The organism is Acinetobacter sp. ANC_7588, from assembly GCF_056783995.1.
This window is the reverse complement of the sequence record NZ_JBWYIU010000014.1, coordinates 1-57,671: the sequence shown is the minus strand read 5'-3', so window position 1 is coordinate 57,671 and position 57,671 is coordinate 1. Positions and strand designations below refer to the sequence as shown.

Here is a 57,671-nt window from a genome sequence, read left to right as displayed (position 1 = left end):
CGCACCCATTCAATCTTTCTTTGATAAAAGCAGAATGTGCAACCACTACGTGAACGCCATTCATAATATTTAGGAAGACCTAATCCAGTCCCTTCTAGAATATTAATAATATCCTCTTTGACTAGACCATCTTCAGCAAATGGCATTTTTGTGGTTAAAAACTTTTGGGTTGGCACATAACCTTCACGCCAAGGTTCATCCGCACGAATTCCTACATAACTAATGATCTCATAGCCTTCATCAAGAAATGGTTTTACCCACTTCTCAAATGGCACTAATTTCATCTGTACGGTACACCAGCGTTGATGACCAGAGGGAAGGAAATGATTATATTCCTTCAACCAGTAATCGAAATCTTTATCTGAACCTAAGCGTAAGATTGGTTTACCTAGGTAAGATTCTAATTGGTTTAGATAATCCATGACTTCAGGTAATTCTTTACCAGTATCTGTAAAAAAATACTCAATATCTAATTCAGGATAATGGTCTCGCATATAGACAGCAAGAGCCGCACTATCCTTACCACCAGAAAGCCCTAGGACATGTTTTACTGACTTTTCAAGGGTCATGCTTTCTCCTCACCAATGGGATGTAAATAATCTTTAAGCAACTCATATAATACCATTGCTTTAGCATCATCACTTAGGTCAAAAGCATTCACCTTTTTAAGTAACTCTTTTTGCAGTTTTTTTAAATCTTTCTCAATAGTCGAATCAACAATAACGTCTCGGTTATACTCTTCAAGACCTTGATCCGTGTTAATGATTACTGCTAGTGATTGCTTATTAGATGAAATTTGTTCTGATTTCTCAGCATTTCTAGCAAAAAAGCTCAACTGTTTAAAACGCTGTACATAACCTGGAAGAGCTTCAAAAGCTTTTTTCAGACTGTCATCCGTCCAATCTTTTTCTGGTATCTGACCCAGCAATGTAATTAAATTTGATAACCATTGAGTTGACTCAGTCGAACTTCTAGATAGATGTTCGGCAAACTTTTTCATTTTCCAATCAGCTGCAAACTTGCTCACTGCATCTGCTTCTTGAATAATTTCAGGTGTAATATTACCAAGCTCTTTACGCAATCTACCTTCAAAATTTTTAAGGAGATTTGGCTTTGCCGCCATAAAGCTACCAAGTAAATTTGATAGATCTGCAAGAACCAAATCATCAGATCTTGTTGAAACCTCAAGCACATCATACAAATCTTCAAATAGCAATTTGTACGGATCATCTGCCTTAACAAGGAATGATCTTAATAACTGCACCTTCTCGTCAAAGTATTCTTTATCCTTAGAAAACTTAGCCCAACTAGACTGCTTCACAGTATATGAAACTAGAAAACGTGCTACAGCTAAAGGTGTAGCCTCTATATTTTTTTCAAAAATATCTTTGATGCTATTAGCTAGTAGATTTATAAACCTATTTTTTTCAGCAGGCTCTTTAATATATTTAACAGCAATCTCGTGAGGTCTCTTAACTAGCTTATTGATGTACTCATCATCAATTTCACTAATAAACTTAAATTCTTGAGTTACATCTTTATCATAAAAAGCAAGGCTCTTTTCTTTAGCCAATAATAGGGTTAAAGCAAATATTGGTAAAACACCATGAGGAATACCGAATGGTGTATCTGACCACACCTTATAAAGCTCTGTTAAAGGAACTAAAGACTTTGTATCTGTGAAAACTTTATATCCACGTTGAAATAATGTCGAAACACGCTCTAAATTTTCACTTTGCTCTCTATTAGATTCATCTAAGATAGGAAAATCAAATACCCACTCCATTTTATCCACATTAAACTGATGTAAGCCTAATTGTTTAATACAAGACAAATAAATTGCTTTTTCTGGTGGGAACTTTTCGATCCCTAAATTTTCTTGATTCGAATTCTCTAACATATTTTCTAATAGTTTTTTACGACCAGCTGCTGCAGAGCTAGAAACATCATGTCGAACAACTAATTCGTTTAGAATTTTCGGACATGATTGATATAGCTCATCAGCCAAATCAGAGACAATAATGGATAAAGACTTACCCTTTAACAGGCTCCCCTTACAGTACCATTCCACTGATTCAAAGGACTGGCTAAATAGATCATCGACCTGTTGATATGCATAGTTTAACCGTTGCTCATATTCTTTTTTCGCAACGGTATCCAGCATCAGCTTTGGCAACTCTCTAAAAATTTCATTTAGAGCATAAATTTCTTTAGACCAGCTTAATAACTCACTAATCTTATCTAACTTAGCAAAAACAAGACGAGAATGTTGCTTCGATAATTCAATGAGTCTATTTGAATTAAGAGCTTGATCTGTTATTAAAACAAAGTGCGCAAATGCTTTTGATTTAATAAATTCAGATTTATTTATAAGACGTTCTAATCCAGGAAGATCATTTACTAGATGCTGATCCATCCAACGCATTACACCCCTCTCATGATAGTGGCGTTTTGCAAGTACTGAGTTGCCCTTATAATTAATGTGCTCAAAATAATTTTGTTGGTTACTTAATGCTTCCAATTTCTCTTGTAACAATTGCTGAATATTAAGTTCAGATGTTTCAACAACTTCATAAGACTTTGTACGATTCCAATAAGTAATTATCCCCCAATCTTCTAGATTCTTTAAACATTTAGGGAGCATTTCTAGTTTTTTTGATGAAAGTGGTAATGCGTGAGCAATTAAATCTACTGACGGATAAATCCCTAAAGATTTACCAAACATATTAAGCATTGCAATTGCTTTAATCACGCTAGGATATAATTCTTCACTTTCAGAAGTTAACCCTTCTTTTTTACTTAGATTTTTACTAAGTAAAGTTAGAGTTTCTTCAACGATTGCCCATAAATGCCCTTCTTTAGAACTTAGGATTTGGTGTTGCAAGTTCTGACTTAAGTAATCCCATAAATCAACAATCGTGTAAGTGGAGTTTAGATTAACTTCTGACTCTAGAAACTTCCTAAAACTAAAAGGTTCGACTGACAAGAGGAAACTAAAAATACTACGTTCGTTTTGACTAAAGCTACTTTTAGAAATAATACCAAGAAGTACAGTAGTTAATGGATGTAGTGGCAAGGCCTCTTGCAGATATACATTCAGTTTTGGACTATTCTCTGTCAATCGAGATTTAATAGAACCTACAACTTTAGTTACTAAGGCATTATTTACAGCTGTAATAGCTTCTGGAATTTGAGTTTCTCTTGCTTTTATTGTTTTAGAAACAAGTGCAACCGATTCATCTAATGAAATTCGATATGAGATATCAACATAACGACCTTGAATTTTAGTCCATTCTAAAGCGATATGATGACTCATCCCTCTTGCATAGTCAGCAAACGCCTGATGCAAAATCCCTAAAAAGATAAAAGGACACTGCTTAGTAGAAAGTCTATTGATTCTCTCAGATAAATCCTGGAATAAATGTAGATCACCATTATTTCTAGCAATATGGTCTAAAAGCTTACCCATCTCATCTAAGATAAATAAACTACCTGAAATTCTTCCATCTAATGCTCTAAATACTTCATCAATCCATTCAATTAATTGATGATCACTATCTATCTGATCTGGTAGAAAGAATAAGTCACCTTCAAATACATCCATAAGATTTGCATCTTGAAGTGCTTTTAGGATGGATTTATAAAACAGCTCAACGGGTGAAGTTACCCCTCCGACTGCTTTAATGATCAACCAAGGTTTATCACTAGATAACTTGAAATTTTTATCAATTTGTTTAAGTAAATCAGAATCTTGTACTAAAGCTCTAGCGGCCTCTCTAATTTCATCATTTGGATGTAAAAGCCCTGATAAAATCGCTGCTAAAGTAGATTTACCTGTACCATATCCACCTGTCAAAGTAAAAGCAGATTGAGTATTTTCATAAAAAGAATCAACTATTGTTTTCAATGAGTTGTACGCTGTTCCATGAAAAATTACTCGCTCAAAAAACTCCTTCGATATGTCACTATCAAGTCGTGTCGAGAGTAGGTGATTTACGTGAATTTCATAGTAATGATTTAATTTATAGTTTTGATTCATTTCTGATACTCACGATAAATATTAGCCAATAGTTCGTTTAAATTTACATTTTTGATATCCAAGCACGATAAGCTACGCATTCCTAATGTATCAGTCCAGTTAAAACGATCGTCAATAACTGCACATTGATTTAAGAAATAATCGACCGATGCATTATTCAAACGAAATAAACGACCAGGGCTTCCAGGATAAGTCGAAATCATATCTACACTTAGTGAAGGAGCTTCCGAGAAATGTGTTTGCCAAAAATCTGTTAAGCAATATAAAAATATATCCACTGAAAGATTTTTTTGTTCAAGTAGATCAGCTTTAAACTTATGAGAATCCACCTGATAAATTAGATTCAGCTCATTTAATGGCGAAATAAATGCATCTTCATTAAGTTGTTTCTTACTTATTTTTTTTGAGTAACAAAGAATGAAACAATCTATATCTTTTTGCAAAGTCGCTTCCGAAGGTAGCTTTAAACCGTTTGTTTCAAGCCAAAATATAAGATCACTAAGTAATTCAGATTTCTCAAAGACTTGTTTATTACAATAATTAAAATACCAACGAGCAAATGTTAGATCAGTAAAGTTTTTTTGAATAAAATAGTGTAGTAACCAAGTAGATTCATTCAACTCTAAGTAAGTATCATATTTTGCAAAAATTTCACTTATTGGAGTTTTATAGTTTTGTTTACTATTCTCAGAATCTTTGAGTGGCACTAACCCTGAAACTTCAGCCCAGTATTTAATACTGTTAACCATATTTTTACCAACACCAAGCTCAACAACTTGTTTTTCAATATCTTTTTCATTTAAACTAAAATTATTATATGCTTTATTTAGCCAACCATAGCGTAGTGCAAAGGTTTCATGACCCGAGAAATGTAAATTAAAAATATCAGATTTCATTGCAACAAAGATTCACTGGAGAAATTTCTCCAGTGAGAGTACTACTATTAAACATTATATTCAATAAACAGATCCTTTGATTAAAATCAAAAAAGAAAAGCACTAGTGCTTTTCTCTTTCACAAAATTTTGCAACCTGAATGTAAAACCTCGTTGCAAAAACTATGCAACCTTTTGCATCTAAATCTTCAGGTATTTCAGTTGAGATTAACACCTTCTCTTGCTTAACATCTATCAATTCTAAAATACACCCATCTAATTGAAACAAAAGATTAAATTCATCTTTATTTTTAATAATCCTGTCATCGATTATTGAAAAATCATGATATTTAACCAACCATCCTTCAATAAAGATTTTAATGATTTCATTATTTAAACTCATATGGATTACTCCAATTAATCACGGCTCGCCAACTTGTTCTCAATCCATTGATGGATCTCGTAAGCTGACCAACCGATACGGTTTTGTGTGATTTTGACTTTCTTTGGAAAAGTCGGATCGTAGTAAGGTGAATTCTCATCCATCATCTCATAGATGGTTGAACGTCCAACGCCAACTAGCTCTACGACCTGCTTGATACTAATCAGTTGGTTCATTTGGAATGTTTGCCCTACAAATGTACTCATGGTGTTTACTCCGATCTCATGATGTCGAGCAACTCGCTCATGAGATACGGCAATCCAGTAAGGTTTTACCCTGTCCGATTCAATTCAACGCAGTCACGGAACCTTTTAACCCCTGTTGAATATTAAAAGACTCATTTTGAACAACGGACTGCTGTTGCTCCTCTGTCTGATAAAACTCCTCTACTACCTCCAATCCTTCCTCTAGATCCATTTCAAACTTCGCATTAGCAAAGCCCTGTCGTGCCATCTGATCGAGTGCCTCTTGATTAAATCCTGACTGCTTACTTTGCTGATCAATCTCATGTGCTGTGTGAATCGCAGACTGTAAGTCCACTCCTTCTCTTAATGTTAAATCCACGTAATACACAGGCTGACGATAACTCTGCGTAGTACTCTTACCTCGCAGTGTCAGTTGCAGTGGCAAGCATGAAAGCAAGCCATTTGAAGCCGCATGGTAGTAGCTCAAACGAGCTGCTAATGTGCGTATGCTGTTAAAACCTGTGGTTCTAAAGATGAATGTGCCAAATTCATCCGACTCATCTAAATTCACATGCAAACGACCATAGGGCTTGCAATGCCCTCCCTGAGCCAAAGCACATAAATCAGGTGAAGGACACGGATGCTGTTCAACGCCTTGGTTGGTTAAACGCTGACAGGTCTGACCATCACCAACACAAACAGGCCGTCCAGTCTGTCGATCAAACAAGGTGTACTCTGCTCGTAAGTTCAAATCAGGATCATTAAAGATCATGCGTACAGGAATTGAACGGAGCTTCTGATTGGGTGAATTCGCTCGAAGCTGTTCATCTAATGGGTGCTTGATCCATCCTTCTTTATTTTGGATTTGCGAGGTTATGGTGAATTGATCATCTTTTTCAGGTAGACGTTTGCCATTCTTTTCCACGACTCGACCAATACTGATACGTCCAAGTGTAGGCGGTGTGATCGCTAGACCTTTGATCATGGTGATACTCCTATATTTAATTCCTTACAGATTTGGGTGCTTCTATGTAGGTCAGAACACAGACCAAATAAGTTACCCAAATGTTAAAAAGCTGAGTTTTAGCTGCAAAGATCGCGACCGATTTGCTCTCTACACATGATGTAGAGAGCGGGGAGCGATTTTTGTGCATTTTTGATGAAATGAATGAGATGGGCTTAATCGATATAGATGTTGAAGCGACGACTGCCCTGTCTTTTTAGTGGATATTGTTCAATGAGATCAGGCTGATGCTTGAGTAGAGCTTTGGTATCTAAACTGACACTGTCATTGGCTTTCTTCCACACTACTGAACCACGACTAAACGTGGCACGCTCTGCATCCTTCATCATCATTTGTATTTGATGCTTGAGTTGATCGAAGCGTTCTTGCTTATGCTGAATCTCTTCTTTCAGTTTGATCAGCTTATCGAACATAAGATTGGCTGTTTCATTCTGGGATAAATCTTCAACTGTTAGTGGCACATGGACTGGATACAACTGCTGAATGGCTTTGGCGGCCGATTCACTTGCATCTACTGAAGGTGGTGTATCCTTTTCCACACATTCCCAAAAGTAACGTTCTGCATTAATGATGTGTTGAATCACAGATTCAGAACGAGTGACTTTAAAGATTTTAGTTTCATGCCCGCAGAGCAATACACACACATGGGCTGCCTGTTTTCCTGTCACAACCAATTGGTGCTGTACCTGACAAAGTACATAGAGTGGTACACCATCACGCCACAGCTTCGCCCCATGCTCCCCTGCTGTTTTACATTCAAGGATTTGAACTTCATCACTTCCGACAACGGAGTAATCTAAGTTTGCCAACATGAAATGCTTATCAGGATCAGGGTGCTGTAACACAGCATTGACTCGACGTACCTTATTGTTGGTGTGCATGCTGTAATACTCAGCCACCAATGGTTCAAGCTGCTTTCCCCAGTACAACGGTGCAACACCTGAGCTTTCATCTTCTATGGATTGAGCCTGCCGTCCAGTTTTGATCAGCCAGAGTTCCAGCATCGACATGTAGGGATTAAGACCACAGGCAGTCGCGGCATCACTGCTGCCAATGCCTTGCTTACGAACTTCGAGCCAATCCTGATATTCCATCCCTTTGGTGTTGACCAATCGCTTGGCTGCTGTTGAGCGTTTGGTGGTGATAGTTGGATTGACTACGATCTTTGATCCTACAGTCGTAGGCTGTTGGGAAATAGATACAATTTGATTCATGGAATTATCCTTATAAATTCTGATCTCTGTAAAAGAGATGCATAAAAAAGCCATACCCGACACGAGGTCGGGTATGGCGATTTGCTTGCTGTTTTAATTGAGAGGGGTTACATGAGTGCTATGACTAGCATTTGTTTGGGGTGACTTGATTTCGACATGAGTGAGTCAGTTAATTTCAGGCGATTAAAGCAAGTGCTTGCTCCAATCCTCGTTGTTTCACACTAGCACCTGCACCGAACCAAGCTGAATCAAGACGGTGATCTGTACTCATGGCTCGTCGTTCATGATCTACAAATTCAGTGATCGAACACAGTAAGCCATAAGCCGTATCTTTAGCTGATGACAGGTCAGCCCCTCGACCTTGACCATTAAACATGTCAAGTGATTTAGTCATCGCTCTTCCATTGGGTTCAGTTTTGTTTTGCTGTGATGGGTTGCTTGCCACCTGACGATAGAACTGAATAATGTTCTCTTCAGGATCAGAAATTGACATGGTGCTATTGTTAAACACCGCATCAAAGTAAGCCTTCGCTTCCTGTTGACTGACTTTACGCTGCGAGAGCTGTTTCATTTCATACATGTGTTCATCCCATGCACGCACAGAAATCCCCAATTGCTGTTTCACTTTCTCAGCATCGAACTTAGTACTATGCGGTACTTTCACCACACCTGCACTTGCAGTTGCACCTTTCAGTGCAATCGCAAGCGTGTTGTTACACACGACACGGATACAGGTAAATTGTGCTGTGGTTGCTAAAGTACCATCACATGCAGAAGCAAGCAGAATATAGCCATTGCTGACATCCTTACCCTTTAATGCTGTGCTTTGACCTGTACGTGCTAGAGCCCAGAATTTCTTACCACCTTTCAAAACGCCTGCTGTTTCAAGCTCAAAGCCTGATTGTTCTGTCAGATCACGATAGAACTCCAAAATCTCTTTGGGTTGTACTTCCTGATAACGCTGACTGACTACAGATAAAGGTGCATGGGTATCTGAACGATACAACACTCGCTGTTCCTCAAATGGCATGATGATGCTCTGACCACGTTCATTCTGTGCCATATAGCTGACATCGGAGGATTCAATCCGCCAGTCCATCCCAGCTTGCTGTGCCCAAACTTCGAGTGGTTGATTCGGACTCAGCTGATTACCCAGACCATGCCAAGGGGTTTCGCCAACATAGGCGATTTGTTCGATTTGATGTGCCATCGTTCTTATCTCCTATGCTGATTCAACGAAAGTTCTGCTGACATTGGTTGCAGTGGTAATAGGTCATGGTGACAGGCTTTTTCGGCTCATCAAACACACTGCTAAATAGACCACCAATCACTGCACCTGCTAATCCACCAAGTAATGGTGATACGGGTAAAGGTAAGCTCTTTGAAATGGATGCTCCAATGCTGGCAAACGATGCTGATGCTGTAAGATCTGTGGAATGAGAACCACTCACCTGCTGATTGACAACCTGAGTAATCTGATCGGACAAGCAATAAGGACAATTTAAACTCATAATATATACCTCTAGAAATGACAAAGGCTCACCGATTGGCAAGCCTTGCAAAGTTAAAAAACTCGTTTTCACCTAGATAATGTATATCTGAGATTATTTTCAGATCAGATTATATAGGATCTCTAATCTTTGCTTTCTATAGATATTAAAGGCAACATCAGGACAAGTCTTTACTTCCTCCTCAGCTTCCTCATAAGTCCAATCTCCTGAAATATAAAAAAGCTCGATCAATTGCTCTTTATCTAAAGAACGAGTGAAAGCCTCTTTGTCACTGAATGTGTCTTTACCAGGAACCCATAATTTTTTGATTTGCTCGATATGATCTATAGTTAAATATTTCAGCTTATGTGTTTTCATTTCACTTTTGAGGATAATTGGATTTTCCCTATTATCCTCAAAAGGATCATGATTACAATATCTTATATTTTATTTTAGAACTTAATCAACAGAATGACTATTCACTTTTCCATTTAAGTCGTTCTAATGTCTTATCTACCCCTCGTCTCGAAGGTTTATAGAATCTGCCATGACCAAAGGTCTGCATATTCTTTACTTTTATCCTGAGATATTGTTCAATTTTAGCTGGCTCAGTAAAATAACGTACTATTTTTAGAACATTAGCTCGTTTGCCCTCATCCTCTCTATTTACACGACCAAGAGCATCATTGCCCGTAGCCTTGTAACTATCACGATTTTTGGCAGTATTACAGTTATACCCTATTCCCGTCTCATCTGTGATCTTCTTCCAAGTATCAATAATACAGTCTGCAACGTAACGATCTGCTTGTACTCTATTACCATCATAGAACAACAAGAAGTGAGCGTGATATCCTTTTTCAGTACCTTGTTCTAGTGCATAGATATATCCTTGTAAATCATTGAAATGTCGATCACCATCCTGTAATCGATCCAATAGTCTTCGAATATCTTTTCTGAAATCTGAAATATCAATAAAGGTACGTTTATCCTGTCTATAAGAAAGATCAACACGAATAATAGCCAACTTAGAATAATGTTCCAGTAACATTTCCGTGTACTCTAGGGCCTTTATTCGATTTCTTAACTCATCCTGTTTAAATCGCTGTACCTCCCGTTGATGCCTTTTTTCAAACTTATCAAAAACAGACTGAACATCATAAAAACTCAGCTCCGCTAATGTTGAGGTATCTATAACATCTGACTCCATATTTTGTTCTAGTTCCAACATGAGTTCGATCATAGCCTCGTTATAGGCTGAATATCTTAAATCTGGATTATATTGGTCTTGAAGTTCTTTGAGTAAATCAACTAACCCGGACCAGTAACTATCCCATGGTTCTGTACGATTAATGGTATCTTCTACAAAGTTCTCAATTTCAGTAATAAGAGGAGAATGATTGATTCGAGTTTGTTCCATTGCTATGCACCTGTGGTTAATACATAGCAATAGGGCTAATCAATAAGAAATTACATTTAGGCTTAAATTAGATAAGAGCTCTATATAATGTGTGTATATAGAATCATATATTTAATAGATATTATTATATAGCTTTATATACCTCTTTAACCTTGGACTATTTTTGTAAGTTGTACTAACTCAAGCGTAGAACTGACACATTTAATTCCTGATAAAAAACAGTAAATATCCTATCTACGTCGAAGCGACAATTTTTTGTAATGCTGCAAAATATTGATAATCATTACTAATCATTTGTTGATGTCAAAGGCTTCAGGTTGACCAGTATATTTCGCACCCTTTCCTTCTTAATCTCATCAATTCTGTCCCAAACTTGTTTTTGATCATCAACAATTGCTTTTGAATTTTCATTATTTCTAATCGACTCCTTCTGAATGACTTCAGTATCAGATTGTTGTGATTGCTTATCTACTTCATTTTTCTCATTTGGCTTTCGAATTCTACCCCTCAAAAATTGCTCAGGTCTTTTTCCACCTTGTTCCTGTGTATTATTACATTTCCGAATATATTCGTATGCAGTATAAAAGCCCACTAGATCTTTTTTAAGTTGAGAAATAAATTTGTCACCTTTGTTGATCACCAATGGATCTAAATTACCTCCTCCAGCCCAAAGAGTCGGTATAAGGGAAAGCTTTAATTGACTAAGTTCAAATTGCTTGGCTTTAGCATACTTTCCTTTAAATTCCTGCCAATAATCGTCAAACTGTTGTGGAACATCCTGAGCAGACACATTATCTCTAAGATAGAATATTAACGTAAAATCAATAGAATATCCTTTTCCATCAAAAATATAATATCCAATATAGGCATCTATTTCCGCCCCTATACGTTTAGGGGCACGCCCACTAGACTTGATAAACTGTGTGAATAATTTTTTTAGCTCACTCAATTTAAGACTAGTTTCACGATTATCGATCTTGAAACGTAATAACACTAAATTCTGTTTAAAGCTGTGATTCAAATACTTAATTGCAAATCGGCTATTTTTTTCGACTAATTTCGTCGAGCTCGTTAAACTTTTGACTTTCTCCTTATTTAAAAGCTCTCGTTTAAGTCTGCGTAGCTCTCGAACGATCATTTTCAATGATTGTTCCGACATTAGTAATTCTTTTATATATTTTATAGAAGGTTGACGATGAAAGCCTCTATCTAAGGGATCAATCTCACAAATAGCTAGATTACTAATTTTGAGATAAGAGTCATTCCAATCACGAAGCAATATCAAGTAAATCTGAACAACATCAGCCCATTTTTTGGGTTTTGTCATTTTCAACGTATCCTGAAGGCTATCCAAATTTGTAGCCCCCAAATAGGCTATAAACAAGTTCAGCTTTTGAAGTTTCTCAATATCATTATTGTTCAATCCTTCACAATGCTTTAGACCTTCGTACAAGAAATGGATTGAGCTAAAATAAGCAGGAATCTGCTTTATAAGTTTTTTAGAATTCAATTCAAAACTAATTTCTGATTTACCTTCTTTTTTAGAATTTTCTCTAGGACACAGCTCAAATTTTGTATTTTCTAATTTTCTTTCTTTAATGTCTCTAATTACAGGATTATCAGCAAAATACGTCTCTGCTTCCAAGTTGCTGGGCTGAATAATAGTATTTAGTTGGTAGAATACACCGAGATACCACTTCAGCATCAAATCCAATTTTCGCTTATTCGGAAGTGTAATGTAGCGAATCACTCCGACACCAAGGTGGTCGAATATTTGGTCTAATTGCACCACTTCAAAAACAATTAATTGCTCAAACCAAGTTCCTTTCAATGCCAAAGTAATATGATTAATCAAAGCATTCTGAATTAGTTTGGTGGGTAATTCCTGCTCAGTAGCATCTAATATCATCCCGATTGTAATACGCACTTCCCTCCGAAGGTATATTTCTACCTTAGTCCATTTACATAACCAAGGTAATTTGACATCAATGTCCCTTAGACTAAGCCATTCAACAAATTCTTTTAGCTTCCGTGAAGAACTTAAATTGGGTTCTGCGGAATCAAGATTAATATCCGAAGTTAAATCAGCAATTTCATCTTCTGAAAAATCAGTCACACTAAACTTTATCAGGTATAGAGCCTGAGTAATTCTCTTAGATTTTTTTATCGTTACTTCAATTTCTTTAACCTGTTCTTTCCATTCAGGTATGTTCAAAGTTGGATGATAAATCTTTTTTCGCTTTTCAAAATACTTCTTAAACCGATCGACCGTCTTAAAAATTTGATCATGTGGAAAATCCTCAATCGTCCACAGGTTTGCTTGTACATCCGATCTAAACAGACATTCTGGTTCACTTATGACAAAATTAATAAATGCTCTTACTTTAGGAGCAAAGTCATAACTCTTTATACTGAGTTTCATCAAATTTATATCAATGACCAAGTTATTATAAAAAGTTACGATTTCTTTAATTTTAATTTTCTTTTGTACTTTATACGCATCATCCCAATCAATTCTTGCATAACCAAGAAAATCAGACACTACAACTAAACAAAGATGCAACCGCTCTAATGTTTCGATAGTTTCAAAGTAAATTCCCTCGGTTTTAGCTTTCAACCCATCATCAAAAGTTGGGTAGGTATCGTTATAGCAACGCTTTAAAAAACTAAAAACCTGATCATCACTAAGCTCATTAAAAAGATGATCGGTGTCGCCAACTTTTTCGGTAGTTAAATAGCTATCTTGCATATCATAAAAGTATTCATTTTTTTAATAATATCTCAATTAAACACCCTTATACACCCTTTTAATTAAGGATTTATCTTAAATATAAATTTTTATTTCTTACTATTATACCTAATTCAAGTAACTTTTATACTCAATTAAAAAACAATTAAACTCCAAATAATTAACATTTCCCCATTGGATAAAAACTAAAATTTTGCATAAAAAAACCACGCCAAATGGCGTGGTCTCTATAAAATTTTTCGGTTGTTTAATTCAACCACTCCTTAACTCTTTCTCCATACCACTCCATAATTTTTACCCTCTCATCCCAGTACTGTGCACGGTTATATGCAGCACGAATTCTATTCTGAGGTACATGGGCAAGCTGACGTTCGATGGCATCAGGATTGAATAGATTTGACTCATTCAAAACCGTACTGAAAAGTGATCGAAAGCCATGCGTTGTCATACGCCCTGCATAACCAGAACGCTTAATCACAGCGAGTATCGATTCACTACGCATGGGCTCTTTATTATTCAAACGATGTGGAAACAACAAATCTTGATTGTGTGTCAGACGTAGTGCATGAAGTTCATCAATCATCATGTCTGTTAAGGGTACACGATGAGGTAAACGGTTTTTCATTCGCTCTTCTGGGATATCCCATTTACGTCCCGCTAAATCAAACTCATCCCACTTCGCTTGTAATAGCTCACTTACTCGCACACCCGTCATCATGATGAGCATAATGGCATGATGTGTTTGCGCATCTGCTGGATAGTCTTTAATACGTCTTAAGAACTCAGGCATTTCTGATTCAGGTAATGAAGCTAAATTCTTAACACGTTTACTCTTCAACGCATAAACGAGATCACTCGCTGGATTATCATATCGATAGCCATGTGCAATGGCATACTTCATGACCATACCACAACGAGATAGCGTCCTTTTCGCAACCTCAGAAGACCCTCTTGCTTCTATTTTCTTGATGACTTGTAATATCTCAGGCGCTTGAATTTGATTGATTCTTTTATTCGCTAAACTCAGATAAAGCTCATCAAGTGATGCACGTACATTATTGATATGCTTAGGTGACCAGGTTTCTCGCTGATTCTCAAACCAATCTTCAGATACTTCCTTAAAGTAAGGTTTCAAATCTTCATACAGTACAGATTTAGAATGCTTGTATTTAAGTTCAAGTGCTAGCTCTCTTGCTTTCTTTAAACTCAAATCTGGATACGGACCTAAAGATTCAGATTGTCGCTGCCCATGAACGGTATAACGGACATTCCAATATTTTTGACCAGCCGTTGTCACAAGTAGAGATAAACCGTTTTCATCCGAGAGGCGATAACGCTTCTCTTTCGGTTGAGCTTTTCTACATTCTGTATCGGTGAGTTTCATCTGTATTTACCCTATTTAGAACTAAAAATAATTGGGTAAATTTTCCCAATAATTACCCACGGAAGGCAAAAATTGGGTCACACAGCTTAGGATTGGATCGGACAATACAGCCAATAAAAAAGCCCTTAAACATTGAGTTTAAAGGCTTTTTCACATTCAGTCGAACATCTCTGAATTAAATTTTGGTGGAGATGGCGGGAGTCGAACCCGCGTCCGCAAGCACTACACTCGAGATTACTACATGCTTAGATATCGTCTATTGTTTTAACCCTCAAAGACCCGACGAACAGGGTTAAGAGAGCGATCCTTTAAGTTTAGTACAACACCCCAAGGCTTGATGTTATACGGACTTGTGTGCGTGCGCTTCAGTCGGGATCTCTAACCACAAGTATTCAGAGATGCGGACAAGCTGCCCTTAGGCAGCTAGAGCGTAAGATTCGTCGTTTGCGACTATTTAAAATGCAAATTTTATTTACGAGAGAAAATGCGCTCTCGGCATGCATCTATGAGTTTCATCACCAGCGTCGAAGCCAGGAACATCCCCAAAGTACAACGCAATCATAGCATAAAAGTTTGAAAATACGACCTCTAATTTCACAACAATTACACATACTCATGCGCTTATTTCAATAATTGAGATAAAATCCCTTTTTTCAAGTTCAAAATTGCATATTTTATGAGTTATTTACTTGCACTGGATCAAGGGACGACGTCAAGTCGTGCGATCATTTTTGATGAACATGGAAACGTTCATGCAACAGCTCAAAGAGAAACTAAAATACGAACCCCAAAGTCAGGCTGGGTAGAGCAAAATGCACAAGAGATTTGGAGTTCACAAATCGCAGTAGTGCAGCAAGCAATTGCTGATGCGCGATTACTGCCTAAAGATATCAAAGCTTTAGGCCTAACCAATCAACGCGAAACGACAGTGATTTGGGATAAAAAAACTGGTGAACCTCTAGCCCCTGCAATTATTTGGCAAGATCGCAGAGCAAGTGATTGGTGTAATTCCCTCATTCACCAAGACTTACAAACCAAGATAAATTACACCACAGGACTCCGCATTGATCCTTATTTCAGTGCTGGAAAATTAGTGTGGTTACTTGAAAATATTGATGGTTTAAGAGCTCGTGCGGAACAAGGCGAAGTGGCTTTTGGCACCATTGATAGCTGGTTAGTTTGGAATCTCACTCAAGGTGCTGAACACGTAATTGAGGTCTCTAATGCTTCAAGAACCATGTTAATGAATTTGCATACCCAGCAATGGGACGACGAGTTGCTCGCACTATTTAACATCCCAAAAGCAATACTACCCAAAATCGTGGCTTCTGATTGCCATATTGCCAATACAGCAAAAGGTCTCTTAGGTGCAGAAATTCCAATTACAGGGATTCTAGGTGATCAACAATCAGCGTTATTTGGTCAATCATGTTTTGACGTAGGCTCAGCTAAAAACACCTATGGTACTGGCTGCTTTATGTTATTTAACACAGGTGATCAAATTCAACTGAGTCAAAATCAGCTTCTCTCCACTTTAGCTTGGCAATGCAAAGAACACACCTCGTATGCGCTTGAAGGTAGTGTTTTTATGGCTGGTGCGATTGTGCAATGGTTACGTGATGGACTAGGAATTATTCAAAGTAGCCAAGAAGTTGAACAATTGGCGTGTCAAGTTAACAATACCGATGGTGTTGTACTTGTTCCTGCTTTTACAGGCTTAGGAGCACCTCATTGGGATACGGATGCCCGCGCATTATTATGCGGTATGTCTAGAGGGACAAATAAAGCGCATATTGCGCGAGCAGCTCTCGAATCAATCGCGTTTCAAGTCGCTGACGTTTTAAATGCCATGCAATCTGATATTCAAAACCCTTTAAAAGAATTGCGTGTAGACGGTGGTGCGAGTCAAAATGATATGTTGATGCAGTTTCAAGCCGACTTACTGAATGTTCCTGTGTTAAGACCGCAACTTTTGGAGTCAACGGCTTGGGGAGCTGCGGCAATGGCAGGTTTAACTGCAGGTGTATTTAAAAATCCGTCTGATATTGCGGCATCATGGAAATTGGAAAAAGCCTTTGAGCCAACAATGTCTGAAGATCAACGTCAATTTCATTTACATCAATGGAATCGTGCGTTAAAACGTTCAAGATCAGATGTTTAGTATAAAAAACCGCCTACAAGGGCGGTTTTTTTATAAGAGATACATAGATTTTTCAATATGCGTATGAAGCAATACCTGTTGCAATTGCTTTACCTTCATCATTCACCATATTCATGCGCATCGTACAACCTTTGCGACCCATGCGTAGGACTTCAGCAGTGGCAATAAAATACTTTCCGCGCCCTGGTGATAAATAATCCACTCGCATATCCACTGTTGCTAAACGTGAAACTTTCTTTAAAGTTTCAGGCAACATATCAGGCTCTGCACGCTTGTAAAGCTCGCCCATTGCAACAATCCCGCCAATACTATCGAGTAATGTTGCCGCTACACCGCCATGCAAAATTTGGAAAGAAATATTACCAATGAGATTAGGTTTCATCTCAATATAACCTTGGATTTCACCTTCTACGACACGCATTTTCATTTCGTTGTAAGCGAAATAAGGAGAGGTATTAAATACTTGAGTGAGTTGATTTAATACCACTTCAAGATCTGGTTTAGCACCTAAATGGAGGTTACCCATCCATTTTTTTTGGGAATCGTTCATACAAAACTCAAATTAACATCATGAGAAAAAACCATCAGCATTTTCCCAAAAACCGCCTTAAGGGGGCTACAATTAGACCCAAGTAAAATACCAAACATCGAGATTGTGATGACTTATACGTTTAATCGCCCTGCTTTTCCTGCAACACGCATGCGCCGTATTCGAAAAAATGACAAACTCAGAGCGATGGTGAGAGAAACACATCTTTCTGCTGAACATCTCATTTATCCGGTATTTGTTCTACCAGGTCAAAATCAAACCCAAGAAATACCTAGTATGCCAAATATTCACCGTCTTTCAGCTGATTTGTTGTTAAACAAAGCTGAAAAACTTTTAGAATTAGGTGTATCTAAATTAGCTTTATTCCCAGTTACCCCACAAGAAGACAAAAGTTTAACTGCTGAAGCAGCATGGAGAGATGATGGTTTAGTTCAAAGCACTGTCCGTCTTCTAAAAAAAGAATTACCAGAAATGGTACTCATCACTGATGGCGCTTTAGACCCTTATACAACACACGGTCAGGATGGCATCATAGATGAAACAGGTTATGTCCTGAATGATGAAACTGTTGAGTGTCTGATTAAACAAGGTTTAAGCCATGCAGAAGCAGGAGCCGATGTTTTCGCACCGAGTGATATGATGGATGGTCGTATTGCTGCGATTCGTCAAGCATTTGAAGCAAATGGTCATATTTATACCAATATCATGGCTTATTCTGCCAAATATGCATCAAGCTTCTATGGTCCTTTCCGTGATGCCGTGGGTTCAGCATCTAATTTAAAAGGTGGTAATAAGTATAACTACCAAATGGATGTAGGAAACCGAGCTGAAGCTCTTCACGAAATTGCACTAGATATTCAAGAAGGTGCAGACATGGTGATCGTAAAACCAGGGATGCCATATCTAGATATTGTACGTGAAGTTAAAGACACATTTGGCATTCCAACATTTGTTTATCAAGTGAGTGGTGAATATGCCATGTTGGCAGCAGCAATCCAAAACGGCTGGCTTTCTGAAAGTGTGATTTTAGAATCATTGATGAGCTGTCGTCGTGCTGGTGCAGATGGAATTTGGACCTATTTTGCTGAAGATGCTGCAAAAATGCTTAAAGATATATAATACACTATTGAATCAAAAGCGCTTTTCCATAAAGCGCTTTTTTTCTACTAAAATCATCATCATTGTATTCGAGACCCAACTTTTAACTGACTCATTTAACATCTTACATCTCATCGATCTCTTTACATCATTGAGATTATTTGCACGATTAGAGCTTGAATATGGTCTAATACACCCCGTCATTTTGAAGGTGGATAAAAATGCACGTTGCCATCATTGGATGTGGAATTAGCGGCTTACTAACAGCGCTTGAATTACTCGAACAAGGTTGTGAAATTACCCTCATTGATCAAAAACAAGCAGCTAAAGCTGCATCTTGGGCAGGTGGTGGTATTTTGTCACCTATGTATCCTTGGCGTTATCCCCAAGCAGTCAATCAATTGGCACAACATGGTAAATCGTTATATCAATCTTGGAAACAAAAAATTCAACCATTGAGTGGCATTGATTTCGAAATTCACGATTCAGGCATGTTAATTTTTGATGAAGATGATTTTGAGATTGGACTCAGTTATAAGGCGCAATATAACGAGCCGATGCAGCATTGCGATTTACTCGACGAGACTCAATTAAGAAATCTGAATCCACGAGTTTCTAATACTTTCAAGCAGGCTTTGCATTTTCCACAATTGTCTAATGTTCGTAATCCTCGTCTTTTAAAGTCTATTCTGACTTATCTTAAATCACATTCAAAAGTAAAGATTATCGAGCATAAGTGGGTAGAAAAATTACTGATTCAAAATCAGCAAGTGCAATCCATTGTTCTGCATGATCAACATCAAATTAAAGCTGATCAGTATGTTATCGCTACTGGAGCTTGGTCGGCACATTGGGCATCACAACTCGATTTCAATATCCCTGTTCAACCTGTTCAGGGGCAGATGATCCTATTCAAAACCCCTGAAAACTGGCTACCCACGATGTGTATGTACAATGTCATGTATATGATTCCACGTCGAGATGGCCATATCGTCTGTGGTTCCAGTATGGCGGAATTAGGTTTTGAACATCGCCCAAATTTGAAAACACAACAATCCATTTACCAAGCATGCATTCAACTCATACCTGAACTTAAAAATTTCCCGATTGTGCAACAATGGGCAGGCTTGAGACCTAGCTCACCTGATGGAATTCCATATATCGGTTTAATGCCTGAAATGAAAAACTTATGGGCGAATTTTGGTCATTTTAGAAATGGTTTATGCATGGGGCCAGCTGCAGCGCAGTTACTACGACAACTCATGCTGAATCAGACCACCCTCGTTGATCCTAGACCCTATGACCCATCTTTGAAGTTTCAAGTTTAATGTGATGGAAGTAGTTGCTCCAACGCCATTTTGAGTTCTGGATACTGAAATGTATAACCTGCTTGAATAAGTGCTTCTGGTATAACGTATTGTCCATTTAAAACCAATTGAGACTGCTCACCTAACATGATTTTAAACAATGAATCAGGCAGACTTAAAAGCGGTTTCTTGTTTAAAATTTTTGCTGCGGTGCGAACAAAATACACCTGATTCGTTTGTTCAGGAGCAACGAAATTAAAAACTTCTTTTGGAGTCTCATTCAACATCAGAAATTCAATCGCCTGAATCACGTCCTGAATATGAATCCATGCTAAGGGCTGCAGACCTGAACCAATTTTACCTACCAGATTAAATCGAATCGGTAAGAGTAATTGTTGTAAAATTCCTCCGCCATGCCCAAACACCACGCCTAAACGAATGACCTTAATATCAAACTGATTTTTGTGTTGGAGAGCCGACCTCTCCCACTCTTGGCAAAGTTCGGACATAAAGATCGGTTGAGATAATCCCTGCTCATTGTTTTTTTCTGACCATTCTTGATCAGGATCAATACCATAATATCCTACAGCAGAACCAGAAATAATTCGCTTGGGATGTTGCTGATGGGTCAGCAGATAATGTAATAATGCATCGGTCGTATTCACTCGGCTGTCGATGAGTTTTTGTTTTCGCCTTTGCGTCCAGCGACCATCACCAATACTTTCACCCGCTAAGTTAATAACATAGTCAATTTGAGCGTGTTGGATATCATCGAAAGATTGAACCCATGTCAAACGTGGATGCTTCATTTTTGGATTGGACTGTCGGCTTAAACCAATCACTTGATAATCTTGATCTAGCAAATATGCAACCAAATAAGATCCAATAAAACCTGTTGCACCAGTAACCAAAACGCAAGGATGATACATAGAAATACTCTTATGATCTGATCTCTCTATCATGGTGAAAGATGCCTTTGAGCTCAATTCATGATTACTTATTTACCACCAATTTATTCGCCATGCGCTTCGCTTGTGGACCATAAAACCAAAAGGTAATTAAATATAATGGTATCGCTAGCATCAAAATCATAATTACACTGAGACTTAAGAAACTGGAATTTTGGACATAGAGTAAAAAGTTCTGCCAAATTTCAGGGTCTTTTCTCGAAAAAAATAAAATACTTAAAAAAACACCAAGAAAGTTATAGCCCCAAAAGATCAACGTAAAACCTAATGTGAATTTTTTACGTTCTTGATCCGAAGGTGCACGTTGTTGTTGATCAATAAATTTATATAAAACAACAATCATCGCTATTAAATATGGAAGTGCAGTGACTATTCCTGCAATTGCCGAAGGCAATAACGCTGCCAAAATACCTGCAACCAGCGTTAATCCTAAGCAAAGTAAAAAGAACCATAAAAAATATTTTCTTAAAGAAACCATAACTCTCAGACGCAATAAATTCCTGTCACAAAGCATAACCGAAAATAAATCAAATATTTTTAATTTTCTTGTCAACCGAATCACAACCTTATGCGTTATATAAGGTACAAGGTCAGTAGCAACCGCGTAGTCATTGCACCGGCATCCGCAATGATACACGGTGACCTTATACCCCAATGAGACCTATAAATCATGCTTCATGCTTCTTGCAGAAAATTTAGTTTAGCAGCCTAAATTTGAATGACTGAAGTATTTTGGCCGACGATTTCACATCACTCGAATCGTCGGCTTTATTTTTGAACTTAATAAATTTTCTAAATATACTTTTATCCATAAAGATGAGATAACAATCAGAATAAATCCTAGTCGCAATGTATAAAGAAAAAATTAAACATAAAATTAGTCTAAAAAAACGTCTAAATTTTAAATCAGACTTTTGGGATGTATTGAATTATCCATTCACTCGCTTTCTTATCAGTATCGTATTAGTTTGCTATTGCTTTGTTGTTATTAAAGCATTTATTAATCATCAATTTCACATACCGCTTACAATCATCAGTTTACTCTGTGGTGTTTTTTATCAAAGTTATCAAATCATTAGAAACAAAGAAAAAATCTTAATTTATTCAATTTTAAGCCTATTTTTGAGTGCACTTTCATTTATTTCTATACAGAGTAATAGCTCGAATCCATTAATAATTTGGGTCTATTTCTATCTTGGTGCTTACTTAATAGTTTTTTCTCTAGAGCATCATCAGAGTTCACCACACCTTTTAGTGAAGGGCTTAGTTTTTTATTCGCACTTGGAATTTGCTATTGGTTTTTCGAAAAACAGATGCTTGGTGTTGATACAGTATTATCGACATTCATCACAATAATCTTGTTAATATTTTTACTCTATTCGATTTTACATGCCTTTTTTGAAATTAAGCATCATCATTTAAGCCGTTTTCTACTGAGTTTCCTTACTTGTTGTTCAATTTTAATTTTGTCTATTGATCAAATTATAGAACTTTATTTACAGGGCGATATTACATCTGAGCATCGTTGGGTTGAGCGTTTAATTTTATTATTTCGATATTTTTTACTCGGTTTATCGTCTTTATATCTTTTTCAAAACTTAATGCTGCTTCTCAGCTATTTTCCCAATAAATACACGCATTCTTATTTTTCAGATGTCAAACAAAATACGCTGATCCATATCAAACGTTTTTCAGAAGATCAAATTTCTAAAACAGAAGCTTGGTTTGCACTCATTTTTACGGTTTCAGTCTATTCTTTAAATTATATCTATCAAATATTTCCCATCAATATGAGTATTTGGCTAAACATTCTATTGGTACCCTTAGTCATCCAATCTTTCTTTTCATCATAAAATAGATCAATCGTTAACAGCAGCTAAACTGCATGCATCCTCTTCTCATAAGCAAATCTCGATCAACTCGAGAATCAAAAATAGAAAAAAGAGAAAAAGACGAAAAAAGAGTAAATCGAATAAAAAATAGCGATTAAAAGCTGTCTCATAGAGATGTTAAAAATTTCGATGTTTTAAAGTCCGATATTGGATAAGATGACAATTGAGATGTTTTGGGGTTCGGTAATGGCAGTGCGTTTTTTTCATACTTCAGATTGGCATTTGGGGCAATTTTTTCACAATCATGATCGTGACTATGAACACACACAATTTTTAAACTGGCTACTTGCGCAAATTCAACAAAAACAACCGAATGCCCTGCTGATTGCCGGTGATATTTTTGATGTGGTCAATCCTGCATCATCTGCTCAAAAACAGTTATACCAGTTTCTCACCGATGCCCATGCCATTGCCCCGCATATGCAAACCTTAATGATCGCAGGTAATCATGATTCCGGTTACCGCATTGAACAGGTTGAACCTTTTCTAGCGAAATTCAATGCCAAAGCGGTCGGTATTATTGGCAAACAGGATGGTGAATTTGATCTCGATCGTTTGTTGGTACCTATTTATGATGCTGATAAAAATATCGTTGCTTGGTGCTTAACCCTGCCTTATTTACGCAGTGCCGAAATTACAGGCTTAAATGAAAATACCACCAACAGCCAAAATGCGATTGCCTATTTACACCAACAACTTATTGCGGAAGCTAAAGCGCGTAAACAACCCAATCAAGCCTTAATTTTGATGTCACATGCCCATATGCAAGGCGGTGAAACCTCAGATTCCGAACGTCCAATTGTGATTGGTAACGAAGAGGCTTTATCCACTGCATTATTTGATGATGTGATTGATTATGTGGCACTCGGTCATTTGCATAAACCGCAAAAAGTTGGACAGGAACATATTCGCTACAGTGGCTCACCTATTCCACTGTCTTTTAGTGAACGCAACTATAAACATCAAGTGGTTGAAGTCACCATTGACCCCGAAGCTGATGAACAAAATCATTTTCAATATCAAGCGCACGTTATTCCACGTACCGTGGATTTGATTCGAATTAGTGAACCCTTGTCTGAATTAATCACTACGGTACATGCCCTGCCAAAAGGCGAAATTGACAATCTCAATGCACGACATTTTCTAGAGATTGAATATACGACAGATGCCCCACCGCCTGTAGACTTACGTCAGCAGATTGAACTGGCACTGCCACCAAATCGTTATCGTTTACTGCGTATAGCTCGAATTTATCAAAAAGCAACGGAGCAAAACGATGAAAGTCACAAAGTCGATTTAGCGCCCCCCACCCCTGAAAAATTATTTTTAAGCTTGTGGGAAAAAATGGGCTATGAGCAGGATGAATCGGTGAAGCGTGATTTCTTAACTTTGCTTGAAGCGGCACAACACGATTTGGATCAAAAAGCGCACTAAGGACAGGTCATGAAAATTATTCGACTCAGTTTAAACAACTTGGCCTCTTTAGCCGGTGAACAACATATCCATTTTGAACAAGCGCCATTGGCTCAGGCAGGTCTGATTGCCATTACTGGTAAAACAGGTGCAGGAAAATCGACGCTGCTCGATGCCATGTGTTTAGCTTTGTACGATGAAATCCCACGTTTACGTGGCGCAGCTGGCAGCATGAAAGATGTAGGCGGTAAAGACATTTCAATTAAAGATTCGAAGAATATTCTGCGTCGTGGTACCACCGCTGGTTTTGCTGAACTTGAATTTCTTGCCCTTGATGGTAAACGCTATTTGGCGCGGTGGGACATTAGCCGTGCGCGTAAAAAAGTTGATGGCAATTTAAAAGTCGAGCGCTTTGTTCAATGTTTAGATGATGGCGCGACCTTAACGCAAAAAATCTCGGAAGTGACGCCACTGATTGAAAAGCTGATTGGTCTCAGTTTTGAGCAATTTACCCGTGCAGTCCTGTTAGCACAGTCTGAAGTGGGGGCATTTTTAAAAGCCAAAGACCATGAACGTGCAGATTTACTCGAATATTTAACCAATTCGCAAATTTTTAGTGAAGTCAGTAAAAAAGCCGCTGATAAATTTAGTGAAATTAAACAGCAACGTACTGATTTAGAAAAGCAACTCGGTCATATTGATATTCTGAGTGAAGAACAACTTGCAGCCTTAAATCAACAACATCAGCAGTTAAAACAACAACTCGTACATTTGGCACAATCAGAAAAGCTGCTTGAAAATGAACGTAAATGGTATCTTGAGCGTGATCAATTGTATGCTGAAGTCCATGGCAAAAAAGAGATTTATGAGGTTCAGCTTGATGCCATAAATAAATCCGCAGCACAACAACAATTGTTACAACAGCTTGATGCATTTCAAGCCATTCGTGAGCAATATGTACAGCGTGCACGTTTAGAACCTCAAAAACTTGAGGTCCAACAAAAACAACTCGCCTTTCAAGCTGAGTTTGTCTCTTTACAACAACAAGCTACTACTGAACAACAGCGCTTAAAAGCCTATGAACATGCCCAAGCGCAATTTGAGCAGCAGCGTTTGGATGTAAAGCCGCATCTTGAACAAGGCTTAAAGTTGGATCATGACATTCACAGTATTTCTGAACAGTATAAAAAACTCAGTGCAGATAAAGATCAACTTGTTCTCAATGAGTTAGAACCATCAAAACATGCTGTGGAACAACAAAAAACCAGCGTATTGGCTTGGCAAAACAAACAGCAACAAATCAACTTTGAGTTAACCCAAAGCCAATTTTTACAATGCTTTGACCAAGAACCACAAAGTACTTTGCAGGCGCTACAACACTATGTAGAGCAATATCAGTTGCTTCATCAACAAGAGCCAGAACTATTACAACAATCCTTCGCAACTTTAGAACAACAACAGCAAACCGTTGTACAACGTCTGCAAAGCTATGTGGCTCAACATGAAAGTCTTGACGCTTTGACACAATCGCTGAAAAACATCCAACAACAGCGTGAACAGCACCAAAGCACGGTATTACGACTGCAACATCAACAGCAGCAGCTTGAGCAAGTCATCAACCATGTCAGTGAAATACAAACTCTGACAGGCTCAATCGCTGAACAACAAAAGCAACTGCAGATCATTCAACAGACCCTTGAAAAACGCCTGAGCGAAAAAGCCACACAAGAAGCTGCTTATACTCAACTACAACGCATCTTGGAGGCACAGCGTCTATTACATAGCGAAAACGTGCAGCATTTACGTGAACAGCTAAAAGCCAATCAACCTTGTATGGTCTGTGGTAGCCATGAACATCCGTTTTTAGACCATCATCAACGCTTAGAACAAGGTTTATTGCAACTACACGAGCACCAATTGCAAGAGGCTCGTCAACAATTGGAACAGGTCAATCATGAGGTACAGCAAGCACAGATTGAGCAATCCAAAGTACAGACCTTACTTGAACAGCAACAACAGCGTATGGAACAGCTCACGCAATTCACTCAGCAACAGCTCGAGCACATTCAAGCAGCATTACAACAACTGGGTTCAAATCTCGACACGGCAGACCCGATTCAGTTGCAGCAGCGCATAATGCAGCAGATCGAAACACTGCAATCGCACATTGAACAACAACAGGTGCAAGAACAAGAACTTAGTCAATTGCTTGAGCAATGGCGTAAGGAGCAACAGCAACAACAGCAATTACAATTGAATATTCAACGTCGTGTGCAACTTGATCAAGGTATTCAACCCATTGTGCAGTTACTGCCTGCTCGCTATCAGCAAGACATGCCAATACATTGGGTTGCTGAATTACAACAGCAGCTACAGCAACGTGTTGCATTGCTCACCATGCAAAAACAGGTAGAGACATCACTGCTGCAAGCACAGCAGGAACTTGAAAAAATGACGCTGCGCTTTGAAGCAGCGCAAAAGCACGAACAACACCTGACTCACCAGATTGAACAACTGATTGAGCAAGGCAAAATGTTACGCTCGAAACTTGCGGAACTGACCCAAGACTATGCCGGTCAAAGCTACCGTTATGCTGCGGATTGGCAAAAACATTTAGAGGAAACTGCTGTCGCCCATGCCAATGAGGTTCATGCACAACGCAGTAAAACTGCACATGCTGAACAACAGCTGAATGCAGCCAATTTACAACAGCAGCAGTTGCTCAGTGATTTACATCATATTGAACAGGCATTACAGCAAGTACAACAGGCTATTCAGCAATGGCAACTGAGCCATCCGACCGTGACCACAGATCAAATCACAACATGGTTAAGCATTGATTTAGCCCAACATCAACAAATACGCCATGAGTTAAATACGCAGCGACAACTTTTAGAGAATGCCAAAACCGCTTGGCAAGTTTTAGAAGAACGTTATCAGGCACATTTAAAACATCAGCCTGAACATGATCTCAGCATGCTCGAGCAGCAACTTGAGAACTTGCAAACGGAAAAGCTCGCTCAACAAGAAGCGCTCACCGATACAGAAACTCAGTTACGCATGAATGCTGCTAATCAAACCAACTATGCTAAGTATCAAAGCCAAATTGAGCAAATTAAAGCAGAAGAATATCGTTGGGGACGTATCTACGATTTGATTGGGCATAAGGAAGGCACCAAGTTTAAAAAGATTGCTCAAGAGCATCATTTAGATATTTTGGTGGAATATGCCAATCAGCAATTACAACCGCTTGCGCCACGTTATCAGTTGCATCGTATTCATGACAGTTTAAGTTTGGCCATTATTGACTTAGATATGAACAGCGAAGTTCGACCTGTGTTGTCGTTATCAGGTGGTGAAACTTTCTTAGTGTCTTTAGCCCTTGCTTTAGCGATTGCTAACATGGCATCAGGTTCAATGAAACTTGAATCACTGTTTATTGATGAAGGCTTTGGTACGCTCGACCCGGCATCCTTACATATGGTCATGAATGCCCTCGATCATTTACAAAGCCAAGGTCGTAAGGTCGTGCTCATCTCTCATGTACAAGAAATGCATGAACGTATTCCTGTACAGATTCAAGTCAAACCTGTAGGTGCAGGTGCGAGTACCATTAATATTGTCGGTTAATGGTTAATGATAATAAGTTGAAGCCGTCAAATGATGGCTTTAATCTAAGCCAGTTTTCTTAAAGTTAAAATTTGCTCAGCTCGTCCAAAAGGTCCGTTCAGATCATGAAGAATAGATGAAGTTAACCCGATACCGTCATCACCATATTGTTGCACTGTTTCCAGACCTAGCCACTTACCTATTGGCATACGATAGAGATGTATCTGTAAATCTAAATTCGGGAAAGTATAGTTAAACGGCCAACCTTGTCGTGTGACAATTCCATTCGCTGTATCGACCATTCCCATCAACTTCACAAAGTCTGAATGTATTTGTCCTTCAACCATGTCATAAGGATTGGTTAGCCATACAATTCCCTTGCCTGCCCGTCGATCTAAACGACGTGCCTCAAGTGATTGAATATAGCCTCCAGGCCAGTTTCTAATTTCTTCCCATAAGATCCCCTCGTCAGGATCAGCAACTTTTTGATCTTCTAATCCTGCGACTGCCTGAGTATCACTCATCATCATTCGCCAAGTACGTGCCTGAATGCAGCTTTTACCATGTGCAGACATGGTCGACTCGATCAATTCAATGGTTTTTCCAGGTCGAATAATTCGAGTTTCAATTTGAAACTCCCCAGCGGGTATCAGGCCCAAAATATCTAAACTTATACGTCCAATCCGTAGGTCAGACCGAGCAGAAAAGTGATCCAACTCTGCACAAATAATCCCTGTTGCGGGCGCCATATGCTGTTCGTGCGCATTCCATGCGCCTTGAGCATGTATAGTCGACTTATACTTAGCCAGTACTGATCCATCATCACACACTTTTCGTTCTAAAAGCTGATAATACGAACTCATCCAATTCTTCCCTGTTTTATGATTATGTGAAATATATTGGTTTATTTTTATACATAAAAAGTTGTATTTACAATGACAGCGACTGAACCCGAAAGTTCAGTGCAGACTGAATCCAATCATTTTGAGTAATCTCGCGCCCCAAATAAGGCCGTCCCTATGCGAACCATAGTCGATCCAGCGCTAATCGCATCTTGTAAATCACCCGACATTCCCATACTCAAGGTATCCCAATCAGAAGGATGTGCATGATGCTCTTTCATCTGATCAAAAAGTGTCTTGGCATCATAGAGTGCATCTACATTGCCAGGCGCTGGAATGACCATTAATCCTCGTAATCGAAGTCGAGGTAATATGCTCATTTGAGCAACCAGATCTTCGACCTCTGAAACTGCACAACCATCTTTGCTTTCTTGAGCATCAATATTCACTTGAAGACAAATATTGATAGGCTCCTGTTCGATTGTGCGTTGATTAGAGAGTCGCTCTGCGATAATAAAGCGATCAACCCCATGCACCCATGCAAATTGTTCAGCCAACTGTTTGGTTTTATTGCGTTGTACATGACCAATAAAATGCCATTCGATGTCTAAATCATTCAGCGCTTTGATTTTATCTAATGCTTCTTGCAGGTAATTCTCACCAAATGCTCGTTGACCAGTCTGATACATTTCTCTCAAAATATCTGCTGGATGCGTTTTGGAAACAGCAAGGAGTTTAACCTCGTTAGATTGTCGTTGAGCAACTTCACAGGCTTGTTCAATTTGTCGAATAACACTATTTCTCGCTTGCTCTAGACTCATCATGTATAGCTATCTCAGTTAATTTATCTTTTTTTACTTTCTTGCACGCTAACTGTTGGTTAAGCTGTAGGAAAGCCTTATTATTCTATCAAAATAATTACGATTTTAATGCGTTCGGGGAATTTATGGATATTACAGAATTACTGGCATTTTCAGTGAAAAACGGGGCGTCTGACTTGCACCTTTCTGCAGGAATGCCACCGATGATTCGTGTTGATGGTGAAGTTCGTCGTATTAACTTACCAGCCTTAGAACACAAAGAAGTACACCGCTTAATCTACGACATCATGAATGATAAACAACGTCGCGATTATGAAGAAAAATTAGAAACCGATTTCTCATTTGAAGTACCCGGTGTAGCACGCTTCCGTGTCAACGCATTCAACCAAAATCGTGGCGCTGGCGCGGTATTCCGTACCATTCCTTCTCAAGTGATTTCTATGGAAGACTTGGGCATGGGGCAAATTTTCAAAGACATTTGCGCCTATCCACGAGGAATTGTTTTAGTCACAGGTCCAACGGGTTCAGGTAAATCGACTACGCTTGCGGCGATGATGGATTACATTAACGACAACCGTTACGACCATATTTTAACCGTCGAAGATCCAATTGAATTCGTGCACCAATCCAAAAAGTGTTTGATTAACCAGCGTGAAGTGCATCGTGACACACACGGTTTTAATGAGGCGCTACGCTCTGCACTGCGTGAAGATCCAGATATTATTCTCGTCGGTGAAATGCGTGACCTCGAAACCATTCGACTTGCACTTACTGCTGCGGAAACTGGTCACTTGGTGTTTGGAACACTGCATACCACATCTGCCGCAAAAACAATTGACCGTATTATCGACGTGTTTCCTGCCGATGAGAAAGACATGGTTCGTGCCATGCTTTCTGAATCGCTTCAAGCCGTCATCTCTCAAACACTTTTAAAGAAAACAGGTGGCGGTCGGGTAGCTGCTCACGAAATTATGATTGGAATTCCAGCGATTCGAAATCTCATCCGTGAGAACAAAGTTGCACAAATGTATTCTGCAATACAAACCGGTGCAAATTATGGCATGACCACTCTCGATCAAAGTCTCAAAAATCTTGTCGCGAAAGGCATTATTACCCCGCAAGTTGCACGTACTGCGGCTAAACAACCAGAATCATTTTTATAAAAATGGACGTCATTTGATTTAGGGGAATCAAAATGGATTTTAATGACCTGCTCGACATGATGATTGCGCGCAAGGCTTCAGATTTATTTATCAGTGCAGATATTGAACCATCAATGAAAATTAATGGTGAAATTGTGCCTGTAGTTAAAACAAAACTCACTGGTGAAATCATAGGTCAATTGATTCACTCGATTATGAGTGAAAGACAACGAATTGAATTTGCTGCAACACACGAATGTAATTTTGCTATTGCCAATCGTGATAAAACTGCACGTTTTCGTGTAAGTGCTTTTCAGCAACGTGATCAACCTGGCATGGTTTTACGTCGGATTGAAACTGTCATTCCAAGTATTGATGAGCTGAAACTACCGCCCGTCCTTAAAGATCTAGCAATGACTAAGCGCGGGATCATCTTATTTGTAGGTGCTACTGGTACAGGTAAATCGACTTCGCTTGCAGCAATGATCGGTCATCGTAATCAAAATTCTAAAGGTCATATCATTACCATTGAAGACCCAATCGAATTTATTCATCAACATCAAGGCTGTATCATAACTCAACGTGAAGTTGGAATTGATACAGACTCATTTGAAATTGCACTGAAAAACACACTCCGCCAAGCACCTGATGTCATTCTTATTGGTGAAATTCGCTCACGTGAAACCATGAACTATGCGATTAGTTTTGCTGAAACAGGACATTTAGTATTTGCGACCTTACATGCCAATAATGCCAACCAAGCCTTAGATCGTATTATTCATTTCTTTGAGACAGATCGTCACAGCCAACTGTTTATGGACCTCTCACTGAACTTGAAGGCGATCATTGCACAACAGTTAATTGCGACTCCTGATAAAAAATCACGTCATCCTGCAATTGAAATCTTAATCAATTCTCCATTGATTTCAGACTTAGTGCGTAAAGGCGAAGTTCATGAAATTAAGGAAGTCATGAAGCGTTCCCGTGAAATTGGAATGCAGACGTTTGATCAAGCGCTATTTGACTTATATAAAGCTGAGAAAATCACTTATGACGAAGCATTACGTCATGCTGACTCTGCCAACGATTTACGCTTACAAATCAAACTCTCTGAAGAAGATCCAAACTATCTGTTGAATTCTGGCCCCCGCCTCACTTTTGATGGTCAAGATGATTAATCAATAGTGAATAAAAAAGGAGCAATCATTGCTCCTTTTTTAATGCAATCAAGATTTATTTTTTACGGTATGCTTCTTGGCATTCAGGCGCATCGCAATAACCATATAAATTCAAAGAGTGACCTGTTAAAACAAAACCAAGTTGTTCAGCAACATTATGTTGTTCTTGTTCAATCAAATCATTGTGGAATTCAACAACTTTGTTGCAGTTCTGGCAGACCATATGATCGTGGTGATCATCTTGCATGATTTCGAATACAGAGTGATTATTCTCGAAATGATGACGTTGGATAATACCAGCAGCTTCAAACTGAGTTAACACACGATATACAGTTGCTAGACCGACATCTTCGCCCTGCTCAAGTAAGGTCTTATAGATATCTTCCGCGCTCAAATGATGCTGTCTTGAATTTTCTAATAATTCCAAAATCTTGATTCGTGGAAGGGTAACTTTAAGTCCAGCTTTGCGTAAATCTTGATTTGAAATAGGCATATAAAAAGGTCTCTCAACAAATTTTAAGTTGGAATATGCAACAGAGTTGAGATGCAGTATGATCTATCCTTGGATCAATTGCATCATAATTAATTTGGGATAGTGTAGCAAAATGCAAAAAATCATGCTGACGTTATTCGTCGCTTCTTTACTGGGTGGTTGTTCTGTCTTTGGTGTATACAAAGTTGATATTCCTCAAGGAACACCATTAACCCAAGCGCAAGCTTCAAAAATTCAAGTCGGGATGACTTACCAACAAGTTCGTTTTTTACTTGGTAGCCCAACCATTTCAGATCCTTTGAATCCTTTACGTTGGGATTACATCTACAATTATACCCCAGGTACATATGCTAAAAAAGCAAATATTCCTGCAACTCAAGGTCAGCATCTAAAAGTATATTTCGATGGTTCTGGCGTCGTGAATAAAATCGAAGGTTTAGAAACTATCCCAGAAACTCAACCTGGTTTACCAGGTTCGAAAGATGCGATTTTGAACGCGCCACCACTATAAAGAATTAGACATAAAAGAAAACCCCTCAAAGAGGGGTTTTTCATATCATTTCAATTGTTTAAAGCGATTGCCACGACAATAGCGCCCAACTGGATTCGCTGCCGCTCGCTTACGGCGAATATCTTTTGGATTAATCGTTAATGCCCGATAGATTTCCACCCGATCACCTGCTTGCAGAACATGCGATTGATCTTGTACTTTCGTCCCAAAAATTCCAACAGCATACTCGTCTGGCAACTGCGTACACGACGCGATACCACTTTGTGTAATAGCATCCGCAACAGACATGCCTTCCACAAATTCAAGTTCAATGTGAAACTGCTGGTCTACAGCAGCATAAGCAACCCAAACTTTTGCATTTTGGATCATGGTAACAATTGACCTAAGTAAGAAATCATTGCAGCCACAATTGCTAAAGGTGTCACAATACGTACAGCCACACGCCAGATATTATAAAAAGCTTCATTACTAAAATTCAGCGCTTTACGTAAATGACTAATTTTCATGATCCAACCCACGAAAATTGCATAGATTAAACAAATGCTTAATCCCCAAAGCATTAAAATCGGAGTTAAAAATAGATCGGCTTCAGGGAATACCCAAATTAAAAGTGGTGCAAGCAATAAAAAATATTGCACCGCTTGTGCTAATCCACGATGTCCGAGTTGTTCCTTCCCAAGTTGCAGGAGTAAAGCTACTGCAAATATTGTCGCGATTAAAACGATATATGCTGGAATTGCAGCACTAATTGCAAAATATCCAAATCCAGCCACAGCCACCAGTTGCGCTAGCCAAATCGGTAAAGTTTTTGGCGTTGCAGCATCTTGTTTCTCTTGATTGAGATTTGTCTGCCAATATAATCCAAGCCCGAGACCTGAAGCTACTAAAGCGAGAATAGTTGCATTACCCCACTCTTTAAACTCAACAGGAGTCAGCTGCCAATCATTGACTTGGACACCAAAAACCTGAGCCGCGATTAAACTTGCAATCGTTGCAATCGCAGTAAGTACAACCAATACAGAACGTTGAAGAAATGATAAACCAAATGCAATGAATGCTGCGATACCCATCAAAATATTTGAACCAATACCAAAATCATTTTGTTGTGCTACAGCATTAGAAGTATTAAGTAATATACCGCCTGCTAAGAATGGAATAAAAATAACAGCAAGCCAGCCCACTACTCTCCAACGTTGGTTTGCATCGGCTTCACGGGTCAATTTTGATAATGCGTTCAGCGCTGAAGTTTGAGCTCGTTTCGCCAATCCAATTTCTAAATAAATAATTGGCAACGCTAAAAACAACATCGTTGCAAACCAAAGTAACCAAAAATCGAGTTGTCGATCAATTTGCAAGCCTAAGCTTGGTGCTAGACCCACAATAATGATAAATGACAAACAAAATGCCATCAGCGGCGATAACCATCGTGACATAGCGGTGTCCTGCATGAGGTATTCCATTAAAAAGTTTTACGCTATTTTGCCTAGCTCAATCATTAAAATCAAAGTCTAGCGTAAAAAAATAAGTGTAGATCTTAGCCACTTCAAATTAAATTTTTAATATTGATCCGCGCGAGTAACACGCTTCAAGCTTGGGTCACGGGCTTCTCTGACCAATCGCTCAACGTGAGTTATGGTACGTAATGTTGGCTTACCATCCTGAAATAAAATCATTTCGCCGGGCGTATATGCAAACCAAGCTTCATTATCTGTTAATGGTTCTGTCGTAATCACAGCCACACGATCTTCAGGTGTCGTGACCTGACTAAAATCGACCTCAACATCAATATCAATTAATCGTGCAGGTTGAAATGGATATTCGCGAACAATCCAGTGTAATTTTGTGGTCGCATAACTATACAAAGCCTGCCCATTTGATAAACAAAAATTGAATGTCCCATGCTCTGCTATTGTTGGTGAAATTTCTTCTAATGCATGAAAGACATCGTGGACACTTGGCTCTACATAACCAAACTTTTGTACGAGATGTTCTAATAAATAGCAAAATGCAAGCTCACTATCTGTATTACCTACTGGTGTGAACTGTCCCGACAACCTTGGATGAAAATTATGCAGATCGCCATTATGCGCGAAAATCCATTGTCTCCCCCACAATTCACGAATAAATGGATGAGAATTTTCTAAAGTAATTTTTCCCTGTGTTGCTTTACGAATATGGGCAATGACATTACGGGATTTAATCGGGTAATTACGAACGAATTCTGCAATTGGAGACTCGACTGCAGATTGGTTATCAACAAATAAGCGGCATGCCTTATCCTCAAAGAAAGCGATGCCAAAACCATCTGAATGATCTGACGTTATTCCAGCGCGCTGAGAAAAACCACGAAAAGAAAACGTAATATCCGTAGGGGTGGCACAATTCATTCCAAGTAGTTGGCACATAATCTTTCATTTTGCTTTAGTTATCAGTTTTATTGTGCATCAGCCTTATAGATGTTGCAAATATGAATATAGTAATTGAATATGTTTTATACGGGATATATGGGACATAAAACGATTATTCTTATCAAACAAAAAAAGCCACCGAAGTGACTTTTTATTATGTGATTATGAATTAGTGCGCCGACTTAGAACGATTGGTAATCAATGTTCCAACACCGTGATCCGTAAAAATTTCCAACAAAGTCGCATGTGGAACACGACCATCCACAATATGCGCGCTCACTACACCACCTTTCACCGCATCAAGCGCACATCCCACTTTCGGAATCATACCGCCGTAGATCACACCTGTATCGATCAAGCGATCGACTTCTTGTGTTGTTAGTCCAGTGAGTAGGTTTTTATTCTCATCCAATACACCACTGATATTCGTAAGAAGAATTAACTTTTCTGCACCCAAAGCTTCAGCAACTTTACCAGCAACTAAATCTGCATTGATATTGTAAGTATTACCTTCCTCATCAACACCGAGTGGCGCAATCACTGGAATAAAATCACTTTGAGTGAACATTTCCAGAACGTCAGTTTTTACACCGACCACTTCACCCACTAACCCAAGATCAATTTGTTGAACAGATCCATCCTCTTGGGTTTTTTCCATCAACAACTTTTGAGCACGAATTAAGTTACCGTCTTTACCCGTTAATCCAATTGCACGACCACCATGTTGATTGATCAAATTCACAATAGACTTATTTACACTTCCGCCCAACACCATTTCTACAACTTCCATAGTTGCAGGATCAGTTACACGCATTCCATCAATACGGTCTGATTCACGCCCAAGTTGTTTCAAAAATGAATCGACTTGAGGACCACCACCATGAACCACAACCGGATTAAGACCAACTGTTTTCAGAAGCACGATATCACGGGCAAACGAACTTTCTAATGCAGGATCAGTCATTGCATTGCCGCCATATTTCACTACAAGTGTTTTACCTGTAAATCTTTGGATGTATGGCAAAGCTTCTGTCAAAATTTGAGCTTTGTCGATGCCAGTTTGTTGGTGTGGCATTCGCCTCTCCTTCATTCCTACATTAGTGTGCATTCAAAATACTTTGAGCAAGCACAGGATATTTATCATTTAAAATTTTTACAAAATGCTGGCGAATTTCATAAAGTTTCGATGGGCTATCTGCATCAAACCGCACCGTGAAGTATTCACCAGTATTTGATGCTCGAATAATGCCAAATCCGTAGTCAAAATCAAGGCGAATACCATCGATTTTACTCATTTTAGCCCCAGTACTTTTACAATTCTGCTCTATCAAGGCTAAGACGTCTTGCGGATTTGCATCTTGAGTTTCAATGTAGGTATCTTCAGTACCAAAGCGATCTGGAAATTGGGCGAGATATTCAGATAGCGTGATATTGAGTTGACTCAATGCCTCCATGACCCGTAATGCTGCATAGATACCATCATCGTAACCAAAACCACGACCATCATTGAAAACATAATGACCCGCATATTCTCCCCCAAAAACAGCTCGACCTTTGGACTGGGAAATATAACGGCGCATGAAACTGCTGCCAGTACGAATCATTTTTGCGATGCCTTGTAATTGTTCAATGGTTTTTGACACCATCGTTGAACATTTTACGTCATAAACAATTTCATGATGTGGATGCTGAGTTAAACACAATGATGCGAATAATGCCAACAAGCGATCAGCAGACACAATGTGAGCATTCTCATCCAGAATGACGGCACGATCACCATCACCATCGAGAGCAATCCCTAAATCCGCCTGATGCAACAAAATTTTTTCTTTTAACTGCGTCAAATGCTTCGCTTGTGAAGGGTCAGGAGGATGATCTGGAAACTCTCCATTTTCACAACAACGTATTGAAATGACTTCGCATCCCATTTTTTGTAGTACTAAATCAGCACAACGCCCAGCGGCACCATGCATACCATCTAATACAACCTTGAGTGGACGCTTTAATTGAATATCCTTGAGCAAAGCATGCTGATAAGCCAAGCAATATTCTGATTTAATCTGATGTGTCAGTTGAGGTGGCGTTGGAAAGTGATCATGTTGAAAATAGAAACCTTCTGCATACTCCCCAACATTTTGAATCATGTCTGGACAAGGTGGTTCGTATTCAATAATCCATTTAATCCCATTATCATGTTTAGGGTTATGACTCGCGGTCACCATGATGCCATTGCCATTTTTATGTCGAGCAGCAAAATACATTTGTGGGGTTGAACAACATCCAATGTTCTCGACATTCATCCCTTGGTTTTTGAAGACTGATTCAATAATCCAAGCAAAAGTAGGCCCAGTCAATCGAGCATCGTAACCTAGCACAATACTTTTCTGGCCACGTGATTGATACTGAGCAGCGAGCCCATGCGCAATCGCATAAATTGTTCTTGTATCCAATTGACTGACTTTTCCGCGAATATCATAAGCGCGGAAAATTTGTCTTGGAAAAATAAGTGGTTGGGTATTCATTCTTAATTAACACCGTTGACTGCTGAGTCAGAACAGCGTGATGAGAGTTGATCCAAATAAATTTTGAATATATTGAGTAATAGAAAATATCGTTATTCTTTATATAACGTGTACCAATTTCAATTTATATAATCTTTGTTAATATTTTGCAACATATAAATAAAAGCCTGATTTTACAGGCTTTTATCCAAAATACTATTGTTTTCCAGTGTGTCCGAATCCACCAGCTCCTCGCTCACTTGCCTTGAATTCGTCAACTAAATCAAATTCAGCTTGTAAAACAGGAACCAATACGTATTGAGCCAATCGCTCACCCGGCTCTAATGTAAATGCATTTTGACTGCGGTTCCAAACTGAAACCATTAATTCACCTTGATAATCTGAATCAATTAGACCGACGAGATTTCCTAATACAATCCCGTGTTTATGACCTAAGCCAGAACGAGGCAAAATCAAACCCGCATAACTTGGGTCTTCGATATAAATTGCCATACCTGTTTTAACTAAAACAGTCTGACCAGGCTCAATAGTGATCGCTTCATCTACACATGCACGTAAATCTAAACCTGCCGATCCTGTTGTTGCATAAGTAGGTAATGGCCATTCTTGACCAAGTCGTTGGTCGAGTACTTTCACTTGAACTTTCATATTCAATCCTGTTTTAAAATGTAATTAACGTTTGAGTAAAGCTTTCAGATTTTGCAGATAATGCTGTGCCTGTAATTTTGGATCGATATTTTCAGCCAATTTCTTTTTTCGACCTAGCCAATCGACTTCATCTTGTGGCAATTCATCCAAGAAGCGACTTGGTGTCATTTGTTTCATCTGACCGCCATTTTTACGCTGTTCTGCAAGCGTCAAAGTCAGACCTTGTTTGGCACGGGTAATACCAACGTACATCAGTCGACGTTCTTCTTCGATGGTATCAGCCACAATTGAATTCTTGTGCGGAAGCAACTCTTCCTCAAGCCCCATAATATAAACGAATGGGAATTCCAGGCCTTTAGAAGCATGCAAAGTCAGTAAGTTTACTTTATCGATATCTTCATCTTCTTGCTGTTGCTCCAACATATCCAGCAACACCATCTTACGAATGACACTTTCGATATTTTTTTCATCGACATCTTCAGCACGATTGATCAAACTTTGAATACTGCTATAAAGCACTTCAATATTGTCAATTTTAGTTTTTTCTTGTGCTGGCGTCGCTGCCGTTTCTTTGATGTAGTCGATATATCCTACCTCAACCATCATTTGGCGGACTTTAGGCACAGGTTCATCATCATCTAACAGTTCACGCGTAAAACCTTCGATAAAATCAGCAAACTCAGCCAATTGAGATGTCGCCTTCTTCGGTAATACCATACTTAGGCGCTGATCATTCGCGGCACCTAGTAGAGAAAGATTATTCTCTTGCGCAAATAAACCTAGTTTTTCTAAAGTCACAGGTCCTATGGCGCGTTTAGGTGTGTTGATAATCCGTAAGAAAGCACTGTCATCTTCAGGATTAATAATGAGACGTAGATAGCTCATAATATCCTTGATTTCAGCACGACCAAAGAACGACTGACCACCAGAAAGTTTGTAAGGAATCTGCATCTGACGAAGTTGTGTTTCTAAAACACGTGCTTGGAAGTTTCCACGGTATAACACGGCGTAATCTTTCCAATTTTTGCCATTCATCAATTTATGAGTCAGCAAATCTTTAACAACACGTTCCGCTTCATCATCATCATTACGACAAGTAATAATACGGATCACCTCACCATGTCCTTTATCACTCCACAATTTTTTATCAAAAATATGTGGGTTATTCTCAATCACATGGTTTGCAGCTTTTAAAATACGACTGGTTGAACGATAGTTTTGCTCAAGCTTAATGACTTTTAAATTGGGGAAATCTTCCTTCAATAAGGCCATATTTTCTGGCTTTGCCCCCCGCCAAGCATAAATTGATTGGTCATCATCCCCTACAGCCGTAAATTGTCCCATGACACCAACAAGCAGTTTGACCAAGATATATTGGGCGGTATTGGTATCTTGATATTCATCAACCAATAAATAACGTACACGGTTTTGCCATTTATCACGGACTTCAGCATTTTCTTGAAGAAGGCGTGTCGGCATTACGATTAAATCGTCAAAATCGACCGCATTATAGGCACGTAAATTACGCTCATAAAGTTGATAGAGATGCGCAAATTGAACATCTTCAGCCGTTTCACAAGTCGTATGTGCTTGCTCAGGCAAAATTAGATCGTTTTTCCAATCTGAGATCATCTTCATCGCTTTTGCGATCAGCTCTTTACTTTCTGCACCAGACAAATTATCTCGGTGCATTAAATCCATTAAAATACGCTTACAGTCATCAGCATCTAAAATGGAAAAGTTTGCTTTAAGTGGCGTATGTTTTAATTCTAGTCTTAATAAATTCAAACCAAAGGTGTGAAAGGTAGAAACAGATAAACCCTTTCCATCCTCTTTACCAAGCAATTTACCGACACGCTCTTTCATCTCTCGTGCAGCTTTGTTGGTAAAAGTCATCGCAGTAATACGATGTGCTGGTATACCGCATTTTTTGACTAAATATGCAATTTTCTGTGTGATTACAGAGGTCTTACCTGAGCCTGCCCCAGCAAGTACTAACAAGGGTCCTTGAGTGTATTTCATGGCTTCAAGTTGCTTGTCGTTCAAATGACTGGCTGATGACATATTCTTTCCTCTTTTCCTTCAGCGCTCGATTATAGTCATCTGCTTCGAATATGACTAACGTTAAATTTAATGAAGGTATATTTGAATAAATTTCAGACATAAAAAAACCACCCGAAGGTGGCTTTTTTCAGATCATGTATTATTGAACTGCGTAAACAGCAATCTCTACACGACGGTTTTGTTCTTTACCTGCTGCAGTTGTGTTATCAGCAATTGGGTTTGAAGAACCTAAACCTTGAGCATTAATACGTGCTGTAGAAACACCCTTAGATGCTAAATAGCTAGCGACAGATTGAGCACGTGCTTGTGACAATGGGATGTTAATCGCATCATTACCTGAACTATCAGTATAACCAGTTACAAGGATACCGCTCTTGTTGTCTTCAGTTAAAACTTGTGCAACACGGTTTAAAGTGTCATAGAAGTTTGGCTTGATATTTGATTTATTTGTATCAAACGTGATAGCACCTGGCATTACTAAGTTAATAGAGCCATCTGGATTACGGTTTACATCAATACCTGTACCAGCAGTTGCTTGGCGTAATTTTTTCTCTTTATTGTCGAGATATACGCCTGCAGCACCACCTAATACAGCACCAATCGCTGCTGCACGGTTATTTTGACGGCTAGTGTTCGCATTACCTTTAGAAACACCGTAACCAGCTGCTGCACCAATTAAAGCACCCAATGCAGTTTTGTCATACTCGACGCCACCAATATTGTTACCAGTTGTTTGACAACCAGAAAGTACCATTGCCCCAACCACTGCAGCTGAAATAGCTAATGCACGCATGGGATGACTCCTTTTATATGTTTTTGTATGTGATGAATAATGATTTGTTAGAAACAATTTAACCATTACTATTTTGTTAATAATAAACAGTTTATTAACAATATGTAATCTTTTGTAGCATCTTTCGTTAATGCTTCATCATATTTTATACATAGTTAAGAAAACGGGCTTTGTGATTTGAGCGACTCGATTTATAGTGTTTTAAAAATTTCAATCACATGCAATCACTTTTTAGGACTGTGCAATGGCAGCAGAGAAGCAGAAACAACCTATTTTAAAAAAAATTTCTAAGGGTTTAACCGTAGGTTCTGTGATCACAGGAAGTACATTTTTTCGTGGCCCACCTATTCTTGCATTAGGTTTGACTAAACTCGTAAAAAAATCATCAAAAATCGATGAAACCAATATCAATATCGCCAATGGTTGGATTGGTACGAATAACTGGCTCATTGAAAAAGTTCTCCCTGAGCTTAAATGGCACATCACGATTGATGAAGATCTAGATCTCAATCTACAAGGTCGTTACATCATGACCTGTAATCACCAAAGCTGGGTGGATACAACTGTTACTCAATATTTTGGTCTTAAACGTATGCCGCTCACACGTTTTTTTACGAAATGGGAACTCATTTTTATTCCTTTTGTTGGGCAAGCATTCAAGATCCTTGGTTTTCCTATGATGAAACGTCATACCAAAGCGCAAATCGAAAAAAATCCTGCGCTGAAATATCGTGATATGGAAGAAGCGCGTAAATCGTGTGAACAACTGCTCAGCCAACCTTTTACATTATTAAATTATTTAGAAGGTACACGCTATACCCCTGAAAAACACGCCCAACAAAAATCTCCGTATAAAAATTTACTTAGGCCCAAAGCAGGTGGTTTAGCACTTGCCCTAAATATTCTAGGAAGTGAAATTGATGCGCTAGTCGATATGACCATTGTCTATCCAGATGGTGTGCCAGGTTATGGAGATTTTTGGTTAGGAGAAGTTTCTCAAATCGCCGTGAATTTAAGAAAAATTGAAATTCCTGCTTGGGTGCATGGCGGCAATTATGAGGATGATGCCGACTATCGCGCTCGTTTCCAAAAATGGGTTGATGAGCTTTGGACAGAAAAAGATCAGTTAATTACACAGTTAAAACAACAGCTTCAAACTGAATCTGTAAATTAAGCTGTCCTCAGAATGTATTGCATATGACAGAACGCATGACTAATTCTCGAAAAACTTTCCGTCCACAGCGTCACGATACGTTATTTTGGAAGATGTTCCTGATTTATGACATCTTTATGATGCTCATTATTTTAGTCAATTTGTTTTGTCTATGTGCCAATGCATTTTTAATGAGTAATTTTGGCTCATGGGTATTTGACACGGTTCAATTACCTCAAATTCTGGAGTTTTATAAATCCGAGCTTCACCCATGGGTCATCATTACTGAAAGTTGGTTTATCACATTTTTAATTGTTGAACTCGCTGTAAGATGGCTGATTGCAATCGTCAATAAACATCATCAGCGTTGGTTTTTCTTTCCCTTCATTCATTGGTATGAAATATTAGCTATTATCCCTTACCTTCGCTTTTTACGTTTAATTCGCGTCGGAGTGATTGCCTATAGACTGCATGAGCTAGGCTATAAAGTCATACCTAATAAATGGTTCAGACGTCTTAATTTTTACTATAACGTGATCATGGAAGAGCTCTCTGATCGTGTGGTGATTACTGTCATTGATAGTGTAAAAAAAGAGTTAGACACTAGCTCAACCCATAAAAAAATCATTCATGATCTGGTGAATCACCATCGAGACATGTTTGCCACGACATTAGCGCAAGTCTTACAAGAATCTTTAGCAACCGAATTAAAACTTCAAAAAGATAATATCTCGCAAGGCGTTGGTCACATTGTCATTAAAGCAATTGAAGACACACCAGAGCTAACACAGCTCTTAAAGCTGATTCCATTGGTGGGTGGTCGTATAGAACAGCAAATCCACAACATTGGTCAACGATTAGGTGAAAATATTACCGACGGTTTAGTTGAACCTTTTATTTCTGGAACCATTGATAAACCGAATGCGCATTATCAACTCATTGCTGAAAAAATTAGCCAGCTCAATATTGATAATCATGCATTAGAACAACTCGTTGAATCTGTCGTTTATGAAAGTCTTGAGTCTTTAAGAAAACAGGTGGCAGTAAAACAATGGCAAATAGAGTTATCAAAAAACAATCAAGTCAAGGAATGATCATTTCTCTATTAATTTAATATATCCGCTAGAGAATTCTTGAGAATTGAACTAGCATTTGCACAATTAACAATTTTTACTTCGATTATAAAGCGCGAAGCAAGCAAGGAATGAATATGGCAGATATTCGGATTACCGGTAGAATGGTGAATTTTACCCGAATTACCTTTGACACCAATGATCATAATGTTATCCGCCAACAATTAAGTGCCATGATGAGTGAAACCTCTTATGAAGGTGCGCTTGTCATTCTAGACACAACCGTTGAACAAGAACTCATTGGACTCATTCAATTGGTCATCAGTTTAGGGTTACAGCCAATGGCTGTCGTTGATGGTTTAATGGGTGATGAAGCACGTGCGATCCAATTCCCAGTTCTTGCGGCTGATCGTCCTTTGCAGCGCATCAAAGCAACAAAAGAACAAGTGGTAGAAGCTCCAGCAAATACCCCTGAAGCTGAGAAGGCTCCAACACACATAGCTCCTGCAACCACACATAAAACTTCGTATCACAATGAAGTGCTTAGAACAGGACAATGTCTGGTACAAGATCACGGCGATATTATTTTAACTGCTGGAATTAATAGTGGCTCTGAAATCATCGCTTCAGGAAATATACATATTTATGGCTCTGCTCGTGGTAGAGTCATCGCCGGCGCCGGTGGCAATACAGCAGCACGAATTTTCTGTCATGTTTTAGAAGCTGAATTAGTATCTATCGCAGGAACATATTGTGTTGCAGATGATATTCCACCACATATGCTAAAAAAGTCAGTACATATCTATTTAAATGATGCTCAAGAGCTTGTCTTTGAAGCACTCGAATTTTAATGTATAACTAAACATGAGAACCCCTATAGTATTGGGGATAAACATAACAGGAGTGGATTCGGTGGCGAAAATTGTTGTCGTAACATCAGGTAAAGGTGGCGTAGGTAAAACAACTACCAGTGCATCTTTTGCAACAGGTTTAGCCCTTCGTGGCCACAAAACTGTTGTAATCGATTTTGACGTAGGTTTACGTAACCTCGACCTTATCATGGGTTGTGAGCGTCGTGTTGTTTATGATTTTGTGAATGTATTAAATAACGAAGCGAGATTACAACAAGCACTTATTCGCGATAAAGAAATCGAAAATCTATATATTTTACCTGCATCACAAACCCGTGATAAAGATGCGTTAACCGATGAAGGTGTTGCACGTGTTATGGACGAACTTTCTCAAGAGTTCGACTACATCATTTGTGACTCTCCTGCAGGTATTGAACGTGGTGCGATTTTAGCAATGTACCATGCTGATGAAGCAATCATTGTAACGAACCCTGAAATTTCATCTGTCCGAGATTCCGACCGTATTATTGGTATGTTGGACAGTAAAACGAAGAAAGTAGAAAATAACGAAGGTCGTATTCGTAAGCATCTTTGTATCACACGCTTCAACCCTGAACGTGCTGATAAGCAAGAAATGTTAACAGTCGATGATATTTCTAAAGATATCCTTCGCGTGCCAACGCTCGGTGTAATTCCTGAATGTAAAAGCGTGTTACAAGCTTCGAATGAAGGTAAGCCTGTTATTCTTTATACTGAAGAAGCAGCTGGACAAGCTTATGACGATCTTGTTGCACGCTTCCTTGGTGAAGAACGTCCATATCGTCACATCTCTGTGAAGCCGAAAGGCTGGTTAGCACGTTTATTTGGAGCATAAAGATGGCAGGATTCTGGAGTAAACTTTTTAGTAGTGATGACAAACCATCAAGTGCACAAACAGCTAAAGATCGCTTAAAAGTTATCGTGGCATCTGAAAATGGTCTAGGTAAGCGTTTAAGCCAAGATAAAATTGATTTAATGAAAAAAGAAATCATGCAAGTTGTGAATCGTTATGTGCGTGGTGTAGATGAACAGCATATACAAATGTCGGTTCGCTCAGAAGCAAATATCGAAATGCTAGAAATGAATATCAATTTGCCTGAAGAACGTTAATCTGATTTTTGATTAGTCAAGCAAATTGAATCAGGGCAAAATATGAGAGTGGCAGAAATAGGCTATTAGCTATATTCCGCCCACTTGAAGCAGAGCTTCAAGTCTTGCGACTAGACAAAGCAGTGCTTCGCTCATCTAGTCTCATATTTTGCCCTTTTTTATTGATTAAAAATACCAAGGAGATTGTGATGGCATTATCACAGCCAGCCACGTTCAATGAAGAATGGTCAGACGAGCGTGTTTTTGCCTATTTAAATCAGTTACCTCCTGAAGGTGTAAACTCTGATTTTCATGTTCTCTATCATGCTTTTAAACATATGCGTGCTAATGACTATGAGCGTTTACTCACTAAATTTATAGCAGATGGTCGAGATCTTAACGCTCAAAATTCTGAAGGCAAACGTATTCATGATGTGATCGCAGAATTCCCACGCCAAAGTGCAGAATTCCTTGCTGTTTTAGCAAAATTTGCCTAAAAACAGATAAAAAAGCCTGCTTGAGCAGGCTTTTTTGATTTAAATCTATCTTATACCTGTTAAAAAATAGTTTCGTATTAAGGTTACTTATACGTTTGGGTGAAACTTAGATTATTTCCATTGCCAACCCAATGCAATAGCACCACCAACATCACCTTGTGAACTTGCGGTTCCAGATGCTTTATAGACAAAGCGATTCGTTTCAGAAACCCCACTAAATCCAATGGCAATACCTTGCTCACCATCCCATGTACCAGCAGCTGCACTGAACATACTTGCACCAGCATAAGTTGGCTGGGGTAATGAAGCGACAGCCAAAGACGCTGCAATAGCTGCTCGAGTGTCACGTCGTTCATCGGCAAAACTCTGTTCTAAAGCATTTACACGTCGACTAGTATACTCATTGGCCTGATTCAATATTTCATTGGTTCGTATATTCGTATATTCCTGTGCATCGCTCAAAACTTGCTGATCTGCTTGACGCATTTGTTTTACATTGACTGCGTCGGTATCCGCTGTACCTGCTGCCACATTAACAATTTGGCGCTGTTGCGTAGAGGAACCCACTGAAACCGTATTGTCCCGATCGGTAGACGAAGCATTTCCTAAAAGAACAGCATTATTTGCGTCAGACGTTATATTATTCCCAAGAGCTACAGTACTATTTCCTGAAATATTGTTGAAATTACCAACTGAATGCGTATTTTCACCCGTAACCGTATTGTGATTTCCTAAAGCTGTTGCATGTTCACCAGCGACTTGTGATTCAGCCCCAATTACAATACTCTCACGACCCGATGCTACTGATGAACTTCCGATTGCAAGAGCATCTTCACCTGTTGCATTTGGTAATATTGCATTTTCACTAGGATTTGTTCCAACAGATATTGCGACAGTTCCACCACTAGCCAAAGACGTTAGCCACTGTTGTTCGGTGCCATTAAAGCCATTTTGTACAGCAATCTCAAAAGCACTAAAACCTTGATCACCTTTGTCACCTTTTAAGCCTTGAAGTCCTTGATCACCTTTGTCACCTTTGTCACCTTTTAAGCCTTGAAGTCCTTGATCACCTTTATCGCCCTTGTCGCCTTTTAAGCCTTGAAGTCCTTGATCACCTTGATCTCCCTTATCACCTTTCAATCCTTGAGGACCTTGGTTACCTTTATCTCCTTTGAGTGACGTCAGCCAATCTTGCTCTGTTCCTACAAATCCATTATTCACCGCCACTTGGTAAGCACTATCACCTTGTGGTCCTACACCGCCACCAGGTCCACCGCTTGCACCTGGTATACCTTGATCCCCTTTGTCACCTTTCAACCCTTGTGGACCTTGATCACCTTTATCTCCCTTATCGCCTTTTTCACCTTTTAATGATGTAAGCCAATCTGTTTCAGAGCCCTCAAATCCATTACTCACAGCAACCTCGTACGCACTTGGTCCAGCTGGTCCAGTGGTACCTGTACCTGTTTCACCACCAACACCATTATTTTCGAGTGCAGACACTCGGTCTTTTAACGCTGTAAATTCAATATCAATCCCTCTAATTGTTTGATTTACGTTTTGGTATGTAGAGCCTTGCATTTCAAATGAAAGGGGCATCACACTCCCCTGAAACATAGTCACCCCAGTACCCAGAATTCTTTGTAAACTGGCTGTCAATTGATCAACATTAATAGCATCATGAGTATCTAATCCCCATGCTAAGTTCATGATTCGGCGTTTTAATTGATCACTACCGACTGAAATAACATTCTCTCGATCTGCAACCGATGCACTACCTAAAGCAACAGAGTTGCTCGCATAAACCTGACTCAGCTCACCAATCGCGACTGACTCTCTTACGGATGTATAATTTGGTCCTGGTCGAATAATAATAGAACCACCGACAGCCACATTAGTGTGACCTTGCACATTACTGTTGGAGGCAAATATATGAGAACTCGTCGCACCAACCTCATTAAATCCACCAAAAATCATCGAGCCATTAGTGTTGACGTCGTGAATATTATTCATACCAACAACAACAGATTTTACAGACGAGTTTAAATTTGAAATACCTATAGAGATACCCCCTTCAGCAGTATTTGAACTACCGATCGCAATACTCCCTTCCCCCTTAACCACTTGATTATTACCAATGGCAATATTACTTGTATGATGCGTTGTGTTTTGATTTCCAATGACCACATTATTTTGCGTTGTCGTTACAGCGTTTGGTGTCACCGTATTATTCAAACCAAAAACAGTATGATTCATCCCAATATTGACGTTATTGCTTTGTCCCATAACCACACTGTTCGGTGCAACCACTGAGTTATTTTCACCACAGATGAAAGATGTAGTGTCTGAATTCGTCGCTGTGCCTGTTGAACCCTCACATTCATCAGCTTGCACCTGACTCGTCATTGCGGTTAATGCCCCAATTAAAATCAGATAACCTGTCGTCATTCCAATATTTTTTAAAGATTGTGTAAAACGTGTACGTCCAAGTTCCCCTGTTACGACTAATTTTCCATTACGATTACGGATAACTCGGTATATATGGTTCATGTAATTCCCCTTAGTTTTTGACATGGTCATGTCACTTGCAGGTTTTCCATAGTTTGCAAGAAAGACCTTTTATAATGAGGAAAATCAAACCATAAAGCTGATAATCTAGAAGCCCCCCTTTAAGGGGGGATGAAAAAAATATTTTTGTGAAAAAATGATTAATATTTACTTTTTTATCTCAATTTTTTTAAAAAAATCTATAATTTGAATTTGTTATAATCAAAACAGTTCAATCGAAGATGAATTCAATAAGTTTTCGTAAAAGTGATCGAACAAGGCTCGGCACCCTCCATCGCCTGAGAAATCTTTGCTGTACTCAACTTCCGCTCCTTACCATTGCGCCCAGTATTTTTGACTATTTGAATTTTTTGATTCCACATGATGCCTACGGTATGGCACTGACCTATCCAAATGGTGAACCTTATATACTGTATTACAAAAATCTTAACCCTCAGTCGATGAGGTATGTCCAAGAAAATACTGAATTATTCTTAAACTTAAAAACCGAAAGCCATATCCGCTGGCTCAACTGCCCTATGTTACCCAAAGTCGGAAATCTTTTACGCCCAGATGATCCGTATTTTCATAGCTTAACCTACCAGATGATTGTGCGCCAAAGCGGTCTTCACCATACACTAGATCTAAGATTAGAACGCAATCATATTCCTGCAGGAGGTATTACCCTCTATAGGCGTATGTCACACCCCTTCCAATTACAAGATCATCATTTATTAGAACAAGCTGGTGTCTATATCGAATATGCGCTTAACAATCAAATGGAGGATGGCGACGATGTAATTGAATCAGATCAAGCGTTGTTAATCGTGAATTCTCAAAATGATTTAGTCATGATGACTGATGCTGCAAAGGATTTACTGAATCTATTCCCGATACATTATGAATTTTGGGAACCATATAAAGCGTTGCCAAAATCATGCTATCAAGTCATCAATGAGCTTAAATATGGGCAACAAATCCCCAAGCTTAGTTTGACCATTCCTAATGGAATATTAACCCTTCGTGCTGAATGGTTAAGTAGTCAAAATACAACCGATACAAATATCGCCTTATACTTAAAGCGCTCATTACCACGCTCCCTCATTATTTTAAAAAAACTAGAAGCACTTGATTTATCCCCCCGAGAATGCCAAGTGGCTTTTTCGTTAATTACAGGCATGAATAAAAGTGAAATTTTACAAAAATTATCCATTAGCCCTGCGGTATTTAAAGATTGTGTCAAGTCAGTTTATCAAAGCTTGAATGTTCACTCTGTGAGTGAACTGATCACATTTGCCAGCCAATGGACTACCCCCAAAAACAACACTTTTTTGAGTTAAATAAAAAAAAGCAACCTATGGTTGCTTTTTCTGAGTCAGTCTTCGTTATACTAAAATTTCACGTTTACCATTTGCGCCCATTGCACTCACGATACCGTTTTCTTCCATTTGGTCAATAATACGTGCGGCACGATTATAACCAAGACTAAACTTACGCTGTAAAGATGATGTGGATGCTTTACGGGTTTCCAAAACAAAAGCAACACATTGATCATAAAGTGCGTCACGGTCTGAAGCACCATCCCCATCTTCAAAGCCACGTGATGCTGGTTCTTCATCAAATGGGGTGAGAATTTCATCCACGTAGTTTGGTGCACCACGCTCACGCCATGCATCACAAATACGGTTCACCTCGTCATCGGCAATAAATGCACCATGCACACGCTCAGGCTCAATTTTACCTGGTCCTAAGAACAGCATATCACCATGTCCAAGCAAATCTTCTGCACCACCCGCATCCAAAATCGTACGCGAGTCAATTTTAGAGTTTACACGAAGTGCAACACGCGTCGGTATATTCGCCTTAATTAAGCCAGTAATTACATCGACGGATGGACGCTGTGTCGCAAGTAATAAATGAATGCCTGCAGCACGTGATTTTTGAGCTAGACGAGTGATCATCTCTTCCGCTTTCTTACCCACCTGCATGATCATATCTGCGAATTCATCTGCAACAATCACAATCGAAGGCAATGGTGTAAGTCTAGGTGCACGTTCTCCAGCAACTGACTCACTGGCTTTCCAAGTTGGATCAAATAGATCTTCACCATTGGCAATTGCTTCTTCAACTTTACGGTTATAGTCACTCAATTTACGTATTTTTAAGAACGACATCAGCTTATAACGACGCTCCATCTCATTCACACACCAATTTAAAGCACTGACTGCATCTTTCATGTCAGTCACAACAGGCGTGAGTAAATGCGGAATATCGTTATAGTTCGCCAATTCAAGTTGTTTAGGATCAATCAAAATAAGGCGCAATTGATCTGGCGTATATTTTAAAAGCATCGATAGAATCATCGAGTTTACAGCAACAGATTTACCTGAACCTGTGGTACCCGCAACCAACATATGTGGTGCCTTGCCCAACTCAGTAATGACTGGGTTGCCAGAAATATCTTTACCCATGGCCATGGATAAGATTCCATCTGGATCCTTAAATTTTGGAATTTGTACCAATTCAATCAGGCGCACCATCTCACGTGTACTATTCGGAACTTCAATGCCAATGTAAGGTTTTCCAGGGATCACCTCAACAACACGTACTGATGCCATCGACATTGATCGTGCTAAGTCACGAGAAATATTAGTTACTTTCGAGGCTTTCACACCAGGCGCAAGATCCAGTTCAAATCTGGTCACGACAGGACCCGGTTGAGCTTCAATCACTTTCGCTTTGACATTAAACTCTTGTAATTTAATTTCTAACAGTTCTGATAATCTTGATAATTGCTCTGCAGTGAAGTTTACTTTTTTGTTTGGGTCTACTTCATCAAGTAAATCCAAACCAGGAAGTGGTGATAAATCTTTACGGCGCTCTGCAACTTGCATTGCACGAGACATTGGACGACCAGCAGCATCTGTTAATGGCGCATCGAAATCAAACTCATCCTCTTCAACTTCGGGCTTACCTACCGTTTCTTGCCAAGCTTCTCTAAAAGCATCCTTATCTGAAGATATACGTTGTTTTTCCTCATCACTCACTTTAGCAACAGGAATTAATGATCCCTCTTGCTCAACCATATTTTGTGGTGATGGAGCAATAATACCTTGCTCTGATTCATATTCTGCGACTGTATCTGACTTAGGTGAAGTCATAAATTTAATATTTGGCGTCACCAAATTTGGACGCTTGACCTCTGGATTAGACAAAGCTTCTGCTTCATCCGCAAGTGATGCAAGACCATCAAGCTCAGAAGCTAACAGATCTGCTTTAGTGATCGCTTCCGCCGCTGCGCTCGATTGACTTGCGTATACAGCACTTGCACCAATAGCTGAGGTATTTTGGATTAGGGATGCTGTATTTTGATCATCAGCAGATTGACCTGAAGGATTTGTTTGATGATGAAAAGGAGTATGAATATCTTTGGCGTGCTGTCCTTGTGGAACAACTTCAAGCAATTCATCAAAGATTTGATCATCATTCCAGTCCAAAGCAGTATCTTGAACAGTTGAGCGCTGCTCTACTCGAACGTTTTTACTTAATTCATTAATTTCTGAAGTACGTTGATCAAGCTGATCCTCCTCTGCTGCGCGCAAAAGCTCATCAATTTCTCTTTTATGATCTTCATCGCTATGCAAGGCTTTCCAAACTTCACCCGTTGGAACAATACGTTGACTCTCACGCTCTAACTCATGCGCTTTCGCGATGGTACGCTCGAGCTCTGCCTCATCATCTTCATCAAAACGATGATTTTGTTGAGACTCTTGGAAACGCATATCTTCAAATAGTTTTTCAGCAGTACGTTCATGACGCGCTTGTAATTGATCTATTTCTTCTAAATGACTGACATCATTGAGCTCAGCTTGATGAGGGACTGGAGCTGAATCTTTTACAGGAGGTTCAATTTCTTTTTTCGCTTTTGGCTGAGTCGTCAAATCATAAGCTGATTCAGTCTCAGGTACATTTTTATAGAATAAATCTTGCAAATAAGCGGGTGTCGCCTTCAAAGTAGACCATGTCTTGTTCCACTGAATACCAAAAGCCAGTGTGATTAGAACGATGCTAAGTACGATCAGAAAAAAAACGGCGCCATAAATCGTCAAAAGCTGTTTTAAACTCTCACCCAATTCGTAACCAATGATTCCACCTGAAGCGTTAGCAAGCGTATCTGCAGGCACTGACCAAAGTAAATAAAACAAACTCGCGACGGTAAGTAGAATGAAAAATTGAGCAGCAAAACGAAATGGGCGACTCAAAAAACTTCTTGGCCACCACACTTGAATCGCTTCAATGAATAAATAAATTGGAATCAGTAAACTTGCCCAGCCCAGAAATCCAAATAAGAGATCTGCAATCCAAGCACCTGCGACACCACTTGCATTTGAAACTTGTTGAGTATCACTCGAAATATGCATCCAACCCGGATCAAATGGCGTATAAGTCACTGTTGCTAAAAACAGATAAATACCAAATGATATTAAGAAGAATGTTAAAACTAAGCGCTGTGCATATACACTCGACACCGCAGTCATATACTGTCCTGTAAACGATTATTCATTAATGTTCTAATGTTGAAATGGAACAATTTCTTCATTATAGAAAACTTACTATTATGCACCTGTTCATAAAAAAAAGGTGCAGCTTTCTAAGGTTTCCTTGTTAACACTTTTATCTATATAGCTCAATTCGATTTAGTTGATCAATATAATCCACATTCATTCCACACAACTGTGGTGAAGTTTCACGTATAATTTTCAGCAAGTCGATATATCAAATTAAAAGGATGCTTATACATGAGCGCTCGTCACTCAAGATTGATTATTTTAGGTTCTGGTCCTGCGGGTTATAGCGCAGCTGTATATGCTGCACGAGCAAATTTAAAACCAACTTTAATCGCAGGTATGCAATTGGGTGGTCAGCTCACCACAACTACAGAAGTTGATAACTGGCCAGGTGATCCTGAAGGCTTAACAGGTCCTGCTTTAATGGAGCGTATGCAAGCTCACGCAGAACGTTTTGGTACTGAATTGGTTTACGATCACATTAACGAAGTTGACTTAAATGTACGTCCATTCGTTTTAAAAGGTGATATGGAAGAATACACGTGTGATGCTTTGATCATTGCAACAGGTGCTACGGCTCAATACTTGGGATTAGAATCCGAAGCTGCTTATATGGGTCAAGGTGTGAGTGCGTGTGCAACTTGTGATGGTTTCTTCTATAAAAATCAAAAAGTCATGGTTGTCGGTGGTGGTAACACTGCGGTTGAAGAAGCGCTTTATTTATCAAACATTGCTTCACATGTAACACTTGTACATCGTCGCGATAAATTACGTTCTGAAAAAATCCTTCAAGATCATCTTTTTGCAAAAGAGAAAGAAGGGAAAATTAGCATCATCTGGAACCATGAAGTTGAAGAAATACTTGGTAACCCTCAAGATGGCGTTACTAGTGTTCGTTTGAAATCTACAACTGATACTACAACACAAAACGTTGAAGTGACTGGATTGTTCGTCGCTATAGGTCACAAACCTAATACTGCAATGTTTGAAGGTCAGCTTGAACTACGTGATGGTTATATCCAAGTTCAAAGTGGTACACGTGGTAATGCAACTGCGACTTCTGTTGAAGGCGTATTTGCTGCAGGTGATGTTGCAGACAATATCTACCGCCAAGCAATTACATCAGCAGGTTCAGGTTGTATGGCTGCTTTAGACGCTGAGAAATATTTAGACAACTAATATTTATTTAAAAACCCAAAAAACCACCTTCGGGTGGTTTTTTTATTCTTTCAACTTGGCATAATCATTTTAAACATTTTTATCTTCGGTTTTTCATTATTATTTTTAGAACTTAATCCCTATGCTCCCTCCTTCTGAGTTTATTTTCCCTAATCCAATTGAATCCGATCCCGAAGGTCAAGGACTAATCTGTATAGGTGCTGACCTCTCCCCTTCTACATTATTTGAAGCTTATACACATGGTTTATTTCCTTGGTTTTCCGAAGGTGAGCCGATCTGCTGGTGGAGTCCAGAACCTCGCTGCATTATCTACCCTTCGTCATACCATCCAAGTAAATCACTCATTCGTAACATGAAAAAACATGATTATACGATTACCATTAACCGTGATTTTGAACATGTGATACGTTCTTGCTCATTACCACGAAGTTATGCCAATGAAACATGGATTACTGAAGATATCATTCAAGGTTACTGTGCATTATTTGAGTCAGGCTATGCATATAGTGTCGAAGTACGCAGAGAAAATTCGATTGTCGGCGGGCTCTATGGTGTCTCTATAGGTCAGGGTATTTTTGGTGAATCCATGTTTAGTCGAGAGACTGATGTTTCAAAAATGGCTTTTTATACCCTCATGTTGATTAGCCTTGAAAACCAGGCACCCTGGGTTGACTGTCAATTGGTGAATGATCATCTCATGAGCTTAGGTGCTTGCACAATTTCTCGCCAAGACTACCTTAATTCGTTACAAGATGTGATAAAACAGCCTCAGATTGATTGGCAAAAGTATAAAGACGGTGTATTTTCAAGTAAAACAATAGCATTTGATCAACGACTCATGGATTGAGAAATAGGAGGGACAACATGAATTCTTATCAACCCCAGTCCCTATTAAATGAACTGCAGTATTACATTACACCACCCCATGACTGCAGTTATCTTCCCGAGAAATCAGCACGGATGGTCTTTTTAGATCCTGCTCATAAAATCGACGTTGTAACTTTATCAGAATTGTCTCGTGTAGGATTTCGAAGAAGCGGAGATTTTGTCTATCGACCTGAATGTCATTTGTGTCGACAATGCCTTTCATGTCGTGTACCTGTTGATGCTTTTAAAATGAACAGTCAACAAAAGAAAGCTTGGAAACGTAATCAAGACTTAGAAGTTAGAATAACCCAAACTCAAGATGCTACTGATTTACACTATCAACTCTATGAACGTTACATCAATGAGCGTCATTCAGATGGAGATATGTTCCCCCCTAGCTATGATCAATTCGAGAAGTTTTTGATTCACAGTTGTAGCAATAGTTTCTTTATAGAACTTTGGAAAGATGATCGACTCATTTGTGTCTCAACCTGCGATGTATTAGATGATGGAGTATCCGCCGTCTATACATTTTTTGATCCAGATGAATCCAAACGTTCTTTAGGTGTTTTTGCAGTCCTTAAGCAAATTGAATATGTAAAGCAGCACAATCAAGAGTTTGTATATTTAGGATATTGGGTACCCCATTCATTCAAAATGAACTATAAGTCCCAATATGCGCCTTTTGAATTATTACTGGATGGTCAATGGCGACGTGTTAATAAAATGCTCAGCAACGAAGAAATCGATCAATTAGGTCATATGTTGATGACGACACTTCCCTCTGAATGGAATAACTTTATTGTAAAGTAGGGTATTGAATTTTGTCACTTGAATAAATCTGCAAAATTATCACTGCATGCCTTTACCATAATGATGGCATGCTCTTTTCCACCATCTAATGTTGGATAATAGTTTTTACGCATATCAATTTGATGAAATCCGGATTTCTCATATAGTGCAATCGCAGCCTTATTACTTTCTCGGACCTCTAAAAAGATTTGTACGGGATCATTATTGAGTTGAGCCATTGAAGCTTCAAGCAATTGATATCCCAACCCTTTTCCACGCATTTCCGGATGAACTGCCATCAACAGCAAATTTGCTTCATCCAATACAGGCTGTAAAATACAGAAACCAACAACACGATTCTGGTATTCAATCACTGTGGATTGATATGAATCAACCGCTTCTGAAAATTGTTTTTTTGTCCAAGGATGCGTCTGCCCCAAACTTTCAATTTCATATACCACCTCAACATCTGATGTCAGCATCGGTCGAATCATAATCATTACATTGCATTTTTTAAGTGAGTACATTATAGAAAGTTCGAAAATAAATGAAATAAAAAAAGGCAGCTTACGCTGCCCGAATGCACAAAAGTAAATACTTAAAAACCGAGTTTTGCTTTCCATGTTGCCAATAAACCCACGGTATCCAAATCATTCGGATGGAAGCCTGGTTTAAAATAAGCCAACATTTCCTTACCCATACCAGAAATAATGCCTTTAGATGGACTATATCCATAGGTATAAATATCTTTCAAAGATGCAATATTTAACTGTTTATCGTCTTTCAATAAACGCGCTACAAAATAAGTCTGCACCATGAATAGCACAACCATTGCTGCCACTAAAGAAGATGTTCGAGCAAGATAAGATTTGATTCCTTTACCGAACACACCTTCAAATACATCATATGCGACAGCCTTATGCTCATTTTCTTCAATGGCATGCCAAGCCCACATCGTCGCCATTGTTTCATCAGTCATTAATGCTTGAATATGTTCGTTACGCAATAATTCTGAGGCAATGGTTGCTGTAAAATGTTCTAGCGCAGTCGTTCCCATCAGATCGATCATTTCTTGTGAAATACCAAATGGTTTCATAACGGTGCTAGCTGACTTACGAAAAGTTTGAATGACCGTATCTGTGGCTTTTTCAAGTGCAGCAACATCATGACCAAATTTTTGTGCTGATGCATTAAAGCCAGCATGCTCATGTGTATGCATTGCTTCCTGACCAATAAATGCTGAAATCTCTTTTTGGAGATCTTCATTATCTTTAATGGCTGGATGTTGGCGAACTGCACGGACTGAATCGATAAAGAATTTTTCACCTGCAGGAAATAATGCAGATAACGCTGTCATGAAATGAGTTAATCCTGCTGAACCATTCATCCAATATTCTGGTACGTGATCAAAATCAAATTGCATACGACGTACTGGAAATGATGCACCGGCACGATTTGTAATATTTACTTTAGCATTCATTGCTGGACTCCTATTCGGGATCTATCCAAATCTAGTTTTATGATTCTTTTCATTACTTCATCTTAGTGATTTATTATTTTTATGATAAATGCCTTATAGGTCACATCATTATCAGTTAAGGACAGCTTACAACTCTTATTGTCTAACAATTTTATAGATTCCATAAAAAAACGCCCCAAAGGGGCGTTTCTTTCACACAATCAATACTTATGCAGTTACTTTAGCAACAACACCAGCACCAACTGTACGACCACCTTCACGGATCGCAAAACGTAGACCTGGGTCCATTGCGATTGGG

Annotated in this window: 50 protein-coding genes and 1 other RNA gene (1 of these 51 running past the window's edge); 18 read left to right on the top strand and 33 right to left on the bottom strand. The window is 38.9% G+C overall.

The genetic code is table 11. From position 1 onward, the window contains the following. The 14 genes from AC1M9J_RS13005 to ssrA all read right to left on the bottom strand — a co-directional run. A protein-coding gene (locus AC1M9J_RS13005; RefSeq protein WP_481952445.1) for a phosphoadenosine phosphosulfate reductase domain-containing protein crosses the window boundary here: on the bottom strand, positions 1-569 show its 5' portion. Its footprint begins 304 nt before the window's first position; the window shows 569 of its 873 coding nt (coding positions 1-569); the start codon lies at positions 567-569; its stop codon lies off the left edge, out of view. Further along, positions 566-4,039, bottom strand: a complete 3,474-nt coding sequence (locus AC1M9J_RS13000) for a hypothetical protein (protein WP_481952444.1) — start codon at positions 4,037-4,039, stop codon at positions 566-568. Before AC1M9J_RS13000 ends, AC1M9J_RS13005 begins: the two co-directional genes overlap by 4 nt. Continuing rightward, entirely contained in the window at positions 4,036-4,935 is a 900-nt protein-coding gene (locus AC1M9J_RS12995; protein WP_481952443.1) for a DUF4007 family protein, read from the bottom strand. The genes AC1M9J_RS13000 and AC1M9J_RS12995 overlap by 4 nt, the downstream gene beginning before the upstream one ends. A 102-nt stretch (positions 4,936-5,037) precedes the next feature. Further along, entirely contained in the window at positions 5,038-5,316 is a 279-nt protein-coding gene (locus AC1M9J_RS12990; protein ID WP_481952442.1) for a hypothetical protein, read from the bottom strand. A gap of 14 nt (positions 5,317-5,330) precedes the next feature. Next, positions 5,331-5,561, bottom strand: coding sequence for a helix-turn-helix transcriptional regulator (locus tag AC1M9J_RS12985; protein ID WP_481952441.1), 231 nt, complete (start codon positions 5,559-5,561; stop codon positions 5,331-5,333). A gap of 79 nt (positions 5,562-5,640) precedes the next feature. After that, positions 5,641-6,525 carry a recombination directionality factor gene (locus AC1M9J_RS12980; protein WP_481952440.1) on the bottom strand — a complete coding sequence of 295 codons (885 nt, stop codon included), beginning with the start codon at positions 6,523-6,525 and terminating at the stop codon, positions 5,641-5,643. Between the two features lie 194 nt (positions 6,526-6,719). Next, entirely contained in the window at positions 6,720-7,778 is a 1,059-nt protein-coding gene (locus AC1M9J_RS12975) for a YqaJ viral recombinase family nuclease (protein ID WP_481952439.1), read from the bottom strand. A 175-nt stretch (positions 7,779-7,953) separates the two neighbouring features. Beyond that, complete coding sequence (locus tag AC1M9J_RS12970) at positions 7,954-8,988, bottom strand: DUF932 domain-containing protein (protein ID WP_481952438.1); 1,035 nt, start codon at positions 8,986-8,988, stop codon at positions 7,954-7,956. 22 nt (positions 8,989-9,010) lie between these two features. Next, entirely contained in the window at positions 9,011-9,289 is a 279-nt protein-coding gene (locus AC1M9J_RS12965; RefSeq protein WP_481952437.1) for a hypothetical protein, read from the bottom strand. Positions 9,290-9,388: 99 nt separating this feature from the next. Then, complete coding sequence (locus tag AC1M9J_RS12960) at positions 9,389-9,646, bottom strand: hypothetical protein (RefSeq protein WP_481952436.1); 258 nt, start codon at positions 9,644-9,646, stop codon at positions 9,389-9,391. A gap of 97 nt (positions 9,647-9,743) precedes the next feature. Continuing rightward, on the bottom strand, positions 9,744-10,685 hold the full coding sequence (locus AC1M9J_RS12955; RefSeq protein WP_481952435.1) for a YagK/YfjJ domain-containing protein: 942 nt from the start codon (positions 10,683-10,685) through the stop codon (positions 9,744-9,746). A 286-nt stretch (positions 10,686-10,971) separates the two neighbouring features. Continuing rightward, a complete protein-coding gene (locus AC1M9J_RS12950) occupies positions 10,972-13,434 on the bottom strand; it encodes a hypothetical protein (protein ID WP_481952434.1) in 2,463 nt (820 codons plus the stop codon). Positions 13,435-13,681: 247 nt separating this feature from the next. Next, positions 13,682-14,818: a tyrosine-type recombinase/integrase gene (locus AC1M9J_RS12945; RefSeq protein ID WP_481952433.1), complete on the bottom strand. Its 1,137-nt coding sequence runs from the start codon at positions 14,816-14,818 to the stop codon at positions 13,682-13,684. A gap of 183 nt (positions 14,819-15,001) precedes the next feature. Continuing rightward, positions 15,002-15,362, bottom strand: a transfer-messenger RNA (tmRNA) gene (ssrA, locus tag AC1M9J_RS12940). Between the two features lie 132 nt (positions 15,363-15,494). Between ssrA and glpK the strand changes: the two genes are divergently transcribed. Continuing rightward, a complete protein-coding gene (gene glpK, locus AC1M9J_RS12935; RefSeq protein ID WP_481952432.1) occupies positions 15,495-16,979 on the top strand; it encodes a glycerol kinase GlpK in 1,485 nt (494 codons plus the stop codon). 52 nt (positions 16,980-17,031) lie between these two features. On the opposite strand, the gene AC1M9J_RS12930 is transcribed toward glpK, so the two are convergent. After that, a complete protein-coding gene (locus AC1M9J_RS12930; RefSeq protein WP_180028745.1) occupies positions 17,032-17,529 on the bottom strand; it encodes a thioesterase family protein in 498 nt (165 codons plus the stop codon). Between the two features lie 108 nt (positions 17,530-17,637). Here AC1M9J_RS12930 and hemB point away from each other — a divergent pair, with 108 nt between their 5' ends. Both hemB and thiO read left to right on the top strand, forming a co-directional pair. Next, a complete protein-coding gene (gene hemB / locus AC1M9J_RS12925; RefSeq protein WP_092768220.1) occupies positions 17,638-18,648 on the top strand; it encodes a porphobilinogen synthase in 1,011 nt (336 codons plus the stop codon). Positions 18,649-18,848: 200 nt separating this feature from the next. Continuing rightward, positions 18,849-19,955 carry a glycine oxidase ThiO gene (thiO, locus tag AC1M9J_RS12920; protein ID WP_481952431.1) on the top strand — a complete coding sequence of 369 codons (1,107 nt, stop codon included), beginning with the start codon at positions 18,849-18,851 and terminating at the stop codon, positions 19,953-19,955. On the opposite strand, the gene AC1M9J_RS12915 is transcribed toward thiO, so the two are convergent. Both AC1M9J_RS12915 and AC1M9J_RS12910 read right to left on the bottom strand, forming a co-directional pair. Then, positions 19,952-20,863 (bottom strand): TIGR01777 family oxidoreductase, encoded by a 912-nt coding sequence (locus AC1M9J_RS12915; protein ID WP_481952430.1) that lies wholly within the window; start codon positions 20,861-20,863, stop codon positions 19,952-19,954. The genes thiO and AC1M9J_RS12915 overlap by 4 nt on opposite strands. Before the next feature lie 64 nt (positions 20,864-20,927). Further along, entirely contained in the window at positions 20,928-21,380 is a 453-nt protein-coding gene (locus tag AC1M9J_RS12910; protein WP_180028763.1) for an ABZJ_00895 family protein, read from the bottom strand. Between the two features lie 1,600 nt (positions 21,381-22,980). Between AC1M9J_RS12910 and AC1M9J_RS12905 the strand changes: the two genes are divergently transcribed. Both AC1M9J_RS12905 and AC1M9J_RS12900 read left to right on the top strand, forming a co-directional pair. Further along, on the top strand, positions 22,981-24,228 hold the full coding sequence (locus AC1M9J_RS12905; RefSeq protein WP_481952429.1) for an exonuclease SbcCD subunit D: 1,248 nt from the start codon (positions 22,981-22,983) through the stop codon (positions 24,226-24,228). 9 nt (positions 24,229-24,237) lie between these two features. Beyond that, positions 24,238-27,837, top strand: coding sequence for an AAA family ATPase (locus tag AC1M9J_RS12900; RefSeq protein ID WP_481952428.1), 3,600 nt, complete (start codon positions 24,238-24,240; stop codon positions 27,835-27,837). A gap of 44 nt (positions 27,838-27,881) precedes the next feature. Here the strand turns inward: AC1M9J_RS12900 and AC1M9J_RS12895 are convergent, their stop codons facing one another. Both AC1M9J_RS12895 and AC1M9J_RS12890 read right to left on the bottom strand, forming a co-directional pair. Next, positions 27,882-28,679 carry a thioesterase family protein gene (locus AC1M9J_RS12895; protein WP_180028750.1) on the bottom strand — a complete coding sequence of 266 codons (798 nt, stop codon included), beginning with the start codon at positions 28,677-28,679 and terminating at the stop codon, positions 27,882-27,884. A gap of 116 nt (positions 28,680-28,795) precedes the next feature. Further along, on the bottom strand, positions 28,796-29,482 hold the full coding sequence (locus AC1M9J_RS12890) for a YggS family pyridoxal phosphate-dependent enzyme (protein WP_180028751.1): 687 nt from the start codon (positions 29,480-29,482) through the stop codon (positions 28,796-28,798). A 122-nt stretch (positions 29,483-29,604) separates the two neighbouring features. Here AC1M9J_RS12890 and AC1M9J_RS12885 point away from each other — a divergent pair, with 122 nt between their 5' ends. Next, positions 29,605-30,642 (top strand): type IV pilus twitching motility protein PilT, encoded by a 1,038-nt coding sequence (locus tag AC1M9J_RS12885; RefSeq protein WP_092768204.1) that lies wholly within the window; start codon positions 29,605-29,607, stop codon positions 30,640-30,642. A 32-nt stretch (positions 30,643-30,674) separates the two neighbouring features. Then, on the top strand, positions 30,675-31,799 hold the full coding sequence (locus AC1M9J_RS12880) for a PilT/PilU family type 4a pilus ATPase (RefSeq protein ID WP_481587875.1): 1,125 nt from the start codon (positions 30,675-30,677) through the stop codon (positions 31,797-31,799). A 55-nt stretch (positions 31,800-31,854) separates the two neighbouring features. Here AC1M9J_RS12880 and fur read toward each other — a convergent pair whose 3' ends face one another. Next, a complete protein-coding gene (gene fur / locus AC1M9J_RS12875) occupies positions 31,855-32,292 on the bottom strand; it encodes a ferric iron uptake transcriptional regulator (RefSeq protein ID WP_035267453.1) in 438 nt (145 codons plus the stop codon). A gap of 112 nt (positions 32,293-32,404) precedes the next feature. Here fur and AC1M9J_RS12870 point away from each other — a divergent pair, with 112 nt between their 5' ends. Continuing rightward, the gene (locus AC1M9J_RS12870) at positions 32,405-32,803 is read left to right on the top strand and encodes an outer membrane protein assembly factor BamE (protein ID WP_092768200.1); all 399 of its coding nucleotides are present in this window, start codon (positions 32,405-32,407) and stop codon (positions 32,801-32,803) included. 45 nt (positions 32,804-32,848) lie between these two features. On the opposite strand, the gene AC1M9J_RS12865 is transcribed toward AC1M9J_RS12870, so the two are convergent. The 8 genes from AC1M9J_RS12865 to AC1M9J_RS12830 all read right to left on the bottom strand — a co-directional run bounded on the left by AC1M9J_RS12865 (position 32,849) and on the right by AC1M9J_RS12830 (position 41,238). Beyond that, entirely contained in the window at positions 32,849-33,172 is a 324-nt protein-coding gene (locus AC1M9J_RS12865; RefSeq protein WP_092768198.1) for an RnfH family protein, read from the bottom strand. Then, the gene (locus tag AC1M9J_RS12860; protein ID WP_481952427.1) at positions 33,169-34,251 is read right to left on the bottom strand and encodes a hypothetical protein; all 1,083 of its coding nucleotides are present in this window, start codon (positions 34,249-34,251) and stop codon (positions 33,169-33,171) included. Before AC1M9J_RS12860 ends, AC1M9J_RS12865 begins: the two co-directional genes overlap by 4 nt. A 108-nt stretch (positions 34,252-34,359) precedes the next feature. Continuing rightward, on the bottom strand, positions 34,360-35,208 hold the full coding sequence (locus AC1M9J_RS12855; RefSeq protein ID WP_035267429.1) for a class II glutamine amidotransferase: 849 nt from the start codon (positions 35,206-35,208) through the stop codon (positions 34,360-34,362). Positions 35,209-35,380: 172 nt separating this feature from the next. Then, positions 35,381-36,286, bottom strand: coding sequence for an acetylglutamate kinase (gene argB, locus AC1M9J_RS12850; RefSeq protein ID WP_481587878.1), 906 nt, complete (start codon positions 36,284-36,286; stop codon positions 35,381-35,383). 22 nt (positions 36,287-36,308) lie between these two features. Then, positions 36,309-37,733 carry a phosphomannomutase/phosphoglucomutase gene (locus AC1M9J_RS12845; protein ID WP_481952426.1) on the bottom strand — a complete coding sequence of 475 codons (1,425 nt, stop codon included), beginning with the start codon at positions 37,731-37,733 and terminating at the stop codon, positions 36,309-36,311. Positions 37,734-37,928: 195 nt separating this feature from the next. Beyond that, positions 37,929-38,381, bottom strand: coding sequence for a dUTP diphosphatase (gene dut / locus AC1M9J_RS12840; RefSeq protein ID WP_035267418.1), 453 nt, complete (start codon positions 38,379-38,381; stop codon positions 37,929-37,931). A gap of 24 nt (positions 38,382-38,405) precedes the next feature. Next, positions 38,406-40,445, bottom strand: a complete 2,040-nt coding sequence (locus AC1M9J_RS12835) for a UvrD-helicase domain-containing protein (protein ID WP_481952425.1) — start codon at positions 40,443-40,445, stop codon at positions 38,406-38,408. A 139-nt stretch (positions 40,446-40,584) separates the two neighbouring features. Further along, entirely contained in the window at positions 40,585-41,238 is a 654-nt protein-coding gene (locus AC1M9J_RS12830; RefSeq protein WP_092768184.1) for a YiaD family glycine zipper/OmpA-like lipoprotein, read from the bottom strand. A 244-nt stretch (positions 41,239-41,482) separates the two neighbouring features. Between AC1M9J_RS12830 and AC1M9J_RS12825 the strand changes: the two genes are divergently transcribed. The 6 genes from AC1M9J_RS12825 (at position 41,483) to AC1M9J_RS12800 (ending at position 45,940) form a co-directional block, all read left to right on the top strand. Further along, a complete protein-coding gene (locus tag AC1M9J_RS12825) occupies positions 41,483-42,412 on the top strand; it encodes an acyltransferase (protein WP_481591899.1) in 930 nt (309 codons plus the stop codon). A gap of 35 nt (positions 42,413-42,447) precedes the next feature. Continuing rightward, positions 42,448-43,485: a preprotein translocase subunit SecA gene (locus AC1M9J_RS12820; RefSeq protein ID WP_416202018.1), complete on the top strand. Its 1,038-nt coding sequence runs from the start codon at positions 42,448-42,450 to the stop codon at positions 43,483-43,485. Between the two features lie 116 nt (positions 43,486-43,601). Then, positions 43,602-44,315: a septum site-determining protein MinC gene (gene minC / locus AC1M9J_RS12815; RefSeq protein WP_481587882.1), complete on the top strand. Its 714-nt coding sequence runs from the start codon at positions 43,602-43,604 to the stop codon at positions 44,313-44,315. Positions 44,316-44,376: 61 nt separating this feature from the next. After that, the gene (gene minD, locus AC1M9J_RS12810) at positions 44,377-45,189 is read left to right on the top strand and encodes a septum site-determining protein MinD (protein ID WP_035267390.1); all 813 of its coding nucleotides are present in this window, start codon (positions 44,377-44,379) and stop codon (positions 45,187-45,189) included. Positions 45,190-45,191: 2 nt separating this feature from the next. Beyond that, positions 45,192-45,464 carry a cell division topological specificity factor MinE gene (minE, locus tag AC1M9J_RS12805; RefSeq protein WP_035267388.1) on the top strand — a complete coding sequence of 91 codons (273 nt, stop codon included), beginning with the start codon at positions 45,192-45,194 and terminating at the stop codon, positions 45,462-45,464. A 188-nt stretch (positions 45,465-45,652) separates the two neighbouring features. Then, positions 45,653-45,940: a PA4642 family protein gene (locus AC1M9J_RS12800; RefSeq protein WP_481952424.1), complete on the top strand. Its 288-nt coding sequence runs from the start codon at positions 45,653-45,655 to the stop codon at positions 45,938-45,940. A gap of 111 nt (positions 45,941-46,051) precedes the next feature. On the opposite strand, the gene AC1M9J_RS12795 is transcribed toward AC1M9J_RS12800, so the two are convergent. Beyond that, positions 46,052-48,490: a YadA-like family protein gene (locus AC1M9J_RS12795; protein ID WP_481952423.1), complete on the bottom strand. Its 2,439-nt coding sequence runs from the start codon at positions 48,488-48,490 to the stop codon at positions 46,052-46,054. A gap of 392 nt (positions 48,491-48,882) precedes the next feature. Here AC1M9J_RS12795 and AC1M9J_RS12790 point away from each other — a divergent pair, with 392 nt between their 5' ends. Further along, on the top strand, positions 48,883-49,827 hold the full coding sequence (locus AC1M9J_RS12790; RefSeq protein WP_481952422.1) for a helix-turn-helix transcriptional regulator: 945 nt from the start codon (positions 48,883-48,885) through the stop codon (positions 49,825-49,827). A 45-nt stretch (positions 49,828-49,872) separates the two neighbouring features. Here AC1M9J_RS12790 and AC1M9J_RS12785 read toward each other — a convergent pair whose 3' ends face one another. After that, a complete protein-coding gene (locus AC1M9J_RS12785) occupies positions 49,873-53,025 on the bottom strand; it encodes a DNA translocase FtsK 4TM domain-containing protein (RefSeq protein WP_481596566.1) in 3,153 nt (1,050 codons plus the stop codon). Positions 53,026-53,286: 261 nt separating this feature from the next. Between AC1M9J_RS12785 and trxB the strand changes: the two genes are divergently transcribed. The 3 genes from trxB to AC1M9J_RS12770 all read left to right on the top strand — a co-directional run bounded on the left by trxB (position 53,287) and on the right by AC1M9J_RS12770 (position 55,914). Continuing rightward, positions 53,287-54,234 carry a thioredoxin-disulfide reductase gene (gene trxB / locus AC1M9J_RS12780; protein WP_481596567.1) on the top strand — a complete coding sequence of 316 codons (948 nt, stop codon included), beginning with the start codon at positions 53,287-53,289 and terminating at the stop codon, positions 54,232-54,234. 115 nt (positions 54,235-54,349) lie between these two features. After that, positions 54,350-55,081 (top strand): leucyl/phenylalanyl-tRNA--protein transferase, encoded by a 732-nt coding sequence (gene aat / locus AC1M9J_RS12775; RefSeq protein ID WP_481952468.1) that lies wholly within the window; start codon positions 54,350-54,352, stop codon positions 55,079-55,081. Positions 55,082-55,098: 17 nt separating this feature from the next. Continuing rightward, entirely contained in the window at positions 55,099-55,914 is an 816-nt protein-coding gene (locus AC1M9J_RS12770) for an arginyltransferase (RefSeq protein ID WP_180028761.1), read from the top strand. Positions 55,915-55,928: 14 nt separating this feature from the next. Here the strand turns inward: AC1M9J_RS12770 and rimI are convergent, their stop codons facing one another. The 3 genes from rimI to AC1M9J_RS12755 all read right to left on the bottom strand — a co-directional run. Beyond that, positions 55,929-56,387: a ribosomal protein S18-alanine N-acetyltransferase gene (rimI, locus tag AC1M9J_RS12765; RefSeq protein ID WP_180028765.1), complete on the bottom strand. Its 459-nt coding sequence runs from the start codon at positions 56,385-56,387 to the stop codon at positions 55,929-55,931. A gap of 104 nt (positions 56,388-56,491) precedes the next feature. Further along, positions 56,492-57,373 carry a metal-dependent hydrolase gene (locus AC1M9J_RS12760; protein WP_035267371.1) on the bottom strand — a complete coding sequence of 294 codons (882 nt, stop codon included), beginning with the start codon at positions 57,371-57,373 and terminating at the stop codon, positions 56,492-56,494. A gap of 207 nt (positions 57,374-57,580) precedes the next feature. Further along, the coding region (locus tag AC1M9J_RS12755; protein WP_019509660.1) for an EF-Tu C-terminal domain-related protein at positions 57,581-57,671 on the bottom strand (91 nt) is incomplete at its 5' end.

Coding starts and splice junctions, on each gene's coding strand:
- AC1M9J_RS13000 (WP_481952444.1), bottom strand. CDS start 4,039: ATGAATCAAAACTATAAATTAAATCATTACTATGAAATTCACGTAAAT.
- AC1M9J_RS12995 (WP_481952443.1), bottom strand. CDS start 4,935: ATGAAATCTGATATTTTTAATTTACATTTCTCGGGTCATGAAACCTTT.
- AC1M9J_RS12990 (WP_481952442.1), bottom strand. CDS start 5,316: ATGAGTTTAAATAATGAAATCATTAAAATCTTTATTGAAGGATGGTTG.
- AC1M9J_RS12985 (WP_481952441.1), bottom strand. CDS start 5,561: ATGAGTACATTTGTAGGGCAAACATTCCAAATGAACCAACTGATTAGT.
- AC1M9J_RS12980 (WP_481952440.1), bottom strand. CDS start 6,525: ATGATCAAAGGTCTAGCGATCACACCGCCTACACTTGGACGTATCAGT.
- AC1M9J_RS12975 (WP_481952439.1), bottom strand. CDS start 7,778: ATGAATCAAATTGTATCTATTTCCCAACAGCCTACGACTGTAGGATCA.
- AC1M9J_RS12970 (WP_481952438.1), bottom strand. CDS start 8,988: ATGGCACATCAAATCGAACAAATCGCCTATGTTGGCGAAACCCCTTGG.
- AC1M9J_RS12965 (WP_481952437.1), bottom strand. CDS start 9,289: ATGAGTTTAAATTGTCCTTATTGCTTGTCCGATCAGATTACTCAGGTT.
- AC1M9J_RS12960 (WP_481952436.1), bottom strand. CDS start 9,646: ATGAAAACACATAAGCTGAAATATTTAACTATAGATCATATCGAGCAA.
- AC1M9J_RS12955 (WP_481952435.1), bottom strand. CDS start 10,685: ATGGAACAAACTCGAATCAATCATTCTCCTCTTATTACTGAAATTGAG.
- AC1M9J_RS12950 (WP_481952434.1), bottom strand. CDS start 13,434: ATGCAAGATAGCTATTTAACTACCGAAAAAGTTGGCGACACCGATCAT.
- AC1M9J_RS12945 (WP_481952433.1), bottom strand. CDS start 14,818: ATGAAACTCACCGATACAGAATGTAGAAAAGCTCAACCGAAAGAGAAG.
- glpK (WP_481952432.1), top strand. CDS start 15,495: ATGAGTTATTTACTTGCACTGGATCAAGGGACGACGTCAAGTCGTGCG.
- AC1M9J_RS12930 (WP_180028745.1), bottom strand. CDS start 17,529: ATGAACGATTCCCAAAAAAAATGGATGGGTAACCTCCATTTAGGTGCT.
- hemB (WP_092768220.1), top strand. CDS start 17,638: ATGACTTATACGTTTAATCGCCCTGCTTTTCCTGCAACACGCATGCGC.
- thiO (WP_481952431.1), top strand. CDS start 18,849: ATGCACGTTGCCATCATTGGATGTGGAATTAGCGGCTTACTAACAGCG.
- AC1M9J_RS12915 (WP_481952430.1), bottom strand. CDS start 20,863: ATGTATCATCCTTGCGTTTTGGTTACTGGTGCAACAGGTTTTATTGGA.
- AC1M9J_RS12910 (WP_180028763.1), bottom strand. CDS start 21,380: ATGGTTTCTTTAAGAAAATATTTTTTATGGTTCTTTTTACTTTGCTTA.
- AC1M9J_RS12905 (WP_481952429.1), top strand. CDS start 22,981: ATGGCAGTGCGTTTTTTTCATACTTCAGATTGGCATTTGGGGCAATTT.
- AC1M9J_RS12900 (WP_481952428.1), top strand. CDS start 24,238: ATGAAAATTATTCGACTCAGTTTAAACAACTTGGCCTCTTTAGCCGGT.
- AC1M9J_RS12895 (WP_180028750.1), bottom strand. CDS start 28,679: ATGAGTTCGTATTATCAGCTTTTAGAACGAAAAGTGTGTGATGATGGA.
- AC1M9J_RS12890 (WP_180028751.1), bottom strand. CDS start 29,482: ATGATGAGTCTAGAGCAAGCGAGAAATAGTGTTATTCGACAAATTGAA.
- AC1M9J_RS12885 (WP_092768204.1), top strand. CDS start 29,605: ATGGATATTACAGAATTACTGGCATTTTCAGTGAAAAACGGGGCGTCT.
- AC1M9J_RS12880 (WP_481587875.1), top strand. CDS start 30,675: ATGGATTTTAATGACCTGCTCGACATGATGATTGCGCGCAAGGCTTCA.
- fur (WP_035267453.1), bottom strand. CDS start 32,292: ATGCCTATTTCAAATCAAGATTTACGCAAAGCTGGACTTAAAGTTACC.
- AC1M9J_RS12870 (WP_092768200.1), top strand. CDS start 32,405: ATGCAAAAAATCATGCTGACGTTATTCGTCGCTTCTTTACTGGGTGGT.
- AC1M9J_RS12865 (WP_092768198.1), bottom strand. CDS start 33,172: ATGATCCAAAATGCAAAAGTTTGGGTTGCTTATGCTGCTGTAGACCAG.
- AC1M9J_RS12860 (WP_481952427.1), bottom strand. CDS start 34,251: ATGCAGGACACCGCTATGTCACGATGGTTATCGCCGCTGATGGCATTT.
- AC1M9J_RS12855 (WP_035267429.1), bottom strand. CDS start 35,208: ATGTGCCAACTACTTGGAATGAATTGTGCCACCCCTACGGATATTACG.
- argB (WP_481587878.1), bottom strand. CDS start 36,286: ATGCCACACCAACAAACTGGCATCGACAAAGCTCAAATTTTGACAGAA.
- AC1M9J_RS12845 (WP_481952426.1), bottom strand. CDS start 37,733: ATGAATACCCAACCACTTATTTTTCCAAGACAAATTTTCCGCGCTTAT.
- dut (WP_035267418.1), bottom strand. CDS start 38,381: ATGAAAGTTCAAGTGAAAGTACTCGACCAACGACTTGGTCAAGAATGG.
- AC1M9J_RS12835 (WP_481952425.1), bottom strand. CDS start 40,445: ATGTCATCAGCCAGTCATTTGAACGACAAGCAACTTGAAGCCATGAAA.
- AC1M9J_RS12830 (WP_092768184.1), bottom strand. CDS start 41,238: ATGCGTGCATTAGCTATTTCAGCTGCAGTGGTTGGGGCAATGGTACTT.
- AC1M9J_RS12825 (WP_481591899.1), top strand. CDS start 41,483: ATGGCAGCAGAGAAGCAGAAACAACCTATTTTAAAAAAAATTTCTAAG.
- AC1M9J_RS12820 (WP_416202018.1), top strand. CDS start 42,448: ATGACTAATTCTCGAAAAACTTTCCGTCCACAGCGTCACGATACGTTA.
- minC (WP_481587882.1), top strand. CDS start 43,602: ATGGCAGATATTCGGATTACCGGTAGAATGGTGAATTTTACCCGAATT.
- minE (WP_035267388.1), top strand. CDS start 45,192: ATGGCAGGATTCTGGAGTAAACTTTTTAGTAGTGATGACAAACCATCA.
- AC1M9J_RS12800 (WP_481952424.1), top strand. CDS start 45,653: ATGGCATTATCACAGCCAGCCACGTTCAATGAAGAATGGTCAGACGAG.
- AC1M9J_RS12795 (WP_481952423.1), bottom strand. CDS start 48,490: ATGAACCATATATACCGAGTTATCCGTAATCGTAATGGAAAATTAGTC.
- AC1M9J_RS12790 (WP_481952422.1), top strand. CDS start 48,883: ATGGCACTGACCTATCCAAATGGTGAACCTTATATACTGTATTACAAA.
- AC1M9J_RS12785 (WP_481596566.1), bottom strand. CDS start 53,025: ATGACTGCGGTGTCGAGTGTATATGCACAGCGCTTAGTTTTAACATTC.
- trxB (WP_481596567.1), top strand. CDS start 53,287: ATGAGCGCTCGTCACTCAAGATTGATTATTTTAGGTTCTGGTCCTGCG.
- AC1M9J_RS12770 (WP_180028761.1), top strand. CDS start 55,099: ATGAATTCTTATCAACCCCAGTCCCTATTAAATGAACTGCAGTATTAC.
- rimI (WP_180028765.1), bottom strand. CDS start 56,387: ATGATTCGACCGATGCTGACATCAGATGTTGAGGTGGTATATGAAATT.
- AC1M9J_RS12760 (WP_035267371.1), bottom strand. CDS start 57,373: ATGAATGCTAAAGTAAATATTACAAATCGTGCCGGTGCATCATTTCCA.